This window comes from Pseudomonas sp. PAMC 26793 (genome assembly GCF_000313235.1).
Classification (GTDB): Bacteria; Pseudomonadota; Gammaproteobacteria; order Pseudomonadales; family Pseudomonadaceae; genus Aquipseudomonas; species Aquipseudomonas yamanorum.
On sequence record NZ_AMXG01000041.1, the window covers coordinates 55,378 to 113,048 of the forward strand.

Annotated in this window: 46 protein-coding genes and 8 tRNA genes (2 of these 54 only partly in view); 36 read left to right on the plus strand and 18 right to left on the minus strand. The window is 61.2% G+C overall.

Features of this window, described 5'->3' with window-relative positions; all coding sequences use genetic code 11:
* On the plus strand, positions 1-805 hold the 3' portion of the coding sequence (locus tag D109_RS0122045; protein WP_017478774.1) for an alpha/beta hydrolase fold domain-containing protein. The gene continues 89 nt to the left of window position 1, outside the view; the window shows 805 of its 894 coding nt (coding positions 90-894); its start codon lies off the left edge, out of view; the stop codon is at positions 803-805.
* A gap of 1,179 nt (positions 806-1,984) precedes the next feature.
* Here the strand turns inward: D109_RS0122045 and D109_RS0122055 are convergent.
* From D109_RS0122055 to D109_RS0122070, 4 genes are all read right to left on the minus strand, one after another.
* Complete coding sequence (locus D109_RS0122055) at positions 1,985-2,596, minus strand: hypothetical protein (protein WP_017478775.1); 612 nt, start codon at positions 2,594-2,596, stop codon at positions 1,985-1,987.
* 37 nt (positions 2,597-2,633) lie between these two features.
* Complete coding sequence (locus tag D109_RS0122060; protein ID WP_081585379.1) at positions 2,634-3,203, minus strand: nucleotidyltransferase family protein; 570 nt, start codon at positions 3,201-3,203, stop codon at positions 2,634-2,636.
* Positions 3,204-3,341: 138 nt separating this feature from the next.
* Positions 3,342-4,553, minus strand: a complete 1,212-nt coding sequence (locus D109_RS0122065) for a YeeE/YedE family protein (RefSeq protein WP_017478777.1) — start codon at positions 4,551-4,553, stop codon at positions 3,342-3,344.
* Positions 4,554-4,651: 98 nt separating this feature from the next.
* Positions 4,652-5,308, minus strand: coding sequence for an O-methyltransferase (locus tag D109_RS0122070; RefSeq protein WP_017478778.1), 657 nt, complete (start codon positions 5,306-5,308; stop codon positions 4,652-4,654).
* A 129-nt stretch (positions 5,309-5,437) separates the two neighbouring features.
* Here D109_RS0122070 and D109_RS0122075 point away from each other — a divergent pair, with 129 nt between their 5' ends.
* The gene (locus D109_RS0122075) at positions 5,438-6,076 is read left to right on the plus strand and encodes a TetR family transcriptional regulator (RefSeq protein WP_017478779.1); all 639 of its coding nucleotides are present in this window, start codon (positions 5,438-5,440) and stop codon (positions 6,074-6,076) included.
* Between the two features lie 34 nt (positions 6,077-6,110).
* On the opposite strand, the gene D109_RS0122080 is transcribed toward D109_RS0122075, so the two are convergent.
* Positions 6,111-7,502 (minus strand): aldehyde dehydrogenase family protein, encoded by a 1,392-nt coding sequence (locus D109_RS0122080; RefSeq protein ID WP_017478780.1) that lies wholly within the window; start codon positions 7,500-7,502, stop codon positions 6,111-6,113.
* Between the two features lie 104 nt (positions 7,503-7,606).
* On the opposite strand from D109_RS0122080, the gene D109_RS0122085 reads away from it, so the two are divergent.
* Positions 7,607-8,479: a LysR family transcriptional regulator gene (locus D109_RS0122085; protein WP_017478781.1), complete on the plus strand. Its 873-nt coding sequence runs from the start codon at positions 7,607-7,609 to the stop codon at positions 8,477-8,479.
* A 128-nt stretch (positions 8,480-8,607) separates the two neighbouring features.
* On the opposite strand, the gene D109_RS0122090 is transcribed toward D109_RS0122085, so the two are convergent.
* Together D109_RS0122090 and D109_RS0122095 are read right to left on the minus strand one after the other, a co-directional pair.
* Positions 8,608-8,817, minus strand: coding sequence for a hypothetical protein (locus D109_RS0122090; protein WP_017478782.1), 210 nt, complete (start codon positions 8,815-8,817; stop codon positions 8,608-8,610).
* 309 nt (positions 8,818-9,126) lie between these two features.
* Positions 9,127-10,323, minus strand: coding sequence for an amino acid aminotransferase (locus tag D109_RS0122095; RefSeq protein ID WP_017478783.1), 1,197 nt, complete (start codon positions 10,321-10,323; stop codon positions 9,127-9,129).
* Between the two features lie 343 nt (positions 10,324-10,666).
* Here D109_RS0122095 and uvrB point away from each other — a divergent pair, with 343 nt between their 5' ends.
* Complete coding sequence (gene uvrB, locus D109_RS0122100; protein WP_017478784.1) at positions 10,667-12,682, plus strand: excinuclease ABC subunit UvrB; 2,016 nt, start codon at positions 10,667-10,669, stop codon at positions 12,680-12,682.
* A gap of 126 nt (positions 12,683-12,808) precedes the next feature.
* On the opposite strand, the gene D109_RS0122105 is transcribed toward uvrB, so the two are convergent.
* The gene (locus D109_RS0122105) at positions 12,809-14,359 is read right to left on the minus strand and encodes an MDR family MFS transporter (protein WP_017478785.1); all 1,551 of its coding nucleotides are present in this window, start codon (positions 14,357-14,359) and stop codon (positions 12,809-12,811) included.
* Positions 14,349-15,395: an HlyD family secretion protein gene (locus tag D109_RS0122110; RefSeq protein WP_017478786.1), complete on the minus strand. Its 1,047-nt coding sequence runs from the start codon at positions 15,393-15,395 to the stop codon at positions 14,349-14,351. The genes D109_RS0122105 and D109_RS0122110 overlap by 11 nt, the downstream gene beginning before the upstream one ends.
* A 196-nt stretch (positions 15,396-15,591) precedes the next feature.
* Here D109_RS0122110 and gltX point away from each other — a divergent pair, with 196 nt between their 5' ends.
* The 12 genes from gltX (at position 15,592) to D109_RS0122170 (ending at position 25,206) form a co-directional block, all read left to right on the plus strand.
* Positions 15,592-17,073, plus strand: coding sequence for a glutamate--tRNA ligase (gene gltX, locus D109_RS0122115; RefSeq protein WP_017478787.1), 1,482 nt, complete (start codon positions 15,592-15,594; stop codon positions 17,071-17,073).
* A gap of 147 nt (positions 17,074-17,220) precedes the next feature.
* Positions 17,221-17,296 (plus strand) — tRNA-Ala (locus D109_RS0122120).
* A 79-nt stretch (positions 17,297-17,375) separates the two neighbouring features.
* Positions 17,376-17,451 (plus strand) — tRNA-Glu (locus D109_RS0122125).
* Positions 17,452-17,501: 50 nt separating this feature from the next.
* Positions 17,502-17,577 (plus strand) — tRNA-Ala (locus D109_RS0122130).
* Positions 17,578-17,657: 80 nt separating this feature from the next.
* Positions 17,658-17,733: transfer RNA gene (locus tag D109_RS0122135), tRNA-Glu, on the plus strand.
* A gap of 185 nt (positions 17,734-17,918) precedes the next feature.
* On the plus strand, positions 17,919-18,458 hold the full coding sequence (locus D109_RS0122140; RefSeq protein ID WP_017478788.1) for a TetR/AcrR family transcriptional regulator: 540 nt from the start codon (positions 17,919-17,921) through the stop codon (positions 18,456-18,458).
* A gap of 29 nt (positions 18,459-18,487) precedes the next feature.
* The gene (locus tag D109_RS0122145) at positions 18,488-19,321 is read left to right on the plus strand and encodes an alpha/beta hydrolase (protein WP_017478789.1); all 834 of its coding nucleotides are present in this window, start codon (positions 18,488-18,490) and stop codon (positions 19,319-19,321) included.
* 50 nt (positions 19,322-19,371) lie between these two features.
* Positions 19,372-19,821, plus strand: a complete 450-nt coding sequence (locus tag D109_RS0122150; protein WP_017478790.1) for a thioesterase family protein — start codon at positions 19,372-19,374, stop codon at positions 19,819-19,821.
* 40 nt (positions 19,822-19,861) lie between these two features.
* Entirely contained in the window at positions 19,862-20,827 is a 966-nt protein-coding gene (locus D109_RS0122155; protein ID WP_017478791.1) for a tRNA-dihydrouridine synthase, read from the plus strand.
* Between the two features lie 540 nt (positions 20,828-21,367).
* On the plus strand, positions 21,368-22,228 hold the full coding sequence (locus D109_RS0122160) for a hypothetical protein (RefSeq protein ID WP_017478792.1): 861 nt from the start codon (positions 21,368-21,370) through the stop codon (positions 22,226-22,228).
* Positions 22,229-22,298: 70 nt separating this feature from the next.
* Entirely contained in the window at positions 22,299-23,258 is a 960-nt protein-coding gene (locus D109_RS1000000134985; RefSeq protein ID WP_256219559.1) for a hypothetical protein, read from the plus strand.
* A 58-nt stretch (positions 23,259-23,316) separates the two neighbouring features.
* Positions 23,317-25,206: a hypothetical protein gene (locus D109_RS0122170; RefSeq protein ID WP_026078149.1), complete on the plus strand. Its 1,890-nt coding sequence runs from the start codon at positions 23,317-23,319 to the stop codon at positions 25,204-25,206.
* Here the strand turns inward: D109_RS0122170 and D109_RS0122175 are convergent.
* Positions 25,192-28,500 carry a bifunctional diguanylate cyclase/phosphodiesterase gene (locus tag D109_RS0122175; RefSeq protein ID WP_017478795.1) on the minus strand — a complete coding sequence of 1,103 codons (3,309 nt, stop codon included), beginning with the start codon at positions 28,498-28,500 and terminating at the stop codon, positions 25,192-25,194. The genes D109_RS0122170 and D109_RS0122175 overlap by 15 nt on opposite strands.
* Positions 28,501-28,563: 63 nt before the next feature.
* Positions 28,564-29,454, minus strand: a complete 891-nt coding sequence (locus D109_RS0122180) for a LysR family transcriptional regulator (protein ID WP_017478796.1) — start codon at positions 29,452-29,454, stop codon at positions 28,564-28,566.
* A gap of 145 nt (positions 29,455-29,599) precedes the next feature.
* Between D109_RS0122180 and leuC the strand changes: the two genes are divergently transcribed.
* From leuC to D109_RS0122275, 19 genes are all read left to right on the plus strand, one after another.
* Complete coding sequence (leuC, locus tag D109_RS0122185; RefSeq protein WP_003212658.1) at positions 29,600-31,018, plus strand: 3-isopropylmalate dehydratase large subunit; 1,419 nt, start codon at positions 29,600-29,602, stop codon at positions 31,016-31,018.
* 10 nt (positions 31,019-31,028) lie between these two features.
* Entirely contained in the window at positions 31,029-31,673 is a 645-nt protein-coding gene (leuD, locus tag D109_RS0122190; RefSeq protein WP_017478797.1) for a 3-isopropylmalate dehydratase small subunit, read from the plus strand.
* Between the two features lie 145 nt (positions 31,674-31,818).
* Positions 31,819-32,583 (plus strand): class I SAM-dependent methyltransferase, encoded by a 765-nt coding sequence (locus tag D109_RS0122195; protein WP_017478798.1) that lies wholly within the window; start codon positions 31,819-31,821, stop codon positions 32,581-32,583.
* A 53-nt stretch (positions 32,584-32,636) separates the two neighbouring features.
* Entirely contained in the window at positions 32,637-33,719 is a 1,083-nt protein-coding gene (leuB, locus tag D109_RS0122200; protein ID WP_017478799.1) for a 3-isopropylmalate dehydrogenase, read from the plus strand.
* Between the two features lie 63 nt (positions 33,720-33,782).
* Complete coding sequence (gene asd / locus D109_RS0122205; protein WP_010175747.1) at positions 33,783-34,895, plus strand: aspartate-semialdehyde dehydrogenase; 1,113 nt, start codon at positions 33,783-33,785, stop codon at positions 34,893-34,895.
* 248 nt (positions 34,896-35,143) lie between these two features.
* Positions 35,144-36,154, plus strand: coding sequence for an aspartate-semialdehyde dehydrogenase (locus D109_RS0122210; RefSeq protein ID WP_017478800.1), 1,011 nt, complete (start codon positions 35,144-35,146; stop codon positions 36,152-36,154).
* Between the two features lie 160 nt (positions 36,155-36,314).
* The gene (locus D109_RS0122215) at positions 36,315-38,879 is read left to right on the plus strand and encodes a FimV/HubP family polar landmark protein (RefSeq protein WP_017478801.1); all 2,565 of its coding nucleotides are present in this window, start codon (positions 36,315-36,317) and stop codon (positions 38,877-38,879) included.
* 215 nt (positions 38,880-39,094) lie between these two features.
* Positions 39,095-39,919: a tRNA pseudouridine(38-40) synthase TruA gene (truA, locus tag D109_RS0122220; RefSeq protein ID WP_017478802.1), complete on the plus strand. Its 825-nt coding sequence runs from the start codon at positions 39,095-39,097 to the stop codon at positions 39,917-39,919.
* A 63-nt stretch (positions 39,920-39,982) separates the two neighbouring features.
* Positions 39,983-40,615 carry a phosphoribosylanthranilate isomerase gene (locus D109_RS0122225; protein ID WP_017478803.1) on the plus strand — a complete coding sequence of 211 codons (633 nt, stop codon included), beginning with the start codon at positions 39,983-39,985 and terminating at the stop codon, positions 40,613-40,615.
* A 243-nt stretch (positions 40,616-40,858) separates the two neighbouring features.
* Positions 40,859-41,779: an acetyl-CoA carboxylase, carboxyltransferase subunit beta gene (gene accD, locus D109_RS0122230; protein WP_003212675.1), complete on the plus strand. Its 921-nt coding sequence runs from the start codon at positions 40,859-40,861 to the stop codon at positions 41,777-41,779.
* Positions 41,776-43,083, plus strand: a complete 1,308-nt coding sequence (gene folC, locus D109_RS0122235) for a bifunctional tetrahydrofolate synthase/dihydrofolate synthase (RefSeq protein WP_017478804.1) — start codon at positions 41,776-41,778, stop codon at positions 43,081-43,083. The genes accD and folC overlap by 4 nt, the downstream gene beginning before the upstream one ends.
* Positions 43,067-43,729, plus strand: coding sequence for an SPOR domain-containing protein (locus D109_RS0122240; protein WP_026078150.1), 663 nt, complete (start codon positions 43,067-43,069; stop codon positions 43,727-43,729). Before folC ends, D109_RS0122240 begins: the two co-directional genes overlap by 17 nt.
* A gap of 260 nt (positions 43,730-43,989) precedes the next feature.
* Positions 43,990-44,547, plus strand: coding sequence for a CvpA family protein (locus D109_RS0122245; protein ID WP_003212681.1), 558 nt, complete (start codon positions 43,990-43,992; stop codon positions 44,545-44,547).
* A 41-nt stretch (positions 44,548-44,588) separates the two neighbouring features.
* Positions 44,589-46,094 (plus strand): amidophosphoribosyltransferase, encoded by a 1,506-nt coding sequence (gene purF, locus D109_RS0122250; protein ID WP_017478807.1) that lies wholly within the window; start codon positions 44,589-44,591, stop codon positions 46,092-46,094.
* 66 nt (positions 46,095-46,160) lie between these two features.
* On the plus strand, positions 46,161-47,372 hold the full coding sequence (locus tag D109_RS0122255) for an O-succinylhomoserine sulfhydrylase (protein ID WP_017478808.1): 1,212 nt from the start codon (positions 46,161-46,163) through the stop codon (positions 47,370-47,372).
* An 11-nt stretch (positions 47,373-47,383) separates the two neighbouring features.
* Complete coding sequence (locus D109_RS0122260) at positions 47,384-48,148, plus strand: SDR family oxidoreductase (protein WP_017478809.1); 765 nt, start codon at positions 47,384-47,386, stop codon at positions 48,146-48,148.
* A gap of 107 nt (positions 48,149-48,255) precedes the next feature.
* A tRNA-Val gene (locus D109_RS0122265) sits at positions 48,256-48,331 on the plus strand.
* A 55-nt stretch (positions 48,332-48,386) separates the two neighbouring features.
* Positions 48,387-48,463 (plus strand) — tRNA-Asp (locus tag D109_RS0122270).
* A 105-nt stretch (positions 48,464-48,568) separates the two neighbouring features.
* A tRNA-Asp gene (locus D109_RS0122275) sits at positions 48,569-48,645 on the plus strand.
* Between the two features lie 165 nt (positions 48,646-48,810).
* Here the strand turns inward: D109_RS0122275 and D109_RS0122280 are convergent.
* Positions 48,811-50,094, minus strand: a complete 1,284-nt coding sequence (locus tag D109_RS0122280; protein ID WP_017478810.1) for an FAD-binding oxidoreductase — start codon at positions 50,092-50,094, stop codon at positions 48,811-48,813.
* A gap of 184 nt (positions 50,095-50,278) precedes the next feature.
* Between D109_RS0122280 and D109_RS0122285 the strand changes: the two genes are divergently transcribed.
* Positions 50,279-50,355 (plus strand) — tRNA-Val (locus tag D109_RS0122285).
* 176 nt (positions 50,356-50,531) lie between these two features.
* On the opposite strand, the gene D109_RS0122290 is transcribed toward D109_RS0122285, so the two are convergent.
* From D109_RS0122290 to D109_RS0122315, 6 genes are all read right to left on the minus strand, one after another.
* On the minus strand, positions 50,532-51,635 hold the full coding sequence (locus tag D109_RS0122290) for a carboxylesterase (RefSeq protein WP_026078152.1): 1,104 nt from the start codon (positions 51,633-51,635) through the stop codon (positions 50,532-50,534).
* A gap of 202 nt (positions 51,636-51,837) precedes the next feature.
* Positions 51,838-53,091 carry an FAD-binding oxidoreductase gene (locus tag D109_RS0122295; RefSeq protein WP_017478812.1) on the minus strand — a complete coding sequence of 418 codons (1,254 nt, stop codon included), beginning with the start codon at positions 53,089-53,091 and terminating at the stop codon, positions 51,838-51,840.
* Between the two features lie 3 nt (positions 53,092-53,094).
* Positions 53,095-54,666 carry an aldehyde dehydrogenase (NADP(+)) gene (locus D109_RS0122300; RefSeq protein WP_017478813.1) on the minus strand — a complete coding sequence of 524 codons (1,572 nt, stop codon included), beginning with the start codon at positions 54,664-54,666 and terminating at the stop codon, positions 53,095-53,097.
* A 178-nt stretch (positions 54,667-54,844) separates the two neighbouring features.
* Positions 54,845-55,792: a dihydrodipicolinate synthase family protein gene (locus D109_RS0122305; protein ID WP_017478814.1), complete on the minus strand. Its 948-nt coding sequence runs from the start codon at positions 55,790-55,792 to the stop codon at positions 54,845-54,847.
* A 38-nt stretch (positions 55,793-55,830) separates the two neighbouring features.
* Positions 55,831-56,757, minus strand: a complete 927-nt coding sequence (locus D109_RS0122310; protein ID WP_017478815.1) for a 4-hydroxyproline epimerase — start codon at positions 56,755-56,757, stop codon at positions 55,831-55,833.
* 30 nt (positions 56,758-56,787) lie between these two features.
* Positions 56,788-57,671, minus strand: partial view of an APC family permease gene (locus tag D109_RS0122315; RefSeq protein ID WP_017478816.1) — the 3' portion only. The gene runs 733 nt beyond the window's last position; 884 of the gene's 1,617 nt are visible here — the last part of the coding sequence; the start codon falls outside the window, past its right edge; it ends in the stop codon at positions 56,788-56,790.

Here is a 57,671-nt window from a genome sequence, read left to right on the forward strand (position 1 = left end):
CTCCGGCCAGATGGTGGCCGGCAACAAGTTGCTCAAGCATGGCCTTCAGGCAGAAAGCCGGCGGGTGGGCTCGGTGCCGCTGCGTATCATCCGGCCGAAGGGCAAGGCCAAGGGCGTGGTGCTGGATATCCATGGCGGCGGCTGGGTGATCGGCAATGCGCAGATGAATGACGACCTCAACGTGGCCATGGTGAACGCGTGTGATGTGGCGGTGGTGTCGGTGGATTACCGGCTGGCGGTGAACACGCCGGTGGAAGGGATTCTGGAAGACTGCCTGGCTGCGGCACGCTGGTTGCTCGCGGACTGTGAGGAGTTTGCTGGCCTGCCGGTGATCGTCGTCGGCGAGTCTGCCGGAGGGCATCTCGCGGCGGCGACGTTGCTGGCGTTGAAGCAATGGCCCGAGTTGCTGGCGCGGGTGAGCGGGACGGTGCTGTATTATGGCGTCTACGATTTGACCGGTACACCGAGCGTGCGCACGGCGGGGCGGGAAACGCTGTTGCTGGACGGGCCGGGCATGGTGGAGGCGCTGCGCTTGCTGACGCCGGGCTTGAGTGATGAGCAGCGTCGGCAGCCGTCGTTGTCACCGTTGTATGGCGACCTTGCCGGGCTGCCGCCGGCACTGATGTTTGTGGGGGATCTGGACCCGTTGCTGGACGACACGCTGCAGATGGCGGAGCGGTGGGCGGGGTCCGAGGTGTATCTGTTACCGCAGGCGGCTCATGGGTTTATTCATTTTCCGACGGCGATGTCGGGCAGGGTGCTGGCTTACAGCCGTGAGTGGATAAAGGCCCGAGTCGTAGCGTGATGAGTGACCACTCCGCGAAGTCGCGCAGGCCTCCATTTCCGGGGGCCTGCGCCTAAGGTTACTTACGCGGTGGTGTTGATGCGTGTCCCGACCGACCCGGAGGTTGCTTTGGGCAGTTGCACTTCGCTAGGCCGGCTAGCGTCATGGTCGCCGTCGCTGTCTACCCCCACAGGGGGAGCCTTTGGTGCGGTCATGGCGGTAGCTTGCGGCAAAGTGACCTGGGTTGAACCATTGATGGCTGATGTCATGTTGATCCCCTTCAAGAACAGTAGTGTGAGTTAATACTATCGGCGCCGATCTTTAATAGTTAACGTAATTAAAGAAGGTTTGAAGTAATTGAGAGTGCCTCCTGTTATTAAGGTTTGAGCGTGCTTGAAGTTTTAGTGTGTGTGAAAAAAGTGTGATGCAGTTGTGAATTTAGTCTGTGTTTTTCCGCGCACCTGTTTTAGAGGGGGCTCGCGTTTTGAGTGGTTTTTTTCTTTTTACTGTGCGTTTAGATGGGGCTGTTCAACGGTCGGCCCGCTAATGACTGGAGGCGTCTTGGTCAGCCAGGCGAGGGTTATCTCTTCGACTTGCACCCATTGGCCACCGGGGGGGCGGTCGCATTGCTTAAAACCTATGCAGAGGCCGTTGCTATCCATTCGCGCATAGTTTCTATAGTTGTTGTGTGGTTTGAAGAAGCATAAGATCGATCCCATTGTTATTTGCCTCTTCAGAAGAGTGTTGGTGTGCTTTATAGTCTAGATCGATAAAGGTGTGGTGTATCGATTTTTAATGCCTGGGGAGTGTTTATTTAAGGTTTCTGTTAATAAGATTAAGTCTTGTTTTAGCGTGCGTGAATAATACGAAATTCTGACGTCAAAAAATGGAATAAGTAATGGGGCCAAGATGGCTTTTTTTCACCGTTCTGCTGGCGTTGATCTGGGGACTGTTCATGGTTCGAGTAGTGCTCAAGTTTTCAGCTTGAAAAAGTCCTCGAACCACTACGCCAGTGCCGGTCAGCCAGCTTTAAACCGCTGCTCAGTACAGCGCTCAGACGGCCGCCGCTCCCCAAAGGGTTACCTGCCAAGCGCCTGGCAGGATGTTGCTGCTCGTTCCCACGCGGAGCGTGGGAATGATCAAAGATCCCTTCATGAATCAGTTTCCGCGCACGTTCCAATTCCATTGGGCGGTTTCCTTCTAGTTGGATGGACGCGGGAGCGACGCGATCATCTGGTCAAAGGCGCTCAACGCATAGCGCCCATCAAGATTTTCCAACGCTGGAATGCCTGCCGGAAAATCGAATCGCACTCTGCCTGGCAGTGCCTTATCGAGGGCTGAGTACCAGGTCAAAAGGGCGGTTTGCAGGCGCACGTGCAGTTCGAACTTTCCCCGGCGGCGGGTCGAATCTGCCTGAGCGCGTTGCCGCGCCAGCGCTGGATTGATCCTGCCAACGATGTAGCCGTCGGCAAAGCCGATCCGTCCTTGTGCGATCGTTTCTCTGGTGGCCGCCAAATCCAATAGCCAGTCCTGCTCGCTCGCCTCACCGATCTGCCACAAGCTCCAAATGTAGTGAAGCTTGAGTGGGTCACTGTCGCACAGCGCCCACGAAGACGTTTCTTCCATGGCGAGTGCTGCCTGCCAACGATCTACGTTCCGTTCTGCCCAGAAAACTGCCGCGCCGGCTGGGTCTTGCAGGCGATCCGGCTCGCCCTCGAAGCGTCCGTTTTCAGCGATGACATGCCGCCCACCGTGCTTTGCGCTCCACGTGGTTTTCCCGCAGGCGCTGATGCCTTCGACCACCAATATCATCGTCTTTGCCCCTTGCGCTCGTAGTAATCCGCTGCGTTTATAACGCGTCGGGGTTTATGATTCTGAGCCAAGGCCAGCGAGCCTGATAACTTTTGGATTTCTGGTCGAACAGGTCTGGCTGAGGGTTTTGGGGGTTGATACGAAGCACTCCTTGCTCTATCTCGGTGAGGCCAAAGGGCGCATAGACGTCGCCTGTTCCTGCTTCCAGCCCAACACACGTAGCCGCAATCAGGTAACGATCAATTCCCTCTTTGGCAGACTGAAGTTGAGGATACGACCTGCCGAACCGCTGGTTGTACCAGAGGTGCACACGCGCCTGGTTTTTGATTTCGACATTAACCCTGAGGTCCTCGAAGAGGCGCTGGGTGGCGTTTATAACTTCATTTTCGGCCTCCCACGACAGGTCATTGTCGAAGTAAAAAACGTCGTAGTCCTTAACACCCGAATCCAGCGGCCGCTGTGCCTGATGATTCCAAATGGCCTGGAACAAGCAGCCCGCCGTGAGCATGCATTGATTCAAACCGAGTGAAGGTAAGCGTGAAACGATTGCAGCATTGATGGGATTGGCCATTGCTATCCCGATGAACCTTTCGACCGTCAATGTCATTTTCACCCCTCTGGGACGTGCTCGTTCCCACGCTCTGCGTGGGAATGCATACCGTGACGCTCTGCGTCACCCAGTGCGGGACGCAGAGCGTCCCCGGCGGCATTCCCACGCAGAGCGTGGGAACGATCAGTCACCGAGTCAGCAACCGCTCAATGCCACTTGCGGACGCTCACCTGCAAAGAAGAACGGCCGCAACCTCACACCCACGCTGTTGCCGATAAACGCCGCCACCAACCACACCCAACCATGCAGGCTGCCCGACGCAATCCCGCTGAAGTACGCGCCGATATTGCAGCCGTACGCCAGTCGCGAGCCATAACCCAGCAGCAACCCACCGATCACCGCGGCGAACACCGAACGTGCTGGAATCTTCAGGCTTGGAGCGAAACGCCCTGCCAATCCCGCAGCCAACAGCGCACCAAGGATGATGCCGATGTCCATCACGCTGGTCACGTCTTCCCACACCGGCGCTGCCAGGGCCTTGGCGTTGCCCGGCATTTGCCAGAACACCCAGCTGCCCACGTCCACTCCCAACCCGCTGGCGACCTTGGCGCCCCACAGCGCGAACGCGGAAGTGATGCCCCACGGCCGCCCGGCCAGTGCCAGGGTGGCGTAGTTGAGCAGGGCCAAGCCAATCGCGCCCCATACCAATGGCCACCGCCCGCGCAGGAAACGGCGCAGGCCATGGTGTTCGCTGGTGACACCGGCTTCAAGTTGCCCGTGACGGCCTTTTTCCAGGCGCACGGTGACTGCCGCGATGATGCCGAACACCGCCAGGCTCAGCAGCAATGCCGGTACCACGCCGAAGCTTTTGACGATGGAAACCGCCGGGAAGGAGGGAAGGGCAAACCACCAGTCGACGTGGTGAGTCGCAATCAACGAACCGCAGATAAAGAAGAACAAGGTCACCAGCATGCGCGCGTTACCGCCGCCCACGGTGAACAGGGTGCCGGACGCACAGCCGCCGCCCAGTTGCATGCCGATGCCGAAGATGAATGCCCCGAACACCACCGACACCCCGGCCGGCGCCACCAGCCCGACCACGGGTTGGCCGAACAAGGTGCCGGCTCCCAGCGCGGGGAAGAACAGCACCACGGCAATCGCCAGCATCACCATCTGCGCACGCAAGCCCGCGCCACGCCGGTCGGTGATGAACACCCGCCAGGCCGAGGTAAAGCCGAAAGCGGCGTGGTACAGCGTCAGCCCCAGTGCGGCGCCGACCACCAGTAACAGCACTTGGCGCGAGCCGACGCTGTTTTGCAGGAAGATGGCGCCAAACAGCAGGATGACAAACGCCAGCAGGGGCGCGAGCGGCTTGCGCGCAGGGGTTGTAGAGAGGGAAAGGCTCATCGGGTATCTCGGTTCGTAGGCCGTGGGTTAAAGGCGAGGGTGCCGAGTATAAACCGCGCACCCTTCCACTGGCGTCTCGAATCCTCCAATGAGGGGTATTAGCCGAGGCGAACTGACAGCTCGACGTCGTCACCGATCGGCACCGACAGGTAGCCATTTGCAGGCGAGCGCACCCGTGCCAGGTAGTCGGGGCAGTAGTCGGTGTTGTCGGCGACGATCAACGCGCCGGGCTTGAGGCGGCTTTCCACCAGGTTCAGTACATCGCCATACAAGGCTTTGGCGCCGTCGAGCAGCAGCAGGTCGACGCTGTCGGGCAGGTCGGTGGCGAGGGTGACCAGGGCATCACCTTGGCGGATCTCCACGAGGTCGCTGACGCCACCTTGTTCCAGGTGTTGCCGCGCCAGGGCGATCTTCGAGGGCTCGAACTCGCTGCTGATCAGCGCGCCGCCGCCGTTGTCCCGCAGGGCGGCCGCCAGGTGCAGGGTGGACAGGCCGAACGAGGTGCCGAACTCGACAATGGCCCGCGCTTTTGCGCTGCGGGCCAGCATGTAGAGCAGGGTGCCGGTGTCGCGGGAGACGGGCAGCCACAGGTCTTTCAGCATCCCGTAGAGTTCCAGGTAGTCGGTTTTGCTGCGCATCAGGCGATCACGTTCTTCAGGTGTCACCGTGCCGAGGACAGGGCTCGTGGCGGCATTGGCCTGTGTGTACAGCCGTTCAATCAGGGCCGCCATCGGGGCCGAGGTAAGCGTATTCATGGGGAGGTCCTGTTGCAGGTTGAGCGCCTTGAGGCACTGGGCTAGTATGCGAATGATTCGTCGCATTTAAAGTATGCGAACAATTCGTCACATTCGCTATTCGCATTCAAACCGCCGCAGGCACGCCCCATGACCGATCGCCAGACCTCGCAGATTTCCTCACGCAAAGAGCCCAAACAGGCGCGATCCACCGAGTTGGTGTCGGCCATTCTCGAAGCGGCTATTCAGGTTTTGGCCAAGGAAGGCGCCAGCCGTTTCACCACCGCTCGGGTTGCGGAGAAGGCGGGCGTGAGTGTGGGTTCGGTGTACCAATACTTCCCCAACAAGGCGGCGATCCTGTTCAGGTTGCAGACCGATGAATGGCAGCAAACCTCGCAAATGCTCAGCCGGATTCTGGAAAACGTAAGCCAGCCGCCCCTTGAGCGGCTGCGGGCGTTGGTGCATGCGTTTATTCGTTCGGAGTGTGAGGAGGCGCAGATGCGCGTCGCCTTGAGCGACGCCGCGCCGCTGTACCGGGATGCGCCCGAAGCCCATGAGGTTCGGGCGGGAGGGCAACAGGTCTTTCGGACGTTCATGCTTGAACTGCTGCCGCAGGTACCTGAGGCGACCCGCGACCTGGCGTGCGACTTGATCGTCACCACCTTCAGTTCGGTGGGCAAGGAATTCTCGGGAAGCCCGCGCACCGAAGCGCAAATTACTGCCTACGCGGATGCGATGGCGGATATGTTCGGAGCGTATGTGACGGTGCTTAACCAGACAGCACGATGACCCGCAGGGCGGGCCATCGTTTGCAGTGCTTGCCTTAGCGGCGGTTCAGCCACACGGTTTGCGCATTGCAGAATTCCCGCACACCGAAGTGCGACAACTCCCGCCCGAATCCACTCTTCTTCACACCCCCAAACGAGACCCGAGGGTCGGACACGCTGTAGGCGTTGATGAAGATCCCGCCGGTTTCCAGTTGGTTGGCGATGTGGCGCGCCTTTTCCGGGTCGGTGGTGAACACGCTGGCGGTCAGGCCGAATTCACTGTCGTTGGCCAGGGCCACGGCGTGATCGGCATCGCGGGCAGTGATGATGGAGGCGACCGGCCCGAACAGTTCCTGTTTGAACGAGGTCATCTGGTCGGTGACGTTGGCCAGCACGGTGGGTGCGTAGTAGTTGCCCGCGCCTTCGACTTTATGGCCGCCCAGCAGCAAGGTAGCGCCTTCGGCCAGGGTGGCCTGGACCTGGCCGTCGAGTTCGTCCCGCAGGTCGAAGCGGGCCATCGGGCCGATGTAGGTTTCGCTGGCGGTCGGGTCGCCCATCACCAGGTTGCGGCTGGCTTCGAGGAATTTGGCGGTGAAGGCTTCCACCACGCCTGCCTCGATGATCAGGCGCTTGGCAGCGGCGCACACCTGGCCGGAGTTCTGGAAGCGGCCGATCAGGGCGGCTTGCACGGCTTCGTCGAGGTTGGCGTCGTTGAGCACGATGAACGGGTCGGAGCCGCCCAGCTCCAGTACGCATTTCTTCAGCGCGGCCCCGGCCTGGGAGCCGATGGCCATGCCGGCACGCACGCTGCCGGTGAGGGTCACGGCGGCGATGCGTGGGTCGGCGATGGCTTTGGACACGCCGTCCTGGGTGACGTTGATCACTTCGAACAGGCCATCGGCGAAGCCGGCGCGCTGGAAGGCTTGTTTCATCAGGTACGCGCTGCCCATCACGTTAGGCGCGTGTTTGAGCACGTAGGTGTTGCCGCTGAGCATGGTCGGCACCGCGCCGCGCAGCACTTGCCACACCGGGAAGTTCCACGGCATTACAGCGAGGATCGGGCCGAGCGGGCGGTATTCGATCTGGGCGTTGCCGTTGTCCACCAGGGTGGCTTCCGGGGCGAGCATGGCCGGGCCGTGGGCGGCGTACCACTCGGCCAGTTGGGCGCATTTCTCTATTTCGCCACGAGCCTGGACGATGGGTTTGCCCATTTCCAGGGTGATCATCTGGGCCATTTCTTCGGCCTGATCACGCAGCGTGCTCGCTAGCGCCAGCAGCAGTTCGGCGCGCTGGGCGACGGGTGTATTGCGGCCGCTGCGGAAAGCGTTGATCGAGCGGGTGAGGGCGGCATCCAGCTGCGCCTCGGTTTCGTAGGGGTAGCTGGCGACCGTTTCACCGTTGGCGGGGTTGATCGACAAGGCGTGGGTCTGGGAGGAAATCGAGTTCATGGCACCGTCCTGCGCAGTGAATGGGATGGAGGCCAGCGTACGGGGCTGTATCTTTTTCGGAAACTGAATAATATTAAGCAATACGTTCACGTTTGGAGAATGACTTGGATCTGGTCCAGCTGGAAATTTTCAAAGCCGTTGCCGAGCAAGGCAGCATCAGCGCCGCCGCGCAGTTGATCCATCGGGTGCCGTCGAACCTGACCACGCGGATCAAGCAGTTGGAGCAGGACCTGGGCGTGGATTTGTTTATTCGCGAGAAGAGCCGATTGCGGTTGTCACCGGCCGGGTGGAATTTCCTTGGCTATGCGCGGCGCATTCTCGACCTGGTGCAAGAGGCCCGGGCAACGGTGGCGGGGGAGGAGCCCCAGGGCGCGTTTGCTTTGGGTTCGCTGGAGAGTACGGCGGCGGTGCGCATCCCGGCGTTGCTGGCGGCGTATAACCAGAAGCACGCCAAGGTCGAGCTGGACCTGACCACCGGGCCGTCCGGGGCGATGATCGAGGGCGTGTTGTCGGGGCGGCTGGCGGCGGCGTTTGTCGATGGGCCGGTGCTGCACGCGACCCTGGAAGGTGTGGCGGTGTTTGAAGAGGAAATGGTGGTGATTGCGCCGTTGCACCACGCGCCGATCACCCGGGGGCAGGATGTGAGCGGGGAGAGCATCTACACGTTTCGCTCGAACTGTTCGTACCGGCACCACTTTGAGCGCTGGTTTTCACAGGATGGCGCGGTGCCGGGGAAGATCTTCGAGATGGAGTCTTATCACGGGATGCTGGCGTGCGTGAGCGCCGGTGCGGGGTTGGCGCTGATGCCGAGGAGCATGCTGGAGAGCATGCCGGGGTTCAGGACGGTGAGTGTGTGGCCGTTGACGGATACGTTCCGGATTCTGAATACCTGGCTGATCTGGCGGCGGGGTACGGTGTCGCAGAGTTTGAACAGTTTTGTGCGGTTGCTGGAAGAGCGCGGTCTGAAGGCGGAATAGGGGGGGATGTGGGAGCTGTCGAGCTTCAGCGAGGCTGCGAAGGCGTCGGCACAGTCGACATTAAGGGTGCCTGACCCACCGCTATCGCGGCCTCGCTAAAGCTCGACGGCTCCCACATTTGGTCTTGATTAGCCGCCGAACTGGAAGGTGCCCATGGCCAGTTTGGCCATCAGGGCGCCGGCGCCCAGTTGCACCAGCCACAAGGCCAAACCACCGAGGAATACGCCGAGGGCGACTTGCAGCACCAGGCTTTTCTGGCGCTTGGCGGGCGGTGGGCGCGGGGTGAAATGGTCCAGTTCGTCGCGGTCGGCACGCAGGTCCAGGTCGTCGTTTCTCATAGGGTACTCGAGGGGAAGGGACTGTCTTGCTGTCAGTCTAGGGGTAGCGGGCTGAAAGCAGCGAATTTTTAGGAGCGATGCACTCATCTATTGAAGCCATCCACTCACCCTGTGGCGAGGGAGCTTGCTCCCGCTGGGGCGCGAAGCGGCCCCCATTCAGGCACCGCATTCATTCAGAAAGTTCACGATGGCAGGTTTCAGGTCCGCTGCGCAGCCCAGCGGGAGCAAGCTCCCTCGCCACGTTGGGCGCGCTCGCAGAATGAAAAAGGGGAAGCCACCGGCTTCCCCTTTTTTTGCATCACAACAGGCTTACAGCACCTGAACGATGGCCTTGGTCACGGCATCAATGTTTTTCTGGTTCAACGCCGCCACACAGATGCGGCCAGTGTCCAGCGCATAGATACCAAACTCGCTACGCAGGCGCGTCACTTGCTCAACGCTCAGGCCGGAGTAGGAGAACATCCCGCGCTGGCGACCGACGAAGCTGAAGTCGTGGCCTGGAGCTGCCTTGGCCAGGTCAGCCACCATCTGCTCGCGCATGCCGCGAATGCGCAGGCGCATTTCGGCCAGTTCGGCTTCCCACTGGGCGCGCAGCTCAGGGTTGTTCAGCACCGCTGCAACGATCGCCGCACCGTGGGTCGGCGGGTTGGAGTAGTTGGTGCGGATCACGCGCTTGACCTGGGACAGGATGCGCGCGCTTTCTTCCTTGGAGTCGGTGACGATGGACAGGGCGCCCACGCGCTCGCCGTACAGCGAGAACGACTTGGAGAACGAGCTGGACACAAAGAAGGTCAGGCCCGATTCGGCAAACAGGCGCACCGCAGCGGCGTCTTCGTCGATGCCGTCGCCAAAGCCCTGGTAGGCCATGTCGAGGAACGGTACGAGGTTTTTCGCCTTGACCACGTCCAGCACTTGTTGCCAGTCGGCCGGGCTCAGGTCGACGCCGGTCGGGTTGTGGCAGCAGGCGTGCAGCACGACGATGGACTGGGGCGGCAGGGCGTTGAGGTCTTCCAGCAGGCCGGCGCGGTTGACGTCGTGGGTGGCGGCGTCGTAGTAGCGATAGGTCTGTACCGGGAAGCCGGCTTTTTCGAACAGCGCCTGGTGGTTTTCCCAGCTCGGGTCGCTGATGGCGACGACGGCGTTGGGCAGCAGTTGCTTGAGGAAGTCCGCGCCGATTTTCAGGGCGCCGGTGCCGCCGACCGCTTGGGCGGTGATGACGCGGCCGGAGCTGATCAGTGGCGACTCAGCGCCGAACAGCAGCTTTTGCACGGCCTGGTCGTAGGCGACAATACCGTCGATCGGCAAGTAGCCACGGGCGGCGTGTTGCGCCACGCGAATGGCTTCCGCTTCGGCAACGGCACGCAAGAGTGGAATCTTCCCCTCCTCGTTGCAGTAAACGCCCACGCCAAGGTTCACCTTGGTGGTTCGGGTATCGGCGTTGAATGCTTCGTTGAGGCCCAGGATTGGATCGCGTGGTGCCATTTCGACAGCGGAGAACAGGCTCATTTTTGCGGCAGCTCTATAGAGAGTGGAGGGACGTGTCGCGCTCCAGCCGAATGCACTAGAGCGGTGCACAAACGGGGAGCTAGTATAGAGGCCATCACCGCTCGCGGCGACAGCCGAAACGGCTTTTCGGCCAAGTTTTTCGGTTTATTTGCCGACCGTTAGTCTTATTGCAACGTTGACCGGTCATGGCATGTAGGACGATTGCCTTGAAACCCGTGACATTTGCCTCCACTTCTACAGCTATCATGGTTTTTTCCTGCAACCTGCGCCGAACAGTCGTGGGTCGCGGTCTTTTTCGTCCCCGCTGCTTTTTCCGGCCTCGGGGTGACTCAAGAGGTACGTTATGTCGGATTTCCAGCTAGTCACCCGCTTTGAGCCCGCCGGCGATCAACCGGAAGCCATCCGCCTGATGGTCGAAGGCATCGAAGCCGGCCTGGCGCACCAGACCTTGCTCGGGGTGACCGGCTCCGGCAAGACCTTCAGCATCGCCAACGTGATCGCCCAGGTGAACCGGCCGACCCTGGTGCTGGCGCCGAACAAGACCCTGGCCGCGCAGTTGTATGGCGAGTTCAAGGCGTTCTTCCCGAACAACGCGGTGGAGTACTTCGTTTCCTACTACGACTACTACCAGCCCGAAGCCTATGTGCCGTCGTCCGACACCTTTATCGAGAAAGACGCCTCGATCAACGACCACATCGAGCAGATGCGGCTCTCGGCGACCAAGGCGCTGCTGGAACGCAAAGACGCGATCATCGTCACCACGGTGTCGTGCATCTACGGCCTGGGCAGCCCGGAAACCTATTTGAAGATGGTGCTGCACGTCGACCGCGGCGACAAACTCGACCAGCGCGAACTGTTGCGACGCCTCACGAGCCTGCAATACACCCGCAACGACATGGACTTCGCCCGGGCGAGCTTCCGTGTGCGTGGCGATGTGATCGACATCTACCCGGCGGAATCCGACCTGGAAGCGATCCGTATCGAGCTGTTCGACGATGAAGTCGAGAGCTTGTCGGCCTTCGACCCGTTGACCGGCGAGGTGATCCGCAAGCTGCCGCGCTTCACCTTTTACCCGAAAAGCCACTACGTGACCCCCCGCGAAACCCTGATGGGCGCCATCGAGGGCATCAAGGGCGAACTGGTGGAGCGCCTGGAATACCTGCGTTCCAACAACAAGCTGGTGGAAGCCCAGCGCCTGGAGCAGCGCACCCGCTTCGACCTGGAGATGATCCTCGAGCTGGGCTACTGCAACGGCATCGAAAACTACTCGCGCTACCTCTCGGGCCGCGAATCCGGGCAGGCGCCGCCAACCCTGTTTGACTACCTGCCGGACGACGCCTTGCTGGTGATCGACGAATCCCACGTCAGCGTGCCGCAGGTGGGCGCGATGTACAAAGGTGACCGCTCGCGTAAAGAGACCTTGGTGGAATACGGCTTCCGCCTGCCGTCGGCACTGGATAACCGGCCGATGCGTTTTGACGAGTTCGAAGGCATCAGCCCGCAGACGATTTTTGTCTCGGCCACGCCGGGTAACTACGAGGCCGAACATGCCGGGCGTGTGATTGAGCAACTGGTGCGCCCGACGGGCCTGGTAGACCCGCAAATCGAAATCCGCCCGGCCCTGACTCAGGTGGATGACCTGCTCTCGGAAATCACCAAGCGCGTGGCCCTGGAAGAGCGGGTGCTGGTCACCACGCTGACCAAGCGCATGTCCGAAGACTTGACCGATTACCTGGCCGACCACGGCGTGCGCGTGCGTTATTTGCACTCGGACATCGACACCGTGGAGCGCGTGGAAATCATCCGCGACCTGCGCCTGGGTACCTTCGATGTGCTGGTGGGGATCAACTTGCTGCGCGAAGGTCTGGACATGCCGGAAGTGTCCCTGGTGGCGATTCTCGATGCCGACAAGGAAGGCTTCCTGCGGTCCGAGCGCTCGTTGATCCAGACCATTGGCCGGGCGGCGCGGAACCTGAATGGTCGGGCGATTCTGTATGCGGACCGGATTACCGGTTCCATGGAGCGCGCGATTGGCGAGACCGAGCGGCGTCGCGACAAGCAGATTGCCTACAACCTGGAACATGGCATCACGCCGAAGGGTGTGTTCAAGGACGTGGCCGACATCATGGAAGGCGCCACCGTGCCGGGCTCGCGCAGCAAGAAGCGCAAGGGCATGGCCAAGGCGGCGGAGGAGAACGCCAAGTACGAAGCGGAATTGCGTTCGCCGAGCGAGATCACCAAGCGGATTCGTCAGTTGGAAGAGAAGATGTACCAGCTGGCGCGGGATCTGGAGTTTGAAGCGGCGGCGCAGATGCGCGATGAGATTGGCAAGTTGCGCGAGCGGTTACTGGCGGTCTGATGATCGGTGTGGCGAGGGAGCTTGCTCCCGCTGGAGTGCGAAGCGCTCCCAGGGTTTTGGGGCCGCTTCGCAGCCCAGCGGGAGCAAGCTCCCTCGCCACAGCAAGCTCCCTTGCCACAGGTTATTTCAGTGGGCTTCCCCAGCCTTGAGCCCCGCCGGTAATGCCTTGGTCAACAAAATCGCCACCATGCTGATCCCCAACGCCAACCCCACAAAGTGAAACGCATCGTTGTAGGCCATGATCTGCGCCTGCTGATGGGCAATCTCACTCAGCTTGCCCAACGCCGCCGTCTCACTGCCAAACGTCTCCGTCAGCCTGGCCATGCGCTCCGCCACCTGCGGATTGGTCGGCACAATCGCCTCACGCAGGTAATCAAAGTAGGTCTTGGTGCGCGCATCCAGCAGGGTCGCCAACAGTGCGATCCCGATCGCCCCACCCAGGTTTCGCAAAATATTGAACAGGCTCGACGCCGACCCCGCGTCCTTCTGCATGATGTACGCCGTGGCAATCAACGAAATCGTCACCATGATCAACGGCTGCCCCAGCGCGCGGATGATCTGGATGCGGTTGAACTGGTCGCCGGCAAAGTCCGGGTTCAACACCCCTGACGAAAAACTCGCCACCCCAAATAACCCGAACCCCAGCGTGCACAGCCATTTGGGCGACACGTATTTCATCAGTTTGGGCACCAGCGGAATCAGGAACAGCTGCGGAACCCCCATCCACATGATCACTTCGCCGATTTGCAGGGCGTTGTAGTTCTGGATCTGCGCCAGGTACAGCGGCAACAAATAAATCGAGCCATACAACCCCACGCCCATCCCCAGGCTGGAAATGCTCGACAGCCCGAAATTGCGATTGCCGAGGATCCGCAGGTTGATCAGCGGGTTGGGCTTGGACATCTGCACGATCACAAAGGTGATCAAACTCAACAGGGCGACGGTGCCCAGGCTGACAATCAGGTTCGACTCCAGCCAGTCCTTGCGATGGCCTTCCTCAAGAAATACCTGCAAACACCCAAGGCCCACGGCCATGGTGACGATGCCGAGGTAGTCGGTGCTTTTGAGCAGGTCCCAGTTGGAATCCTTTTTCTCCAGGCCATACAGCAGCCCGGCGATCATGATCAGGCCCGGCGGGATGTTGATGTAGAAGATGTATTCCCAGCCCCAGTTCTCCGTGAGCCAGCCGCCGATGGTCGGGCCGATGGAGGGGGCGAAGGTGGCGGTCATGGCGAACATGGCCATGCCTTTGGCGCGGTGATGTTCGGGCAGCTTGATCAGGGTGAGGGTGAACGCCAGCGGGATCAGCGCGCCGCCGGTAAAGCCCTGCAAGGCGCGGAACACGATCATGCTTTCCAGACTCCAGGCCATGGAACACATCAGCGAGGCGATCAGGAACCCGCCAGACACCCACACCGCCAGGCGGCGCGCCGACAGCAGCTGCACCAGCCAGGCGGTGAGGGGGATCATGATGATTTCGGCCACAAGGTAGGAGGTTGAAATCCACGAGCCTTCTTCCAGGGTGGCCGACAGTGCGCCTTGAATGTCCTTGAGGGACGAGTTGGTGATCTGGATGTCGAGCACGGCCATGAAGGCGCCGAGCATCACGCTCATGACCGCGATCCAGTCGCGCCGGGTCGGTTCGCCGACCGGCGGCAGCAGTTGATCACCGGCCATCGTGCGGGTCTTGGATATTCACTTTGACCGTCACCGACATGCCCGGGCGGATTTTGCCCTGCAGCGGGTTATCGGCGGCGAAGGTCAGTTTGACCGGAATCCGTTGGACGACTTTGGTGAAGTTGCCGGTGGCATTGTCCGGCGGCAGCAGGCTGAACTGTGCGCCGGAGGCGCCGAACAGGTTGGCCACGCGGCCTTCGATTGGCGTGTCGCTGTAGGCATCAAACGTCAGCTCGGCCTTTTGCCCGGGCTGCATGTGGCCGATCTGGGTTTCCTTGAAGTTGGCCTGCACCCAGATGTCCTGGTCCGGGACAATCGACAGCAGGTAGGCGCCGGCCTGCACGTATTGGCCGTTGCGCGCAGCACGCTGGCCGATCAGGCCGCTGATGGGCGCGTGGATTTCACTGCGGGTCAGGTTCAGTTCGGCCTGGGCCAGGTCGGTCTTGGCGTTGGCGATCATCGCGTCGAGGCGCTTGATCTCGGCGTTGAGGGCGTTGACCTGTTGGCGCTGGCCCTGCAGGTCGGCCTGGGCCATGGTCACCTGGGAGCGGGCGATGTGGTTGTCGGCGTCGAGGGTGGTGACCCGTTCTTCCGAGACGTAGCCGGGCTTGCGCAGGGTTTGCGCACGGTTCAGGTCGATCTGCGAGCGGCCGAGGGTGGCCTGGCTGGAGGACACCTTGGCCTCACTGGCGGCGATCAGGCTGGCTTGCTGGGTGAGTTTGCTCTGGGCCTGCACGCGTTCGGCTTCGCGCATGGCGAGGGCGGCGTTGGCGCGGTCGACGGCGAGGTGGAAGTCGTCGCCTTCGAGCTTGACCAGCAGTTGGCCTTTTTCCACGTGTTCGTTGTCGCCTACCAGCACCTCGACGATGCGCGCGCCCAGTTGGCTGGAGACCCGGGTGATCTCGCCCTGGACGTAGGCGTTGTCGGTGCTTTCATAAAAGCGACCCTTGAAGAACCACTGGGCGAAAAAGCCCGCGGCGATCAGGACCACGATCAACAGGAAGATAAACAGGCGGCGTTTGAGCGGGGCAGGCATGGCGATAAGGTCGTCGACAAAAGGTAATGGAATATAGCCAGCGAATGATCTGGCAAATAGCCATGGCGGGTCTTGAGACCGGAGCTTGTCTCATATGCCCTTTGTTCGCCTCCCCACGCTGGAGCCCAAGGGCTTGGGGCTGTTACCATTCGCCCCTTGTTTCATTTTCAGTTTTATCGCCAATTCGAGACCCGCCATGACCACCGTCCGCACGCGCATCGCGCCATCGCCTACTGGGGATCCCCACGTAGGTACTGCTTACATCGCCTTGTTCAACTACTGCTTTGCCAAGCAGCATGGCGGTGAATTCATCCTGCGGATCGAAGACACCGATCAACTGCGCTCCACCCGTGAGTCGGAACAGCAGATTTTCGATGCCCTGCGCTGGTTGGGCATTACCTGGGCTGAAGGCCCGGATGTCGGCGGCCCCCACGGCCCGTATCGCCAGAGCGAGCGCAGCGACATCTACAAAAAATACACCCAGCAGTTGGTCGACATGGGTCACGCCTTCCCGTGCTTCTGCACCGCCGAAGAGCTGGACCAGATGCGCGCCGAGCAACAGGCCCGTGGCGAAACCCCGCGCTATGACGGCCGCGCACTGCTGCTGTCGAAGGAAGAAGTGGCCCAGCGCCTGGCTGCCGGCGAACCGCACGTTATCCGCATGAAGGTGCCGAGCGAAGGCGTGTGCGTGGTGCCGGACATGCTGCGCGGTGACGTCGAGATCCCGTGGGACCGCATGGACATGCAAGTGCTGATGAAGACCGACGGCCTGCCGACGTACTTCCTGGCCAACGTGGTGGATGACCACCTGATGGGCATCACCCACGTACTGCGGGGCGAAGAGTGGCTGCCATCGGCGCCGAAACTGATCCTGCTCTACGAGTACTTCGGCTGGGAACAACCGCAGCTGTGCTACATGCCGCTGCTGCGTAACCCGGACAAGAGCAAGCTGTCCAAGCGCAAGAACCCGACCTCGGTGACCTTCTACGAGCGCATGGGCTTTATGCCTGAGGCGATGCTCAACTACTTGGGCCGCATGGGCTGGTCGATGCCGGACGAGCGCGAGAAGTTCTCGCTGCAGGAAATGGTCGATCACTTTGACTTGTCCCGCGTGTCCCTGGGCGGGCCGATCTTCGACATCGAGAAATTGTCGTGGCTCAACGGCCAGTGGCTGCGTGACCTGCCGGTGGAAGAGTTCGCCAGCCGCGTGCAGCAGTGGGCGTTGAACCCCGAGTACATGATGAAGATCGCGCCGCTGGTGCAGGGCAGGGTGGAGACCTTCAGCCAGGTTGCACCGTTGGCGAGCTTCTTCTTCGCCGGTGGCGTGAACCCGGACGTGAAACTGTTTGAGTCGAAGAAGCTCTCGGCTGACCAGGTTCGCCAGTTGATGCAGTTGATCCTGTGGAAGCTCGAAAGCCTGCGTCAGTGGGAGAAGGATGCAATCACCGCGACTATCCAGGCGGTGGTTGAATCCCTGGAATTGAAACTGCGCGATGCGATGCCGTTGATGTTTGCCGCGATCACCGGGCAGGCGAGTTCGGTGTCGGTACTCGATGCGATGGAAATTCTGGGCCCGGACCTGACCCGTTTCCGTCTGCGCCAAGCCCTTGATTTGCTTGGTGGTGTGTCGAAGAAAGAAAACAAGGAATGGGAAAAGCTGCTGGGCGCTATCGCTTAAGCCCGCGGTTGTAATGGCCAAACCCCGGTTTTCCGGGGTTTGCTCGGTAAGTGATTGTTATCTCGGCAAAAAATTTTGAAAATTGTTGAAAATAAATTTGACACGTTTCAAATACGCCATTAAGATTCGCCCCGTCCTCACCGACGAGGGGCTATAGCTCAGCTGGGAGAGCGCTTGCATGGCATGCAAGAGGTCAACGGTTCGATCCCGTTTAGCTCCACCAATTTACAGGTTCAAGGTCTGGCCACACCGTCCTTGAATTCGATCAGACTCAGCCTGATCACGTTGTATAGAAGGTTTGTGTCCCCTTCGTCTAGTGGCCTAGGACACCGCCCTTTCACGGCGGTAACAGGGGTTCGAGTCCCCTAGGGGACGCCAGTTTCAACAAGCAGTTCGAAAGGTCTGCTGCGCCGCGAGGCGAAAAATCCGGGGCTATAGCTCAGCTGGGAGAGCGCTTGCATGGCATGCAAGAGGTCAACGGTTCGATCCCGTTTAGCTCCACCAATTTACAGGTTCAAGGTCTGGCCACACCGTCCTTGAATTCGATCAGGTCTCAGCGCTGATCAGTTGTATAGAAGGTTTGTGTCCCCTTCGTCTAGTGGCCTAGGACACCGCCCTTTCACGGCGGTAACAGGGGTTCGAGTCCCCTAGGGGACGCCACGATTACCCGCTCTGCGGGATTTTTAAGGGTCATTCAATTATTGAATGGCCCTTTTGTTTGTCTGGCGTTTGGCCAATCTCCCTTCCTCTTCCCTAAAAATGTTCTTCTGACCAATGGTCATGCCGGTGGCTTGCGAAATATTATTATGGTAATAATATTCGAAGCATGAGATTCGGAGGCAACGATGAACGATAAAAAAGCGCAAACCCGCGAACGTATTCTGCAAGCTGCCAGCGCCGCCCTGGTGCAGCGTGGCCCGGCCGAGCCGAGTGTGGGCGAAGTGATGGGCGCGGCGGGGCTCACCGTCGGTGGTTTCTACGCGCACTTTGAAAGCAAGGATGCGCTGATGCTGGAGGCCTTCACCGCGTTGTTGGCCCGGCGTCGTGCGTCCATCGATGACATGGACTCGACCTTGACCGGTGAAGAGCGCCGCGCCCTGGTGGCAGCGTTCTACCTGTCGCGCAAGCACCGTGACTCCACCGCCCAGGCGTGCCCGATCCCGGCCACCGTGGGCGAGATGAGCCGCTTGCCGGATGAATTTCGCCAGGCACTGAACGAACACTGCGAGCTGATGGCCGCACAGCTGGCCGCCAGCCCCGAAGACACCGACAAGGCCCTGGCTGACATGGCGCTGATGATTGGTGGCTTGTCGCTGGCCCGCGCCCTGGGTCCGGGTGAGTTGTCGGACCGTGTGTTGCGTGCGGCCAAGTCCGCAGTGCGTTAAGAACGGCCTTCTGGCCTGAGGGATGAGCGATGGACACGTTGAAATGGATTCGTGGCGTCAATGGCACCTTGGGCCGGCTGGCACCGCACGCTGTTGCCAGCAAGATGCGTCGGGTGTTCATGACGCCCCGGGATCTGCCACCCCGTGACTGGGAGCTGCCGCTGCTGGCGCAGTCCGAGCGCATCACCTTGCGTTTTGGCCTGTCGGCGCTGAAATGGGGCCAAGGCCCTGCGGTGCTGTTGATGCACGGCTGGGAAGGGCGTCCAACGCAGTTTGCCAGCCTGATCACGGCATTGGTGGAGGCGGGGTATTCGGTGATTGCCCTGGACGGCCCGGCCCACGGGCGTTCGCCGGGGCGCGAAGCCCATGTGCTGCTGTTCGCCCGCGCCATGCTGGAAGCGGCGGCCGAGCTGCCACCGCTGCATGCGGTCGTCGGTCACTCCATGGGCGGCGCCAGTGCGATGCTGGCGGTGCAGTTGGGCTTGCGCACCGAGGCGTTGGTCAGCATCGCGGCACCCTCGCGGTTTCTCGACGTATTGCGCGGCTTTGCCGGCATGGTCGGTCTGCCAGCGCGAGCGCGGTCGGCGTTTATCCAGGAGGTGGAACTGACGATGGGCATGCCCCTCAAGCACCTCGACGTCGCCCACTATCAGATGAATATCCCGGGGCTGATCGTGCATGCCGAAGACGATACCTTCGTCTCGGTCAAAGCCTGCCAGGTGATCCACGACGCTTGGTTCGACAGCCGCCTGCTGCGCCTGGAGCAAGGCGGGCACCAGAAGGTGCTGGCAGATCCGCGCGTGATCGAAGGCGTCCTGGCGCTGCTCGCCGGCCGCCACGTGCCGGAGCGCCAAACCGCCTGAACCATGGGTTACACTGCTCGCCGCCGACATTAATCGACTGGGAGCACCGCATGGGCTGGGATTTGGCAACGCCGTTTATCATTGATCTTCAGGTCGGTGCCGAAGACATCGATGGCCTGGGGCACGCCAACAACGCGGTGTACGTGTCCTGGCTGGAACGCTGCGCCTGGCGCCATTCCCAGCGCCTGGGGCTGGATCTTACCGAGTACCGCCGACTGGACCGCGCCATGGCCGTGGTGCGCCATGAGATCGATTACCTCGCCGCCGGCTACGAAGGCGATGAGCTGCAATTGGCGACCTGGATTGTCGACTGGGACCAGCGCCTGAAAATGACCCGACGCTTCCAGCTGGTACGCCCCCGTGACGGCGCCACCTTGCTGCGGGCGCAGACCACCTTTGTCTGCATCGAGCTGTCCAGCGGCAAGCCCAAGCGCATGCCGTCGGAATTTCTTGAAGGTTACGGCCCGGCGCTGCAAGGCGAGTTACCCTCCGGCGCCTGAAACCCGTAAACTGCGCCACGTTTTTCGTTGAGTGTTTTCCATGCAAATTGCTTTGGCGCCCATGGAGGGGTTGGTCGACAACATCCTGCGGGACGTGCTGACCCGGGTCGGCGGTATTGATTGGTGCGTGACCGAGTTCATCCGGGTCAACGACCGCCTGCTGACGCCTGCCTATTTCCACAAACTTGCCCCTGAGTTGCTGCTCGGTGCCAAGACCGCTGCCGGCGTGCCTCTGCGTGTGCAGTTACTCGGTTCAGACCCGGTGTGCCTCGCGGAAAACGCGGCCCTGGCGTGTGAGCTGGGCTCGCAGGTGGTGGACCTGAACTTCGGTTGCCCGGCCAAGACCGTCAACAAGTCCCGTGGCGGTGCGGTATTACTCAAGGAGCCGGAGCTGCTCAACCAGATCGTCGAGCACGTACGACGTGCGGTGCCGGCGCACATTCCGGTCACTGCCAAGATGCGCCTGGGCTTCGACAGCCCGGATGGTGCCCTGGTGTGCGCTACGGCCCTGGCCGAAGGCGGCGCGGCGCATATCGTCGTACACGCACGCACCAAGGTTGACGGCTACAAACCCCCTGCGCATTGGGAGTGGATCCCGCGCGTACAGGAAGTGGTGAAGGTGCCGGTGTTCGCCAACGGTGATATCTGGAGCGTTGAAGACTGGCGACGTTGCCGTGAAATCAGCGGCGTCGAAGACATCATGCTCGGTCGCGGCCTGGTGGCCCGCCCCGACCTTGCCCGGCAGATTGCTGCCGCGCGAGCAGGGGAAGAGGTGATAGAGATGACTTGGGCACAGATGCAGCCAATGCTTCATGAGTTCTGGCGGCAATCCGTCGAGCAATTGACCGAGCGCCAGGCGCCGGGACGCTTGAAGCAATGGCTGGCCATGTTGACCCGTAACTATCCTGAGGCGGTCGAACTGTTTACGCAGATGCGTCGGGTAACCGACCTGGAGCAGGTAGGACGATTGTTGGGATTACCTGATTCGGTGGCGCTGCAAAATTAAGTTCATATATATAAAGGTTTCAATCCAATAGTCGAGGGCGCCATGGGCGCCTTTTTTTTGCCGGTAATAAAGCGTTGTGCCCTGAGAAGAAAGGTCCCTGTTGGGTAGTAGTGTCGATTTTTAGTTGCTTTATATATGTGAGCGGGCTTCTTGTTTGCTACAGCGTCTTGCTGTGTTAGAAGGCGCTATTTTTAATTTTTATTAGTTTGGTTATTAGGGCGCGCGCAATAACACAGGCGTGATGGGTTTGTGTGTGCGAGTGATTTCAGTAATTTGCCTTAATGACTGACTGTTGCCTGATATATCTGTTTTGCCCACTGCGAAGACCGGTAAAGCACGATGTGCTCAGGAAAGTCCATAGGATAACGTCTCGATTTTCATTTGATTTCCTTATGTGAAGGCCGATTTTCGGAACCCGATGCCCGCAACACCCACGAAAGTAGCGAGTGTGCAGCACTTGGTTTTTTTTAGCCCAGAACCCGGACGGTGTGTTTCAGGCTGTTTACGGCGTTTTGGCAATCACTGAATAAGGGTTGGTTTATGTCTAATTTTTCGGTCTATAACTTCTCTCGCTTGAGTAATGGCTTCAATCAGCAGAGTACGGATCTGCCAAGGTCTGTTGATAACAACGCTGGCGAAAAGCCGGTGCATACGACCAGTGCCGTATTGAGAAATAATCCCGCCGTTGCGTCGGAAGGAACAGTTACGCTCAGCAAAGATGCACTTGAGAAGTTGCTGGAGATGTTTGAGCATGCATTCAAGGCGATACGGAACATGCTGTCCGGGCAGGGTGAGATGCCCAAGTTGATACCCGATGCAGGTCTACAGCCTAAACCCGGGAAAGATGGCGGCGCCCAGATGAAAGATAAGGCCGGGACTCAATCGGAAGTGCTGAACACAGCACTCAAGGATTCGGCAGTGCCTAATCCTGAGGTGTCTGCGCGCAAAGACAAGCCGGCAAACAATCCAGCGGTCCCGAATTCCACGCTCAACGTTACGCCCAAGCCCCAGGCGTTGACGGAGTCCCGCTTGCGGGAATCAACATTGCACGAAGACGTGCAACTGAACAACAAGAGCAATTCCGATGTAAACGTCACGGTCCAGGTGAACTGCCATTGCCCTCACCCGGATGCACCGAAGCCACGCGCGCCAGTTCGGCCGAAGCCGGATGCACCGCACGCACCCATCCCACCCAGGCTAGACGCACCCATCCCATCGAAGCTAGATGCACCCGTCTCGCCGAAGCCAGACGCGCCAATCCTGCCGAAGCCAGACACACCGACGCCGGACGTTACCGCACCCGGGCCGGCCAAGGATGACTTTGAGTTGGAAACCACGGGTAGGCGCCGGGCTTATGCCAACGACTGGCGTTCCAATCCTGATCGCCGAATGAGCCGGTAAGTCAGCAATTTCCTCTGGTTTTTTTCAATAAAGCGCTTCCCGGTCAATAAACGCCGGGGAGCCCTTGGAGATGGATGGTTATATGTCGTGTTCAGAAATTAATAATGCGGGAAAGCTCGGCAACTATTATCAACACGTTGAAACCGGCACACCACGGCGATCGGTTCCGGTTGGGCAAGTAAGCTTTGATAGGCAGCCCCCCTCATCACTCAGTCAAAAAGGTCAAGGTGGCGTTGGTAATACAACCACCGACTCCCCGGTATTAGCGAAGCTCCTTGAACTGTTCACCCAGTTTTTTACGCAGTTGCAAAGTCTGCTCACAGGCAGGGAGCAGACGAACATCGTGCCGACTCAGGTAACGCCTGCGCCCCGGCCCGCAGTGGTGCCCAAGCCGCACGTACCACTACCGGATCCAACGCCACAGCGCCTTCCTGATCTTTCGGATAAGCGCAATGGCGCCAAGCCCGACAATATTTGGAATGGCTTTCGCCAAGGCCCCGACGGCAATTGCGTGACCATTTCGGCGATCAAGGCTGCAATGATGAAGTTCGGGCAGAGCCCGACTGATATTTTCAAGTCTGTTCAAGCCACAGGTGACGGTTATCACGTAGTGATGCGGGATGGATTCAAACTGGACTTGAAAAAGCATGAACTGGCCACAGCGATAAGGGACTCAAAGTTTGTCCCGATGCGTGATCCCGGCATGCTCAAGGACGCGCACTTTCTGTTTGCTGTCAGTGCCAAGCGGGCACAAATGGAAAACAACGATGGGCGTGCAGCGAGGAGCTTTGATGCCGCCGTACGCAGCCTCAACGATGGTGAAGATGAGCGCGGGGCGGGGGAAGGCTTCCTGCGACTGGGCTTGCGCAACCATATGAAGAGAGTATCGGTCAGCGCCTTCCGAGATAAGTCGATGATCGGGATGGTCAACAGGGATGCTCACTCGGTGGCCGTGGTTGATGGATGTGAGGAGTTATACGGCAGAAAAGGAGGACCGCCGCGTTCCGGGGATGCCATCGCACTGGTCTGACGTTCTCCCAGGATTAACAGCAGGTGCGGCGTGTGGTGGTTTTTAGAGGGTTATGACCATGAATGGCTTGAACGCTGGTTTTGCGATGAAGATCGGCCTCAACGTTTTCCCTGGTGAGCAGGAAGCTGAAGAAAGGCCGGCCGATAGTGTCAGTGCCTTCAGTTCTACCGAGCGAAGATTTGCTGAACACTTTGATACCAGCAGCCATTCGGCGGTCATCAAGATGATGATGGTCACGTTCGGCCCACGTCCCGTGGATATGTTCAGCGAGGTCAGGCGCGTCGGCGACGGTTACGATGTCACTCTGAAAGACGGCTACACGTTGCACCTTTCCGGGCATGAGTTACGCCTTACAACAGCGGCGTCGAGATTTGTCGGCAGTGATTCAGGCACGAGGGAGAATGCGAATTTTGCGTTGGCGGTCTTCGTCAAACGCAAACAATTGTGCAGCGCTGACAGCACTATCAACAGCCACTTTGATGCGGCTTTGTCGGCGTCTCTACAGGGCGAGACTGCCTTTAATCTGCTCAAAGGCATGGGGGTGAAGCGGTTTATGCGGCGGCTCCCTTCCCACCAGCTGATCGGCAAGGATGCCGTTGGCGTTATGGAGGCTCATGACTTTGGCGCCTCGTTGATCCGTAATGGGGTCGCGCATCGGTTTGACCGTCAATACCGCCCCGACCGCCCTTATGTCTATGTGCTGGACAACGGAGGGCAGGCGAGACGCAACGCCGAGAAACCCGTGGGCATCCTGAATGGCTTTAATGCGGTGTTTGCCGAGTCGTTTGACGTCAGCAGCCATGCCGCCGTGATCAAGATGATCATGCTGAGGTTTGGCCAAAGCCTCACGGACATGCTTGAGAGCGTCACCCCGGCACGCGGTGGCTATGACATCACGATGAAGGATGGTTTTGCGATTCACCTTTCCCAGCAGGAATTGGCGCAGGCGAGCCAAGCGTCGCGGTTCGCCGGGCCTGACCGGGAGGCCGTGAGCCAGGCCAACTTCATGTGGGCGGCCTATGTAAAACGCAGGCAACTGACGCGCTTTGATCCTGCCCCGGACAACTCGTTTGAAAGGTCTTTATCCAGCGCGCTAAAAGGCGATACGCCCTATAGGGTCTTGAAGGATCTTGGGATGATCGGCTTTTTGCGCTTGGTTCCCGCCGACAAGATGCAGGCGCGGGGTGCTGCCGGGGTGATCAATACCTTTGGCTATTCGAGCGCCTTTGTCCTGGAGGGCGTACAGCACGGCGCTGGAAATAAAGCGCCTGTCACCAGGTTGTATGGCTACATGCTCGCCGGGGAGATGCCTGCCGGATTACCGATTGATTCAAGCGCCGTCGTTTCGCCAACCTCCGATGTGCCGGTGGGCATCAAGCCTGCCGATATCTGGGGCGGATTTTATCAAGGGGTCGAGGGGAATTGCGTCACGGTGTCCGCGATCAAGGCGGCGATGATGAAGTACGGTCAAAACCCCCGAGGCATCTATAAAAGCATCACCCCGACACGGGACGGTTTTACCGTGACCCTGCGCGACGGCTGTACGCTGAACCTGACCCATGACGAGCTGAAAAAGGCCCGGGAAGGCTCACATTTCAAGGGCGCTGACACCGGGTTGCTCAAGGACGCGAATTTCCTGTACGCCGTCAGTGCCAAGCGGGCGCAAATGGAGAATCACGAGTTTCGCGCCGCCGCGAGTTTTGAGGCGGCCATGGGCACGCTCAATGATGGCGAGAGCCCGGGTGATGCACTGCGCCGTTTGGGGTTGTACGCCTTTACACGGCAGAGCAGCGTGCAGGAGTTGGCCGGTGGTGTGATTGGGACGCTGGCGAACTTTCGGCACTCCGTGGTCGTGGTTGATGGCGCGTTAGATGATTACGGGTCCCCAACCCGACTGCGGACATCGGGCTGGATGCGTGAAGATGGCACCGCGCTAAAGTTGGTTTAGAGACCGCGGCCCGGCCTGGACCAGCAACTGCCGGAACCCCTCCACCGGCAACGGTCGGCTATGCAAATACCCCTGGTACAAATGACACCCCAGCCCCTGCAGGAACGCCAGTTGCTCCGGGGTCTCCACGCCCTCGGCGATCACCGCCAGATTCAAGCTGCGGGCCATGGCCACAATGGCGCGGATGATTTCCGCATCGTTGGGGTCATGGGTGGCGTCGCGCACGAACGACTGGTCGATCTTCAGCGCATCCACCGGCAGGCGCTTGAGGTAGGTCAAGGATGAATAGCCGGTGCCGAAATCATCCATCGCAAAACTCACGCCGAGCTTTTTCAGGCGGCGCATTTTGCTGATGGTGTCGTCCAGATTCTGGATCACGATGCCTTCGGTGATTTCCAGTTTCAGCAATGTATAAGGCAGATGGTGCTCACGCAGGCTGCGTTCCACCCGCTCGACAAAGTCGTTCTGGCGGAACTGCCGGGGGCTGATGTTCACGCACAGGCTGAAATTCAGCGGGTCCACCAGGCCCTCGCTGATCAATTGCGCGAAGGTCCCGCAGGCTTCGTCGAGGATCCAGGTACCCACTTCCAGGATCAACCCGCTGTCTTCCAGCACCTTGATGAATTCAGTCGGCGATTGCGCGCCCAGTTGCGGGTGCTGCCAGCGCACCAGGGCTTCAGCGCCGACGATCCGGTTGCCCCGGGCATCCACTTGCGGTTGGTAATGCACGCTGAATTCACCGCGGGACAGGGCCAGGCGCAGGTCGGTTTCCATGCGCAGTCGCTCACTGGCGGTTTTCTGCATGCTGTTGTGGAACATCTGGATCGTGTTGCGCCCCGAGTCCTTGGCCCGGTACAGCGCAATATCGGCACGCTTGAGCAAATCCGCCGGGGTTGAGCCGTGATCGGGGATCAGGGCCACGCCAATGCTCGGCGTGACTTGCAGGCGCTGGCCATCCAGGAACATCGGTTCGGATAACAGTTCGCGCAGGGTATCGGCCAACTCCGAGACCTGGGCGCTGACCTGCTGACGCGAACCCTCCAGCCCGCTGAGCAGCACCACAAACTCATCACCCCCCAGGCGCGCCACGGTGTCTTCCATGCGCACGCTGGCTTCGAGGCGTGCGGTGACGATTTTCAGCACGGTGTCGCCCACCGGGTGGCCGAGGGAATCGTTGATGTGCTTGAAGTGGTCCAGGTCGAGGAACAGCAGGGCGCCCCGCAGGTTGTGGCGCTTGAGCAGGGCGATCTGCTGGCTCAGGCGGTCCATCAGCAGGGCGCGGTTGGGCAGGTTGGTCAGCGGGTCGTGATAGGCCAGGTGGCGAATCTGCGCCTGGGCGTTTTTCAGCAGGCTCACGTCCCGGGCGGTCAGCAGCAGGCACGGGGTTTCATTGAGGGTGATGGGTTCCACCGACACTTCAACCGCCAGCACTTCACCGCGCTTGTTGTGCCAGAGCATTTCCAGGTGATGAATGCGGCCCTTGATCTGCAGCTCGGCCAATAAAGCTGCGCGCTGGTTTTCATCGGCCCAGATGCCGATCTGATACAGCGTCAGGCCGATCGCCTCTTCGGCGCGGTAGCCGGTCAAGCGGCAGAAGCCGTCGTTGACCTCAACATAGCGCCCGGTATCGCGCTCGGTGATCGACACCGCGTCGGGGCTGGAGTGAAAGGCCTTGGCGAACTTCTCTTCACTGGCCTTGAGCGCCGCTTCCGAGCGTTGCTGCTGGGTGATGTCCCGCAAGGTGGTGACGATGCAGGGTTGGTCGCTGACCTGGATCAGGCGGCTGGAGATCACGCAGTTAAGGGTTTGGCCGTTCTTGTGATGAACGGTGATGGCCACGTTGCTCAGGGACTGTTCGCGAATCACCTGCTCGATGCGTTGCAGGCGCTTGCTGGGCTCATCCCACAAGCCGATCTGTTCGGCGTTGTTGTTGAGCACTTCGGCGGCGGTCCAGCCGAAGGTCTGGGTGAAGGCCGGGTTGATCTCGATAAACTGGCCGGTTTCCAGGCGTGTCACGCAAATCGGGTCGGGGCTGGCGAGAAACAGGCTGGCGAACTTTTCTTCCGACGCAGTCAGGCGTAGTTCGCGCTCGACCTGGTCGGTGATGTCGAGCAGCGTGCCGGCCATGCGCAGGGGCACGCCCAGGTCATCACGATACAGGCGGGCGCGGCTTTCGAGGTAGCGGGAACTGCCGTCTTCCAGTTGCACGCGATAGGTCAGTTGGTAGTTGCCCGCCGGGCCTTCGCGCAGGGTGCGGTAGGCGTTGCGCATGCTCTCACGCTCTTCCTGAGGCATGCCTTCAAAAAAAGCGTCGAAGGATTCGTGAAACGGTTGGGGTTCCAGCCCGTGCAACTGGGCGGCGCGGGCCGAGCCGTAGAGCATGCCGCTGGGGATGTGCCAGTCCCAGGTGCCCAGTTGTGCCGAGTCGAGGGCCAGGTCCAGGCGTTCCTGGCTGTCCTTGAGGGCTTGTTCGGCATTTTTGCGTTCAGTGGTGTCGAGGAAGGTGCTGATCAGGTAGTCCTCGCCGTCCAGCTCGACTTTCTGGGCGCTGAGGGTGCCATCGTGGATCTGCCCGTTGCTGGCGCGAAACTGCACTTCCATGGTGATGGGGGCGCCTTTGCGCTGGGTGGCCTTGACCAGATGCGCGCGTTGTTCGGGGTGTACCCAGAGGCCCAGCTCCAATGTGCTGCGGCCAATGGCATCGGCCAGCGGCCAGCCGAACAGGCTCTCGAAGTACTGGTTGGCTTCGCTGATCAGGCCGTCCGTCTGGCGGGTCAGCAGAACCATCAGCGGGCACAGGTGAAACAGCGTGGCGAAGCGTTTTTCCGAGTGGCTGAGGGCGTGTTCGCGTTCGCGCTGGTGGGTGATCTCGCGGATTACCCCGATCATTCGCCGGCGCCCGGCCTTGTCCGGTAGCAGGCTGCCATTGATTTCCAGCCAGTGCAGGCTGCCATCGGGCCATTGGATACGGTGGTGCATGGCTTGGACAGCGGGCTCGCCGGCCAGCACCGCATGAAAGGCCCGGACTACCTTAGCGCGGTCCTCGGGTGCCAGCAGGTCCAGGTACTCCAGGTCTTCAGGCAGCGGCTGGCGCGGGTCGAAGCCGAACAGGGCCTGGGTGCCTCGGGACCAGCTGATCCGGCCGGTATCGATTTCCCAGCTCCAGGCGCCCAGCCGGGCAGCATTGAGGGCCGCCAGCAGTTGCGGCGCGCTGTCCCAGCTCTGTTCCGCCTCCTGTGGGTCCAGGGCGTAGATGCGGGGCAGGGGTGGCACGGTATCCACGGGGTTGCGCATTATCAAAGGGCCTTGGCTCAATGGGCGTTCGGCGCGGGTTCACGGTCTAGGGGCCACGGCGATTCAAGCCTGATTCCCTGGCAGATCGACCTGTGCATCCAATAGGCTCATGAAAGCCCGCGCAGCGTTCGACAGCGTCCTTTCGGTGTGCACGATATAGCCTAGCTGGCGACTGAGCTGTATGCCCGGCAAAGCGATGCGTGCCACCTGATCATCGAGCATGGTGCGGGGCAGCACGCTCCAGGCCAGGCCGATGGAGACCATCATCTTGATGGTTTCCAGGTAGTTGGTGCTCATGGCGATGTTCGGCGTCAGGCCCTGGGCCTCGAACAGCCGCTGCACGATGTGGTGGGTAAAGGTGTTGCCCCCGGGAAACACCGCCGGGTGCCGGGCGATGTCCGCCAGGTTGACGCTGCCGTTGCTGATCAGGCTGTGTTCCGGCGCCACCACGAAATCCAGCGGGTCGTCCCACACCGGGGTGGCCCGCACCAGCGTGTGGGGCTCCGGGGCGAGGGTGATCACGGCCACCTCGGCGCGGCCGTGGAGGATTTCTTCGTAGGCCACTTCCGAATCGAGAAACTGAATATCCAGGGCGACGTTCGGGTACTCCCGGGTAAACGTACGCAGTACCGGCGGCAGGCGATGCAGGCCGATATGGTGGCTGGTGGCCAGAGTGAGGCGCCCGCTGACCTCGCCGGTGAGGTTGGTCAGGGCGCGGCGGGTGTCGTCCAGCACGTTGAGAATCTGATAAGCCCGCGGTAGTAATGCGCGCCCGGCTTCGGTGAGGCCGACTTCACGCCCCAGCCGGTCGAACAGGCGCACCTTTAATTGCTGCTCCAGGCCGGCGATGCGCTTGCTGATGGCGGGTTGGGTGAGGTGCAGTCGTTCGCCTGCACCGGAGAAGCTGCCGGTCTCGGCGATGGCGATAAAGGCATTGAGGTTGGCCAGGTCCATTGTGCTATTCCAGTTGGTAATCCAAAGCATAAAAAATATGAATTTGAGTTATTTAATGTAGCGCCATACCATCAGCCTCACAAGCCAAAGGGTTATTGAATCGTTCAAGGCCCGGGGCATAGAAACACCTGATGAGGACCGCGTGATGGCCGGCAAAACGCTTTACGACAAGCTTTGGGATTCCCATGAAGTGAAACGGCGCGATGATGGGTCGTCGCTGATCTACATCGACCGTCACATCATCCATGAAGTGACCTCGCCTCAAGCGTTCGAAGGCCTGCGACTGGCCGGGCGCAAGCCTTGGCGCGTCGACTCGATCATCGCCACCCCGGACCACAACGTGCCGACTACCCCGGAGCGTAAAGGCGGGATCGACGCCATCGTCGACACCGTGTCGCGCCTCCAGGTGCAGACCCTCGATGATTACTGCGACGAATATGGCATCACCGAATTCAAGATGAATGACGTGCGTCAAGGCATCGTTCACGTAATCGGCCCGGAGCAGGGCGCCACGTTGCCCGGCATGACCGTGGTCTGCGGTGACTCCCACACCTCCACCCACGGTGCGTTTGGCGCCTTGGCGCACGGCATCGGCACGTCCGAGGTGGAGCACGTTTTCGCCACCCAGTGCCTCGTTGCCAAGAAAATGAAGAACATGCTGGTGTCGGTGGAAGGTGAATTGCCTTTCGGCGTCACTGCCAAGGACATCGTCCTCGCGGTGATCGGCAAGATCGGCACCGCCGGCGGTAACGGCCATGCCATCGAATTCGCCGGCAGCGCGATTCGCGACCTGTCCATCGAAGGCCGCATGACCATCTGCAACATGTCCATCGAAGCCGGTGCCCGTGTGGGCATGGTGGCGGCGGATGAAAAGACCATTGCCTACGTCAAGGGTCGTCCATTCGCACCAAGCGGCGCCGATTGGGACGCGGCTGTCGAAGCCTGGAAAGACCTGGTGTCCGACGCCGATGCCGTATTCGACACCGTGGTCACCCTCGACGCTGCCCAGATCAAGCCGCAAGTCAGCTGGGGCACCTCGCCGGAAATGGTGTTGGCCGTTGATCAAAACGTGCCGGACCCGGCCAAGGAAACCGACCTGGTCAAGCGCGGTTCCATCGAACGCGCCTTGAAGTACATGGGCTTGAAAGCCAACCAGGCGATCACCGACATCCAGCTGGATCGCGTATTCATCGGCTCCTGCACCAACTCGCGGATCGAAGACTTGCGCGCTGCGGCCGTCATCGCCAAGGGCCGCAAAGTCGCCTCGACCATCAAGCAGGCGATCGTGGTGCCAGGTTCGGGTCTGGTTAAAGCCCAGGCTGAAGCCGAAGGCCTCGACAAGATCTTCCTCGAAGCCGGTTTTGAATGGCGCGAGCCGGGCTGCTCGATGTGCCTGGCAATGAACCCGGACCGCTTGGAGTCGGGCGAGCATTGCGCGTCCACCTCCAACCGTAACTTCGAAGGGCGTCAGGGCGCCGGTGGCCGTACCCACCTGGTGAGCCCGGCCATGGCCGCTGCGGCTGCCGTCAACGGTCGTTTCATCGACGTTCGCGAATTGATCTGAGGAATACCCGATGAAAGCTTTTACCCAACACACCGGTTTAGTCGCGCCGTTGGACCGTGCCAACGTGGACACCGACCAGATCATTCCCAAGCAGTTCTTGAAGTCGATCAAGCGCACCGGCTTCGGCCCGAACCTGTTCGACGAGTGGCGCTACCTGGACGTGGGCTACGCCTATCAGGACAACTCCAAGCGCCCGTTGAACAAGGAGTTCGTGCTCAACGCCGAACGTTACCAAGGCGCCAGCGTGTTGCTGGCCCGGGAAAACTTCGGTTGCGGCTCCAGCCGTGAGCACGCGCCGTGGGCCCTGGAAGAATATGGCTTTCGCAGCATCATCGCGCCGAGCTACGCCGACATCTTCTTCAACAACAGCTTCAAGAACGGCTTGCTGCCGATCATCTTGAGCGATGCCGAAGTGGACGAGTTGTTCCAGCAAGTGGAAGCCGATGTGGGCTACCAGCTGACCATCGACCTGGCGGCGCAGACCGTGACCCGTCCGGACGGCAAGGTGTATCACTTTGAAGTGGACGCCTTCCGCAAACACTGCCTGATCAATGGCCTGGACGACATCGGCCTGACCTTGCAGGACGGCGATGCGATTGCAGCGTTTGAGGCCAAGCACCGGGCGAGCCAGCCTTGGTTGTTTCGCGACGCTTGATTCTATGTAGACCGGGCTGGCCCCTTCGCGAGCAAGCCCGCTCCCACATTTGATTGCATTTCAACTGAAGAAACTCGGTCGAATGTGAGAGCGGGCTTGCTCGCGAAAGGGCCAGCAGCAGCAACACAAAAACCAGGACATCATCATGACCAGCACCGCCCACACCCAAGTCGTGCAAAAACAATTCGGCGAGCAGGCCTCGGCCTACCTGAGCAGCGCAGTTCACGCTCAAGGCACCGAATTCGCGCTGCTCCAGGCCGAACTGGCCGGGCAGGGCGCTGCACGACTGCTGGACCTGGGTTGTGGCGCCGGTCATGTGAGTTTCAACGTTGCGCCGTTGGTTAAAGAAGTGGTGGCCTACGACCTGTCCCAGCAAATGCTCGACGTAGTCGCCGCCGCTGCCGTGGACCGTGGCCTGGGCAACATCCGCACCGTGCATGGCGCCGCCGAGCGCCTGCCGTTTGCCGATGGCGAGTTCGACTTCGTGTTCAGCCGCTATTCGGCCCACCACTGGAGCGACCTCGGCCTGGCCCTGCGTGAAGTGCGCCGGGTGCTCAAGCCGGGCGGCGTGGCCGCGTTTGTGGACGTCTTGTCACCGGGCAGCCCGCTGTTGGACACTTACCTGCAAACCGTCGAAGTGCTGCGCGACACCAGCCACGTGCGCGACTATTCCGCCGGCGAGTGGATGCGCCACCTCAGCGAAGCCGGTTTGCATGTACGCAACAGCCGCCGCCAGCGCCTGTGCCTGGAATACACCTCGTGGGTGGAGCGCATGCGCACCCCGGAGGTATTGCGCGCCGCGATCCTGGAGTTGCAAAAGGCGATGGGCCAGGAAGTGCGCGATTATTTCGAGATTCAAGCCGACGGCACCTTCAGCACCGACGTGCTGGTGGTGTGGGCCGAACGCTGATTAATTTTTCCCGACCTGCCCATGGGCAGGTCGCTTGATGAAATGAGGAACTCATGAGCAAGCAGATTTTGATTCTCCCTGGCGACGGCATTGGTCCGGAAATCATGGCCGAAGCGGTCAAGGTCCTGGAAGTGGCCAACGCCAAGTACAGCCTGGGCTTCGAACTGAGCCACGACGTGATCGGCGGCGCGGCCATCGACAAGCACGGCGTGCCCCTGGCCGACGAGACCCTGGACTGTGCCCGCGCAGCCGACGCCGTGCTGCTAGGCGCCGTGGGTGGCCCGAAATGGGACAAGATCGAACGTGACATCCGCCCTGAGCGCGGCCTGTTGAAAATCCGTGCGCAACTGGGCCTGTTCGGCAACCTGCGCCCGGCGATCCTTTACCCGCAGCTGGCGGACGCTTCCAGCCTGAAGCCGGAAATCGTCGCGGGCCTGGACATCCTGATCGTCCGCGAGCTGACCGGCGGTATCTACTTCGGCTCGCCACGGGGCGTGCGGGAGTTGGAGAATGGTGAGCGTCAGGCCTACGACACCCTGCCGTACAGCGAGAGTGAAATCCGCCGTATCGCCCGTGTCGGTTTCGACATGGCCCGTGTGCGTGGCAAGAAGGTCTGCTCGGTGGACAAGGCCAACGTATTGGCCTCCAGCCAGCTGTGGCGTGAAATCGTCGAGGAAGTCGCCAAGGACTACCCGGACGTCGAGCTGAGCCACATGTACGTCGACAATGCCGCCATGCAGCTGGTGCGTGCACCGAAGCAGTTCGACGTGATCGTCACCGACAACCTGTTCGGCGACATCCTGTCCGACCAAGCCTCGATGCTCACCGGCTCCATCGGCATGCTGCCGTCGGCGTCCCTGGATGCCAACAACAAGGGCATGTACGAGCCGTGCCACGGTTCGGCGCCGGACATCGCCGGGCAGGGCATTGCCAACCCGTTGGCGACCATTTTGTCGGTGTCGATGATGCTGCGTTACAGCTTCAACCTGACCGACGCGGCGGCTGCCATCGAAAAGGCTGTGAGCCTGGTGCTGGACCAAGGCCTGCGCACCGGCGACATCTGGTCCCAGGGTTGCACCAAGGTCGGTACGCAAGAAATGGGCGACGCAGTAGTCGCCGCGTTGCGGAATCTGTAATCTCTCGGGCCCGCTTGCAGATGTTGCTGCAAGCGGCCCACTTTTGAACAAGGTGTAGTTGCGATGAAACGTGTAGGTCTGATCGGTTGGCGCGGTATGGTCGGTTCCGTGCTCATGCAGCGGATGCTGGAAGAGCAGGATTTTGATCTTATTGAGCCGGTGTTTTTCACCACCTCCAATGTAGGTGGTCAAGGGCCGTCCGTGGGCAAGGACATTGCTCCGCTCAAGGACGCCTACAACATTGAAGAACTGAAGACCCTTGACGTCATCCTGACCTGCCAGGGCGGCGACTACACCAGCGAAGTCTTCCCCAAGCTGCGCGAAGCCGGCTGGCAGGGTTACTGGATCGACGCCGCTTCCAGCCTGCGCATGCAGGATGACGCGGTCATCGTCCTGGACCCGGTCAACCGCAAGGTGATCGACCAGCAACTGGACGCGGGCACCAAGAACTACATCGGTGGCAACTGCACCGTCAGCCTGATGCTGATGGGCCTGGGCGGCTTGTTCGAAGCCGGCCTGGTGGAGTGGATGAGCGCCATGACCTATCAGGCGGCCTCCGGTGCCGGCGCGCAGAACATGCGTGAACTGATCAAGCAGATGGGCGCGACCCACGCGGCAGTCGCCGATCAACTGGCTGACCCGGCCAGCGCGATCCTCGACATCGACCGCCGTGTGGCCGAAGCCATGCGCAGTGAAGCCTACCCGACCGAGAACTTCGGCGTGCCACTGGCCGGTAGCCTGATCCCGTGGATCGACAAGGAACTGCCTAACGGCCAGAGCCGTGAAGAGTGGAAGGCCCAGGCCGAGACCAACAAGATCCTTGGTCGCTTCAAGAGCCCGATCCCGGTGGACGGCATCTGCGTGCGCATCGGCGCCATGCGTTGCCACAGCCAGGCGCTGACCATCAAGCTGAACAAAGACGTGCCGATTGCCGATATCGAAGGGCTGATCAGCCAGCACAATCCTTGGGTCAAGCTGGTGCCGAACAACCGCGATATCAGCATCCAGGAACTGAGCCCGAACAAGGTGACCGGTACCCTGAATGTGCCGGTTGGCCGTCTGCGCAAGCTGAACATGGGGACTCAGTACCTGGGCGCGTTCACCGTCGGCGACCAACTGCTGTGGGGCGCGGCTGAGCCGTTGCGTCGCATGCTGCGGATTTTGCTCGAGCGGTAATCGCTGCAGGTAATAAGAAACCCGCGTTCTGGTGACAGGCGCGGGTTTTTTATTGCTCTCTCGGGCCCTTTCGCGAGCAAGCCCGCTCCCACATTTGATCGCATTTCAACTGAAGTAACTCGGTCGAATGTGGGAGCGGGCTTGCTCGCGAAGAGGCCATCAGCCACACCACAAGCCCCAGGTTCATTGCCTCACCCCCGGCCACCCGGTAAAGTGCCGCTCCCCCCGCAATGCCCGAGGCAGCCCCCATGACCCAGACCTTTGATATTGCCGTGATCGGCGCCACCGGCACCGTTGGCGAAACCCTGGTGCAGATCCTCGAAGAGCAGGACTTCCCGGTAGGCAACCTGCACCTGCTGGCCAGCAGCGAGTCGGCCGGGCATTCGGTGCCGTTTCGGGGCAAGAACGTGCGGGTACGGGAAGTCGACGAATTTGATTTCAGCAAGGTCCAGTTGGTGTTCTTCGCCGCTGGCCCTGCGGTCACCTTGAGTTTTGCTCCGCGCGCCACCGCCGCCGGCTGCACGCTGATCGACCTGTCTGGCGCCTTGCCGGCCGATCAGGCGCCGCAAGTGGTGCCGGAAGCCAATGCCCACATCCTGGATGGCCTGAAAAAGCCGTACCAGGTCAGCAGCCCAAGCCCATCGGCCACCGCCCTGGCCGTGGTGCTGGCGCCACTGCGCGGCTTGCTGGATATCCAGCGCGTCAGCGTCACGGCCAATCTCGCCGTTTCCGCCCAGGGCCGTGAAGCGGTCAGCGAACTCGCCCGGCAGACCGCCGAGTTGCTGAACGTGCGCCCGTTGGAGCCAAAATTCTTTGATCGGCAGATGGCGTTCAACCTGCTGGCCCAGGTCGGCAAGCCTGACGGCCAGGGCCACACCGCCCTGGAAAAGCGCCTGGTGCACGAATTGCGTGCCGTGCTGGAAATGCCTTTGCTAAAGATTTCCGCAACCTGCGTTCAAGCCCCGGTGTTTTTTGGCGATAGCCTGACTGTGTCACTGCAATTGGGGGCAGCGGTCGATCTTGCCGCCGTCAACCTTGCCCTGGACTCGGCGCCGGGCGTCGAGCGGGTAGAAGAGGGCGATTACCCCACGGCGGTTGGCGATGCGGTCGGTCAGGATGTGGTCTACGTTGGTCGGGTGCGTGCGGGTGTCGATGATCCGGCGGAACTAAATATGTGGCTGACGTCAGATAACGTACGCAAAGGTGCCGCACTGAACGCCGTACAGCTGGCGCAGTTGTTGATAAAAGGCCTTGTGTAAAAGATACTTGGCGGCAATTTGTAGATTGATTCTAGCCAAGCGCTATGCTTGGCCCCAAGCTGGAAAGATTGCGCGTCGGTAACCTATCGGCTCGCCATGCCTTATGGCAGCGGTTACCACCCTTCTCGCAGGCCGGGGAGTGTTCAAAAAGGATGAGGCTATGGTTCAAGTTCGCAAACTGGTGTTAGCAATAGCGGCCGCCTCGGCGCTGTCCTCCGGTATGGCGCAAGCACTGCAGCTTGGGGAGATGACCCTCAAGTCGAAGCTGAACCAGCCGCTGTCGGTGGAGATCGAATTGCTCGACGTCGGTGGCCTGACCGCCTCCGAGATCACCCCCAGCCTCGCTTCGTCCCAAGCCTTTGTGGATGCGGGCGTTGATCGCCAGGCTTTCCTGAATGACTTGACGTTTACCCCGGTGGTCAACCCGAACGGCCGCAGTGTGGTGCGTGTCACCTCCAGCCAGCCGTTGCCTGATTCCTATGTGCGCTTCCTGCTGCAGGTGCAATGGCCGAACGGGCGCCTGATGCGCGACTACAGCGTATTGCTGGACCCGGCCAAGTTCGACCAGTCGACCCCGGCTGCCAGTGCACCCGCGCCCGCGCCACGTTTGAGCGCGCCTGCGACGGCTCCGGCTATCAGCAAGCCCAAGGAGCACACCACAACGTCCCACGACACCTTGTGGGAAATCGCCGCGAAGAACCGCAATGGTGCCTCGGTGCAGCAAACCATGCTGGCCATTCAGGCACTGAACCCTGATGCCTTTGTCGATGGCAACATCAACCGCATGAAAACCGGCCACGTCCTGCGCCTGCCGGATGCGGGGCAGAGCACCAGCCTGCCGCAACCGCAGGCGATTGCTGAAGTGACTGCGCAAAACGCGGCGTGGCGCGAGGGGCGTCGCGGCGCCAATCAGCCCGCCGGCAAGGCGCAGCTGGACGCGACCAAGCGTACCCAGGCGGGTAATGCACCGTCGCAGACCAATACCAAGGACAATTTGAGCCTGGTCTCGGCCGAAGCGGCCAGGAAGGGCGGGAAGGGCGCGGCGGGCGACAGCCGGGCCTTGAACAACAAGCTGGCGGTGACCCAGGAAAGCCTGGATTCGACTCGTCGCGAGAATGAAGAACTGAAAAGCCGCATGGCGGACCTGCAAAGTCAGCTGGACAAGCTGCAGCGGCTGATCGAGCTCAAGAACAATCAATTGGCCAAGTTGCAGACCCCGGGTGGTGCTGCGGCGCAGCCTGCTGCCACGGCCGCGATGCCGGCTGAAGTGGCTGCACAACCGGCGGCGCCGGCTGCGGCAACCCCGGTAGCAACCCCAGCGGCTGCGCCGGTCGAGACGCCGGTCAAGGCGGATGCGGCACCGGCCAGCACCGAAGGCAAATTCAATGACCTGCTGACCAACCCGATCGTGCTCGGCGTGATCGGCGGCGCGGCGGGCCTGCTGGTGCTGTTGCTTCTGCTGCTGTGGGCACGTCATCGCAACGCACGCCTTGAAGAAGAGAAACACCTGCGTATGGCGCGGGCCCTGGCTGAAGAGCCGGAATTTGCGCCGAACATTGATCACGATCTGCCATCCGACAGTTTCGAAGGCCTTGATGTACCGCCGCCGAACGTCAAGCTGGCTCCAGCTCCAGCTCCAGCTCCAGCCCCGGCGGCAATGGTTGCTCCGGTGATCGCGCCGGTCGTCGCCCCTGTTGCTGCAGAGCGCCCGGCCGACGCCCTGGCGCAAGCCCAGTCGCACATCGACCGTGGTCACCTGAACCAGGCCGCTGAAGTGCTGGAAGATGCAATCAAGCAAGAGCCTGCCCGTAGTGACCTGCGCCTCAAGCTGATGGAAGTCCACGGTTTGCAGGGCAACAAGGACGGTTTTGTCACTCAGGAGCGTCAACTGGTCGCCAATGGCGAGAATCATGCCCAGGTAGAACAGCTGAAAAGCCGCTTCCCGGGCATGGCCGTGCTAGCGGCCGGCGTCAGCGCTGCCGTTGCCGCCGCCGCCCTCGACGCCCAATACGTCAAGGACCTGCTCAAGGACGAACCTGCGCCGTCAGCACCAGAGCCTGCGCCTGAGCCGGACGCGTTTGACACCGACTTCGACCTGAGCCTGGACGATCTGGAGGCGGCTTCCCCGGCCGTGGTCAATCCGCAGTCGGACGACCTGAGCTTTGAGTCGGTGCTGCAACAGCAGACCGAGGCCAAGGCCAGCGCGGAAGACCTCTCGGACTTCGACCTGGACCTGCAGCTTGATCCGCCATCCTCGACCCAGTCCGACGACGACTTTCTCTCCGGTCTCGAAGACCAGATGAAGGACCTGCCACCGGTAGAGCCACCGACCCTGACGCCGGCTGATCTGGACGACCTCGACCTGCCGGAAGATTTCGACCTGTCTCTGGCTGACGAGCCTGATGCGCCTGCCGCGGCCAAGCCAGATGCATTCGCCTCCAAGCTTGATGACGTCAACGCCGAGCTGGATCGTCTGTCGCAAAGCCTGGAGCATCCGCCGATCGAGCCGTCCTTCACCGAAGAAGACGCGGCATTGGGGGGCGACGAGCCGGAATTCGACTTCCTGTCCGGTACCGATGAAGTGGCGACCAAGCTCGACCTGGCTCAGGCCTACATCGACATGGGCGATGCCGACGGTGCGCGGGACATTCTTGGCGAAGTGCTCAAGGAAGGCGACGACGGTCAGAAAGGCGAAGCCAAGGAAATGCTCAGCCGGCTGGCTTGATCCCTTCCCCCCCCACCTGTAGGAGCGAGCTTGCTCGCGAAGAACTCCCAGGCACCGCGTTCATCCAGGATGGGCGCGTTATCGTTAACGACCTTCGCGAGCAAGCTCGCTCCTACAAAAAGCCCCAAGCTCGGCGCGCGGCCTTATAATGGCCGCCTTTGCGCAACTCATCAGGCTCTCAGTTCTTGGCAAATATAGATAACGCGGCCGCCGAAATGGCGGCCGCAGGTTTTTTCAGAATCGCCCTGGGCGTGGAATACAAAGGCTCACGCTATCGCGGCTGGCAGCGCCAGGCCTCCGGCGTGCCGACGGTGCAGGAAACCCTGGAGAAGGCCCTGTCGAAAGTCGCCGACTCACCGGTGTCGCTGATGTGCGCCGGGCGGACCGACGCCGGCGTGCATGCCTGCGGGCAAGTGGTGCACTTCGATACCCAGGCCGAGCGCTCGATGAAGGCGTGGGTGATGGGCGCCAATATCAACTTGCCCCACGACGTCAGCGTCAGTTGGGCCAAGGTGATGCCGGCGGACTTTCACGCACGCTTCAAGGCCATCGCCCGGCGTTATCGCTATGTGATCTACAACGATCAGATCCGCCCGGCCCATCTCAACGAAGAAATCACCTGGAACCACCGCCCGCTGGACGCCGAGCGCATGGCTGAGGCCGCCCAGCATCTGGTGGGTATCCATGATTTCAGCGCGTTTCGTGCCGGCCAGTGCCAGGCCAAGTCGCCGATCAAGGAAGTCCATCACCTGCGGGTCACCCGCCACGGCAAGATGATCGTGCTGGATATTCGCGCCGGCGCCTTCCTGCACCATATGGTGCGTAACATCGCCGGGGTGCTGATGACCATCGGTACCGGCGAGCGTCCGGTGGAGTGGGCCAAGGAAGTGCTGGAAAGCCGGATTCGTCGCACCGGCGGCGTCACGGCGCATCCGTTCGGCCTGTACCTGGTGGATGTGGAGTACCGCGACGAGTTCGAATTGCCCCAGCGGTTCATCGGGCCACACTTCCTCACAGGTTTCAGCGAACTTGGCGGCTGACGCCCTCAAAAGCATTTGTTACCATCCGGGACTTTCTCGGACACGCCCTGAGGTTTCATCGACATGTCTGCCGTTCGCAGCAAGATTTGCGGGATTACCCGCATAGAAGACGCGTTGGCGGCGGTCGAGGCGGGGGCCGATGCCATCGGTTTCGTGTTTTATGCCAAAAGCCCGCGGGCGGTGAATGTGTTACAGGCGCGGGCGATCATTGCCGCGCTACCGCCGTTCGTGACCACCGTGGGGTTGTTTGTCAACGCCAGCCGTTGTGAACTCAATGAAACCCTCGATGCCGTGCAACTGGACATGTTGCAGTTTCACGGCGATGAAAGCCCTGACGAGTGCGAAAGCTACCAGCGTCATTATATCAAGGCGTTGCGGGTCAAGGCTGGCGACGATATCGCGGCGGCGTGCGCGGCTTATGCCGGAGCGCGCGGGGTACTTCTCGACACCTACGTCGAAGGCGTTCCCGGTGGTACCGGCGAAGCGTTTGACTGGTCATTGATTCCTGACGGCCTGAGCAAGCCGATCATCCTGGCGGGCGGCCTGAATCCGGGCAACGTGGCCAGCGCCATCCAGCAGGTGCGGCCGTACGCCGTGGACGTCAGCGGCGGGGTAGAGCAGGCCAGGGGCATCAAGGATCACGCAAAGATTCGCGCATTCATGCAGGCCGTGCGCGACAGCAGTGGCACGATGTGACGGCTGGCAGTCTGCCGCCGTCCATAACTACCACTGTGTAAAACAGCCCGGTGCCGCCTGTGGGAGGCCCGGAAATGAAGTGGCAACCCTGCACGGCAGGTTGTCTGGAAGGCTGAGGACACAGGCAGGAAATGGCAGGTCGAACGTCTGACCCCGTCCAGTTTGTGTCATCGCCACATATGAATTTAGCTCAAGGGCATACGCGGGGCTGTGTTCAAGCCACCGGTACTGGAGAAAGAAAGCATGAGCAACTGGTTAGTAGACAAACTGATCCCCTCGATCATGCGTTCCGAGGTGAAGAAAAGCTCGGTTCCTGAAGGTCTTTGGCACAAGTGCCCATCCTGCGACGCGGTGTTGTACCGCCCGGAGCTGGAAAAGACCCTGGACGTTTGCCCCAAGTGCAACCACCACATGCGTATCGGCGCCCGCGCCCGCATTGATATCTTCCTCGACGCCGATGGTCGCTCTGAACTGGGCGCCGACCTGGAGCCGGTTGACCGTCTGAAGTTCCGCGACGGCAAGAAGTACAAGGACCGCCTGACCGCGGCCCAAAAGCAGACCGGTGAGAAGGACGCGCTGATTTCTGTCAGTGGCAAGCTGCTGGGCATGCCAGTAGTGGTTTCCGCCTTCGAATTCTCCTTCATGGGCGGTTCCATGGGCGCCATCGTTGGCGAGCGTTTTGTGCGTGCCGCCAACTACGCCCTGGAAAACCGCTGCCCGATGATCTGCTTCGCGGCGTCCGGCGGCGCGCGGATGCAGGAAGCGCTGATTTCCCTGATGCAAATGGCCAAGACCTCTGCGGTACTGGCGCGTCTGCGCGAAGAGGGTATTCCGTTCATCTCCGTGCTGACCGACCCGGTCTACGGCGGCGTTTCCGCCAGCCTGGCGATGCTGGGTGATGTGATCGTCGGCGAGCCTAAGGCCCTGATCGGTTTCGCCGGCCCGCGTGTTATCGAGCAAACCGTTCGCGAAAAACTGCCGGAAGGTTTCCAGCGCAGCGAGTTCCTGCTGGAACACGGCGCGATCGACCTGATCATTCCCCGTGGCGAACTGCGCCCGCGCCTGGGTAGCCTGCTGGCCCAGATGATGGGCCTGCCGACGCCTGTGTACGTCGCGCCTAAAATCGAGCCAATCGTCGTGCCACCGGTGCCTGCAAACATATGACCCAACGTACCCTGGGCGAATGGCTCGCCTACCTTGAGCAGTTGCATCCGTCAGCCATCGACATGGGCCTGGAGCGCTCGCAACAGGTAGCGGCCCGCCTCGGGTTGGGCAGGCCGGCGCCGCGGGTAATCACGGTGACCGGTACCAACGGCAAGGGGTCTACCTGCGCCTTTGTCGCGGCCTTGCTGCAAGCCCAGGGACTGAAGGTCGGCGTTTACAACTCGCCGCACCTGCTGCGCTACAACGAGCGAGTGCAGCTCAATGGCGTCGAAGCCACTGATGAGCAGCTCTGCGAAGCCTTCGCCGCGCTCGATACCGGGCGTGGCGAGATTTCCCTGACTTATTTCGAGATGGGCACCCTGGCGGCGTTCTGGCTGTTCGAGCGTGCGCAACTCGATGTGGTGGTGCTGGAAGTCGGCCTGGGCGGGCGTCTGGACACGGTCAACGTGGTGGATGCCGACCTGGCGCTGATCACCAGCATTGGTGTCGACCATGCGGACTATCTGGGTAATACCCGTGAGTCCGTGGCCTATGAAAAGGCCGGGATTTTCCGCCAGGGCAAGCCTGCACTGTGCGGCGACCTGGATCCGCCGCATACCTTGCTGGACAAGGTGCGCGAGTTGGATTGCCCATTCTTCCTGCGTGGGCGTGATTTCAATCTCGAGATTGGCGACCTGCATTGGCAATGGCGCGGGGTGAATGCGCGCGGCCAGACCGTTGAATTGCGCGACCTGCCGCTGCTGAACCTGCCGATGGAAAACGCCGCGCTCGCGCTGCAAGCCTATTTGTTGCTGGATCTGCCCTGGCATGCCGAGCAGATTGCCGCTACGTTGCAGGCGACTCGCGTGGTGGGGCGCCTTGATCGGCGCAGCTTCGAATGGAAGGGCAAGCGCCTGAACCTGCTGCTGGATGTGGGGCATAACCCTCACGCTGCTGAATACCTGGCCAAGCGCCTGTCACGTACGCCGCCCGTCGGTCGCCGCCTCTCGGTGTTCGGGTTGCTGTCCGACAAGGACCTGGACGGTGTGGTTGCACCCTTGTTGGGCGACGTCCAGGCCTGGGCGGTTGCGCCGCTGGACACGTCCCGCAGTCGTCCTGCCGTCGAGTTGCAGGCCGCGTTGCAGAACCTTGGCGCGTCGGTGACGTCCCATGCAAGCGTGACGGCCGCCCTGGAAGCCCAGTGCGCGGTTGCGACGCCTGAGGATGAGATTCTGTTGTTCGGATCATTTTATTGTGTTGCCGAGGCACTCGAGTGGTTGGCCCGGCGCTCCACGGAGGAAGCTGCACATGGCATTACTGGATAGCGCATACAAGCAGCGAATGGTTGGAGCCCTGGTTCTGGTGGCGTTGGCGGTGATTTTTCTGCCGATGCTGTTTTCCCGTCAGGACGAGCAACGCCAGGTGACCGTCGAGGCCCCGGCTGCGCCCCAGGCGCCCGCAGTGCCTCAGGTTCAGGTTGAACCGGTGGTGGTTCCCGAGCCGCAAGCGCTGCCGGAAGAAGAGCCGGTGCCGACCGATGACGAAGTGGCTGCACAGCAAGCGCCGTCGATGCCGATTCAGCCGAGCGTACCGGTGGTGAAGCCTGCGCCTGCTGCTCCGGCAGTCGCGGCCAAGCCTGCGGCCCCGGCGCCAGCACCAAAACCTGTGGCGCCACAACCGGCTGCACCGGGCAAGCCGGACGTCGGTCAAAGCCGCATTGATCCGAATGGCTTGCCGATCAGTTGGTCGATCCAGTTGGCCAGCCTGGCCAATCGCGAAAGCGCCGAAGCCTTGCAGAAAACCCTGCGCAGCCAGGGTTACAACGCCTATATCCGCAGTGCCGACGGCAAGAACCGGGTATTTGTCGGGCCGCTGATCGAGCGCGCCGAGGCGGATCGCCTGCGTGACTCGCTGGATCGCCAGCAAAAACTCAAGGGTTTTGTGGTTCGCTTTCAGCCCGAAAAAGGCTAAGGCTGCAAGGATTCAAGCTGGAATGCGGTCAATGTGGGAGCGGGCTTGCTCGCGAAGGCGGTGTATCAGTCAGCAGATTTATTGGCTGGCCCACCGCCTTCGCGAGCAGGCCCGCTCCCACAGGTGTTTTGGGTGTGCCGCGACAGGCCGGTTTCCATTCCCCTATAACTCATTGAATTCAAATGCACAGCCAATCACAGCTTACCGATAGCCCGACGCTCTGCTAAAATGCGCCGCCTTATCCGTCTGTAGGCTGAACTGTGCCATTTACCTGGGTTGATTGGGCGATCGTTGCAATCGTCGCCATCTCCGCTTTGATCAGTCTGAGCCGCGGCTTCGTTAAAGAAGCATTGTCGCTGCTGACATGGATCATCGCAGGAGTTGTAGCCTGGATGTTCGGCGGTTCATTGTCCGTCTACCTGGCCGGATACATCGAAACACCTTCGGCTCGCGTCATCGCGGGCTGCGCCATCATGTTCATCGCCACGTTGTTGGTGGGGGCAATGGTCAATTATCTTATCGGCGAATTGATACGCGTCACCGGCCTCTCCGGGACCGATCGATTTCTCGGCATGGCGTTCGGCGCCGCGCGTGGCGGGTTGCTGGTGGTCGTGGCGGTCGGGCTGTTGAGCCTGGGGCCGGTACAGCAGGATTCGTGGTGGCAGGAGTCTGTACTCGTGCCAAAATTTCTATTGGTTGCAGATTGGTCCAAAAACCTCATTTTGGGGTGGAGCAGTCAGTGGCTGGCCAGCGGGATCAGCGTACCCGCTGATCTTCCGTTCAAGGAACACCTCTTGCCGGCCAAAACGCCTCAGTAAGTTGTGTTCAGTCAAGATTCATTAAGTAGGGGTTGCGTCGCATGTGTGGCATCGTCGGTATCGTCGGTAAGTCGAACGTGAATCAGGCGCTGTATGACGCGCTAACCGTCCTCCAGCACCGCGGCCAGGATGCTGCCGGTATTGTGACCAGCCACGACGGCCGGTTATTTCTGCGCAAGGACAATGGTCTGGTGCGCGACGTGTTCCATCAGCGCCACATGCAGCGCCTGGTCGGGCACATGGGCATTGGCCACGTGCGCTACCCGACAGCGGGCAGCTCGACCTCGGCCGAAGCCCAGCCGTTCTACGTCAACTCGCCGTATGGCATCACCCTGGCGCACAACGGCAACCTGACCAACGTTGAACAGCTGGCCAAGGAGATTTACGAATCTGACCTGCGCCACGTCAACACCAACTCGGACTCCGAAGTCCTGCTGAACGTGTTCGCCCACGAGCTGGCCCAGCGCGGCAAGCTGCAGCCGACCGAAGAAGACGTGTTCGCTGCCGTGACTGACGTGCACAACCGTTGCGTCGGCGGTTATGCCGTGGTGGCGATGGTGACCGGCTACGGCATCGTCGGTTTCCGCGACCCCCACGGCATCCGCCCGATCGTGTTCGGCCAGCGTCACACCGACGAAGGCGTCGAGTACATGATCGCTTCCGAAAGCGTGTCCCTGGACGTGCTGGGCTTTACCCTGATCCGCGACCTGGCGCCAGGCGAAGCGGTCTACATCACTGAAGATGGCAAGCTGCATACCCGTCAGTGTGCACTGAACCCGAAACTCACCCCGTGCATCTTCGAACACGTCTACCTGGCGCGTCCGGATTCGATCATCGACGGTGTTTCGGTGTACAAGGCGCGTCTGCGCATGGGCGAGAAGCTGGCGGACAAGATCCTGCGCGAGCGTCCTGACCACGACATCGACGTGGTTATCCCGATTCCGGACACCAGCCGCACCGCAGCGCTGGAGCTGGCGAACCACCTGGGCGTGAAATTCCGCGAAGGCTTCGTCAAGAACCGCTACATCGGCCGTACCTTCATCATGCCCGGCCAGGCCGCACGCAAGAAGTCGGTGCGTCAGAAGCTCAACGCGATCGAGCTGGAGTTCCGTGGCAAGAACGTGATGCTGGTGGATGACTCCATCGTGCGCGGCACAACCTGCAAGCAGATCATCCAGATGGCCCGCGAAGCCGGGGCGAAGAACGTTTACTTCTGTTCCGCCGCGCCTGCCGTGCGTTACCCGAACGTGTACGGCATCGACATGCCGAGCGCCCACGAACTGATCGCCCACAACCGTTCGACCCAGGACGTTGCGGACCTGATCGGCGCCGACTGGCTGATCTATCAGGACCTGCCGGACCTGATCGAAGCCGTCGGTGGTGGCAAGATCAAGATCGATGAGTTCGACTGCGCAGTGTTCGACGGCAAGTACGTCACCGGCGATGTCGACGAGGCCTACCTGAACAAGATCGAGCAGGCGCGTAACGATTCCTCGAAGATCAAGACCCAGGCGGTCAGCGCGATCATCGACCTGTACAACAACTGAGTAGACACCGGCCCTGAGGGGCCGGTTTTGTATCTTTGATAAAGCATTCGAGTTGAGGAGTAGAGCATGAGTCAGGAATGGGATGCCGGTCGTTTGGACAGCGACCTCGATGGCGTAGCTTTCGATACCCTGGCTGTGCGCGCCGGCCAGCACCGCACCCCGGAAGGTGAGCACGGTGACCCGATGTTCTTTACCTCCAGCTACGTGTTCCGCACAGCCGCCGACGCCGCTGCGCGTTTTGCCGGTGAAGTGCCGGGCAACGTGTATTCGCGCTACACCAACCCGACCGTGCGGGCGTTCGAAGAGCGTATCGCCGCGCTGGAAGGCGCCGAGCAAGCGGTCGCCACTGCCACGGGCATGGCCGCGATTCTTGCGGTGGTCATGAGCCTGTGCAGCGCCGGCGACCACGTCCTGGTCTCGCGCAGCGTGTTTGGTTCTACCATCAGCCTGTTCGAAAAGTACTTCAAGCGCTTTGGCATTGAAGTCGACTACGTGCCGCTGGCAGACCTGTCCGGCTGGGACGCGGCCATCAAGGCCAACACCAAATTGCTGTTCGTCGAGTCGCCGTCCAATCCGTTGGCCGAACTGGTGGACATTGCGGCACTGTCCGAAGTGGCTCACGCCAAGGGCGCGATGCTGATCGTCGACAACTGCTTCTGCACTCCGGCGCTGCAACAGCCGCTGAAGCTGGGCGCGGACATCGTCGTGCATTCGGCCACCAAGTTCATCGACGGCCAGGGTCGTTGCATGGGCGGTGTGGTTGCCGGTCGCAGCGAGCAGATGAAGGAAGTGGTGGGCTTCTTGCGCACTGCCGGCCCGACCCTGAGCCCGTTCAATGCCTGGATCTTCCTCAAAGGCCTGGAAACCCTGAGCCTGCGGATGAAGGCCCATTGCGCCAACGCCCAGGCCCTGGCCGAGTGGCTGGAGCAGCAGGATGGCATCGAGAAAGTCCACTACGCCGGCCTCAAGAGCCACCCGCAACACGCGTTGGCCCAGCGTCAGCAGCGTGGTTTTGGCGCGGTAGTGAGTTTCGAGGTCAAGGGCGGCAAAGAGGGCGCCTGGCGCTTTATCGATGCAACCCGCCTGATTTCCATCACCGCCAACCTGGGTGACAGCAAGACCACCATCACGCATCCAAGCACTACCTCCCACGGCCGCCTGGCGCCGCAGGAGCGTGAAGCGGCCGGTATCCGTGACAGCCTGATCCGCATTGCCGTGGGCCTGGAAGACGTTGCTGACTTGCAGGCCGATCTGGCCCGTGGGTTGGCTGCCCTGTGATCGAGTGGTCCATGGAAGCTGCGGGCGCCAGTAACGGGCGCGTCGCATTGGTGACCGGCGCGGCGCGGGGCATCGGCCTGGGCATTGCCGCCTGGCTGATCAGCGAAGGCTGGCAGGTGGTGCTCACGGATCTTGATCGTGAGCGCGGTTCCAAGGTGTCCAAGGTGCTCGGCGACAATGCCTGGTTTATCACCATGGACGTCGCGGATGAGCGGCAGGTTGCCCAGGGCGTGGCCGAGGTGCTGGGCCAGTTCGGTCGCCTGGATGCATTGGTGTGCAATGCGGCGGTGGCCGATCCGCGCAATATCACCCTGGAAAGTCTCGACCTGGCTTACTGGAACCGCGTAATGGCGGTGAACCTCAGTGGGCCGATGCTGCTGGCCAAGCACTGTGCGCCTTACCTGCGAGCCCACGGAGGTGCCATCGTTAACCTGGCGTCGACCCGGGCCCGCCAGTCGGAGCCGGATACGGAGGCTTACGCAGCGAGCAAGGGCGGTTTGCTGGCCCTGACCCACGCACTGGCCATGAGTCTTGGGCCGGAAGTGCGGGTCAATGCCGTCAGCCCGGGCTGGATCGATGCCCGTGACCCGGCTGCACGCCGTGCCGAGCCGCTGACCGATGCGGATCACGCCCAGCACCCGGCGGGCAGGGTAGGCACGGTGGAAGACGTGGCGGCGATGGTGGCGTGGTTGCTGTCGCGCAATGCCGGGTTTGTGACTGGCCAGGAGTTCGTCGTCGACGGTGGCATGAGCAAGAAGATGATTTACAACGAGTAGGGTGGGTCGCAGTGCTGAAGTCATTTTGTCTTTTTCGGAAAAACTTCAAGCAGGCTATTGACTTAGGTCCGCTACCTGCGTAAATTTCGCGGCCTCAACGAAGCAAAGGGTGATTAGCTCAGCTGGGAGAGCATCTGCCTTACAAGCAGAGGGTCGGCGGTTCGATCCCGTCATCACCCACCACTTCTTGAGAGTTTTGCCTTCGGGCAAGACGCAACGTTAAAGGTTGCACCGACGCGCAGCGGTAGTTCAGTCGGTTAGAATACCGGCCTGTCACGCCGGGGGTCGCGGGTTCGAGTCCCGTCCGCTGCGCCATATTTTCCAGGTCTGATGATTCAGATTTGAGATTGAACAGCCAAGGCTGATCAGTCAGATGTTTGAAGGCGGTTGAAGGTGACACTTCAGCAGTCTGAGCGATACGCAGCGGTAGTTCAGTCGGTTAGAATACCGGCCTGTCACGCCGGGGGTCGCGGGTTCGAGTCCCGTCCGCTGCGCCATATCTGTTCCAGGGCCCACTGAACGCCCTGAGACGCCAAAGCAAGCCGCTGGCTTGGTTGGATCGATAGCAAAGACCCTGGTCGAAAGACCGGGGTTTTTTGTGTCTGCGATTTGGCTCGGTGCTTGATGTGCAGGGGCCGGCAAGCCAGCCCCGCGATCCGGGATCAGAACCCCAGCTTGTCCCGCAGCCCGTAATACCAGGCCCCCAGTGCCGCAAACGGCGTGCGCAACAGTTGCCCGCCCGGGAACGGGTAGTGCGGCAGGTCGGCAAATGCATCAAAACGCTCAGCCTGGCCTCTCAGTGCTTCGGCCAGCACCTTGCCCGCCAAGTGGGTGTACGTCACGCCATGGCCGCTGCAGCCCTGGGAATAGTAGATGTTGTCCCCCAGGCGGCCGACCTGCGGCAGACGCGACAGGGTCAGCAGGAAATTGCCGGTCCAGGCGTAGTCGATCTTCACATCCTTGAGCTGCGGGAACGCCTTGAGCATCTTCGGCCGGATGATCGCTTCGATATTCGCCGGGTCTCGCGCGCCATACACCACGCCACCGCCGAAGATCAGGCGCTTGTCGCTAGTGAGTCGGTAGTAATCCAGCAAATAGTTGCAGTCCTCGACGCAGTAATCCTGCGGCAACAGCGTCTTCGCCAGCTCGTCACCCAGTGGCGCAGTCGTGATGACCTGCGTACCGCACGGCATCGACTTGGCTGCCAGCTCCGGCACCAGGTTCCCGAGATACGCATTTCCCGCGACAATAATGAACTTCGCCCTGACCTTGCCGTGGGCCGTATGCACCACCGGATTGGCGCCGCGTTCAATGCGAATCGCCGCCGACTGCTCGTAGATCGTGCCGCCGAGGGACTCAACCGCCGCCGCTTCGCCCAGCGCCAGGTTAAGCGGGTGAATGTGCCCGCCGCTCATGTCCAGGAGGCCGCCTACATAGTTGTCACAGGCGACCACTTCGCGAATGCGGCGCTCGTCCAGCAACTCCAGCTGTGTGTGACCGTAGCGCTCCCACAGGCGCTTCTGCGACTCCAGGTGGCCCATGTGCTTGCTGTTCAGGGCGGCAAACACGCCGCCGTCCTTCAAGTCGCACTGGATCTGATACTTGGCCACACGCTCCCGAATGATCTTGCCGCCTTCAAACGCCATCGCGCCCAGCAACTGCGCCTGCTTGGGGCCGACACTGCGCTCGATCACATCGATATCACGGCTGTAACTGTTGACGATCTGCCCGCCGTTGCGGCCCGACGCGCCAAACCCCACCTTGGCGGCTTCCAGCACTGTTACGCGAAAACCGTTCTCCAGCAGGAACAGCGCGCTGGAAAGCCCGGTATAGCCGGCACCAATCACGCACACATCGGTTTCGACTTCACCTTGCAGCTCAGGGCGAGGAGGTACCGCATTCGCAGACGCGGCGTAATACGACTGGGGGTAGGGGGTGTTCGCCATCCTGGAACCTCTGTTTTATATTTTTTACGAGTGCGCCGATCCTACCTGAGTTGAAAATCCGCTGCCAGCCACCGGAAAAATACTGTCGTGCCGCCCACAAATAAAAAATTCGCATATTCATAGGCTTAGCTGCAAAAAAGGTGTTGACACCCCTCGGGAATTCCGTAGAATGCCGCCTCACAGCAGGCACGTAGCTCAGTTGGTTAGAGCACCACCTTGACATGGTGGGGGTCGTTGGTTCGAGTCCAATCGCGCCTACCAAACAAAATCCGCTCTGCTGGGCGGTCTAGAAGGGCTCACCGAAAGGTGGGCCCTTTTTTGTTGCCTGACTAAAATCACAGGCAAAGAAAAGCCCGCGATGGGGGCGCGGGCTTGAGGGTTTCACCAGGAGCAGGCAAACCATAGGGGTTCATCTGTGAAAGGAATGTGAAAGGGTTTCAGCGCCCAGCGTTCTCACCCGCCAGAGCCAGGTTACCCAGCACCTCATCAATCAGCCCAAGCTGCCAGTTGAAGTACGGATTGAACGTCAACCGCGCGTGCATCTTGCCCGGCTCACGATAACCCCAGTCCGAATACCATACCTCTGACCCTTGTTCACAGGCGCGGGTAGCGTCTTCCGTCTGGCCGTTCCAGCAAAACCGCAGGCTGCCGTGTTCGCCGTAGAGCGCGTTGTCGGGTGAGAACAACAGCCCCATGTGCGAGAACTGGCTGATCCGCAACTCCGGCAGGTAGTCAGTGCGTGCTTTGACTCGCCGGGTATCCCAGGCGCTTTCCGGCAGTGTGCCGTACCAGGCGAGGCGGCTGTGGGGATTACTGAAGCGCTGCTGGAAGGTCTCCAGCACATAGTTCGTATCTAGCACTGAGTCGTGGGCTGCGACGGCAATGAACACCGGTTTGTCATAGGGGCGCCGCTCCAGGTCCTGGCGGGCCACTCGGCTGCTTCTGTAGAACTGGGCGAAGCCATTGGTGGGGACGGTCATGTAGCGCACCAGGCTCTGTTGTGGCCGGCTTGCGTCTGGTGCCAGCAGCCACGGGCGCGCCCAACTGATCAGGGGCGTCAGCCAGTCGTAGGTCATGCTGGACTGGAACGCGGGGGAGAACAGCAGCAGCCCGGCGACGTCGTCGTGTTTGTAGGCGTAGTCGAGGACCAGGTTGGCACCGGTGGAGAAGCCGCCGAGGTAAATCTCGCCCACTTCTGCGCGAAGGATCGCGGCCTGTTCGTCCACCACCCGGCGCCAGTCTTCCATACGTACTTGCAGCATGTCCGCCGGTTGTGTGCCGTGGCCGGGCAGCAGCACGGTCCTCACCAGAAAGCCTCGGGCGGCCAGTGCGCTGCCGATATCGTGGAACGACCACGGAGAGTCGCCCAGGCCGTGCACCAGAATGATCCCGCGCTTGGGGGCGCCTACGGGGCGCCATTCTTGTGGTGCGTTCCAGTTGAGTTCGGCTTCCCTGTCGGTGCCCTGGAAGTCGCGATGGTCCCGCAGCCATTGCAAGGTATCGAGGCGGTAGGCTTCGAATGATTTCTGGCCCAGCGGCATGCCCGGTTCTGCGATGGCGCTCGTGCAGAGCAAAAAGGCGAGGATGCCGCCAGCAACGCTCCAGAGCGTTATTCGGGGCTGCCTGTAAGGTTTGTTGTTCAAGACAGGTTCTCAGCGGAGCGTAACCGTAAGGTCATGCACGATAATGACCTGCTTTGTATCGCCGATAGTGCGAAACAGTAGCAAGACGTTTCTTATGACCTCAGAAACGGTCTAACCGATAGGGCTCAAGTGCCAGCAACCCGTTGGGCGCAGACGTTGCCAGCTGTGCAATCAACTCCGCCGTCACCGCCGCCTGCGTCAGCCCCAGATGCTGGTGCCCAAACGCAAGCAAGACCTTGCCATCGCACACCTTGTCGATGATGGGCAGCGAGTCCGGCAGGGAGGGGCGAAACCCCATCCACGGCGTCGCATCTTCGGCACTCAAATCACGACGAAACAGCCCCTGACTCAGCCGGTGCAACTGCCACGCGCGCTCCATGTTCGGCGGGCGATCGAGGCCGGCAAACTCGACGGTGCCTGCCAGCCGCAATCCTGCGTCCATGGGCGTCATGATGAACTTGCGCTCCAGCGACGTGACGGCGAACGGTAGCCGCCCATGCTCATTGGGTAGCATCAAGTGATAACCGCGCTCTGTATCCAGCGGGACCTTTTTGCCGGTCAGTTCGGCGGTCAATTTGGCCGAATGCGCACCGCAGGCGATCAACACCTGACGCGCCGCGACCGCGCCTTGGTCGGTCCTCAGCGAAACACCGTGCTCATCCAGCTTCCCACCCAAAACCGGGTGCTTGAGAAATTGCACCCCGCAGGCCTTGGCCGCCTCCACGAGTTCACACACCACCCGGTAAGGATCGAGAAAATGCCCGGTGCGGGAAAAGAACAACCCACCCTGAATCCCTTCGCTGAGTTGCGGCGCTACTTTCTGTATCGCACTGGCCTGCCAGTAATCCACCGGCACTGCTTGCTGGCGCATGCGTGCCTGCAAGGCGTCGATGGCCTGACGGGAGTCGGGGCGCTCGAAGATCAGCAATGAGCCGTCTTCGCGCATCAGTTCGGTACGGTCGATACTGCCCAGCAGACGGTGCCAGGCCCCCAGGCTGTTTTCATTCAGCGCGCGGATGCCGGCGACGGTGCGCTGGAATGGCGCCGGTCGCAGATTCAACAGCAGCCGGGTAAACCAGGGCAGGGCGCGCGGCAGGTATTTCCAGTCCAGGCGCAGCGGGCCCATCGGGTCCATGAGCATGGCTGGCAAGCGTGTAAGGATCGACGCATCCGCGATGGGAAACACTTGCTCGGTTGCCAGGTGCCCGGCGTTGCCGAACGAGGCGCCGTGGCCGGGTGGCTGTTGGTCGATGACCACCACGCTCAGCCCCTGGCGTGCCAGTTGCAGCGCGCAGGCGACACCGATGATGCCGGCCCCGACCACGGCGATGTCTGGAATGACGTTATCGCTCATGGCCTAGGCTTCTCTCTGACCTTCGAGCAAGCGCCGCAACAACAATGGATTGCCATGTTGCAGTGCCGTCGGCAGCAAGCCGTCCGGGAAATCCTGGTAGCACACTGGCCGCAGGAATCGCAGGATGGCGGCGGTGCCCACCGAGGTGGTGCGCGAGTCCGAGGTGGCCGGGAAGGGCCCGCCATGCACCATTGCATCACAGACTTCCACGCCGGTCGGCCAGCCGTTGACGAGCAGGCGACCGGCCTTGCGTTCCAGGGTCGGCAGCAATGCGCGGGCGGCGTCCAGATCGTCGTCATCCAGATGCAGGGTGGCGGTCAACTGGCCTTCCAGGTGTTCGCTGACCTGGCGGACTTCATCGGCGTTGGCACATTGCACGATCAAGGAGGCGGCGCCGAATATCTCGGCCTGCAAGCTGTGGTTGGCGAGAAAATGTTTTGCGTGGGTCACAAACAGGTTGGCCTGGCCTTGGTTCGGGCCTTGCGCCGCCAACCCTTTGCCCGCGACATGAGCCTGCTTCGCCAGCACGCTGATGCCGTCTTCATAAGCCTTGAAGATTCCCGGTGTAAGCATGACCTGGGCAGCGCTGCGCTGAAGCAGATTGGCAGCGTTGTCGATGAAGTGGTCCAGCGCCTGCCCTGCAACGGCAATCACCAACCCGGGATTGGTGCAGAACTGGCCGGCACCCTGGGTCAGGGACGTGACAAACCCCTGGGCCAAAGCTTCACCGCGCGCGCTCAACGCGGCGGGAAACAGGTAGACCGGATTGATCGAACTCATCTCCGCATACACCGGAATCGGCTCGGGGCGTGCCTGGGCCGCTTGGCACAAGGCGATGCCGCCGCTGCGCGAACCGGTGAAACCCACGGCCTTAATACGTGGGTCACAGACCAGCGCAATACCCACTTCGCGTCCCGAGCCGTATAACAGCGAAAACACACCGTCAGGCAAGCCACATTGCTGAACGGCCTTGGCCACCGCGCGACCCACCAGTTCGCTGGTGCCAGGATGCGCTCCGTGAGCCTTCACGATCACCGGGCAACCGGCCGCCAGTGCCGAGGCGGTATCACCGCCGGCCACCGAGAATGCCAGCGGAAAATTACTCGCACCGAACACCGCCACCGGCCCCAGCGGCACCTGGCGTTGGCGCAGGTCCGAGCGGGGCAGGGGCTGGCGATCAGGCTGCGCGGTATCAACCCGCACATCCAGCCATTCACCCGCGCGCACGGTGCGGGCGAAGGTGCGCAGTTGGTGACAGGTGCGCCCGCGCTCGCCCTGGATGCGTGGGCGGGGCAGGCCGGTTTCGGCCATCGCCCGTTCAATCAGCTCATCGCCCAGGGCTTCGATTTCATTGGCGATGGTTTCAAGGAATTCGGCGCGAGCCGCCAATGGCGTTTCGCGGTAGGTATCGAAGGCACTCCATGCCAACGCGCAGGCTTGGTCTACCTGCTCGGCAGTGCCGCCGGCGTAGGCGGGTTCCAGTGCAAGGTTGGTGGCAGGATTGATCGCCCGAATTGCCTCGCGGCTGCCTGGAATGGAGTGCTGACCAATCAGCATGGTGCCCGTCAGAGTCATGGCGTAGTCCTGAAAGTAAAGATGGGCTTGGCAAAGAGAATCCACTGTGGGAACTGTCGAGCCCGAGTGAGGCTGCGATGCAGGCGCTGCGGTCTGGCAGGTACAGCGCGGTGATCCCATCGCAGCCTCGCTGGGGCTCGACAGCTCCCACATTTGATCTTTGCTGCCTTGAGTATTGTTAAACGACGTTTTGCTCAGCCGACCAGTTGGCATACCACTGGCGGAACAGCCCGTACTGGTTCTCGGCATAACGACGCTGGGCATCGCTCAGGGCATCGGTCTCGTTGAAGTGCAGGGTGTATGCCTTGTCGCCGTTGAGCACCATCAGATGCTTGTAGAACAGCACCAGGTCGCAGCCTTCGTCAAAGGACGACAACACCGCCAGTGCCGACTCCAATTCACGCGCCTGGCGGCGTGCGGTGGCGTCGCCCTTGGCGGCTTTCTTGCTCAGGGCCACCAGTTGCAGGACTTCCCGTGGCAGCGCGTTGCCGATGCCGGTGATCGCGCCGGTGGCGTTGCAGTTGACGAAACCGTGGACCACCTGGGTATCCACGCCGACCATCAAGGTCACGTCATCGTCCTTGGAGGTGATGTGTTCGGCCGCGTAACGCAGGTCTGCAGCGCCGCCGAATTCCTTGAAGCCGATCAGGTTCGGGTACTCGCGACGCAGCTCAAAGAACAGGTCGGCGCGGGTGGCGAAGCCGTAGTAAGGGCTGTTGTAGATCACCGCCGGCAGGTTCGGCGCGGCCTTGAGGATGGCCGCAAAGTGATCCTTCTGCGCCGTCGCCGAGGCGCCACGGGACAAAACGCGCGGGATGACCATCAAACCATGGGCGCCGACCTTCGCCGCATGCGCCGCGTGGGCCACCGCTTCACGGCTGTTGACCGCGCCGGTGCCGACGATGGTCGGTACCCCGGCGGCCACCAGGCGCGCCACGCCTTCCTGGCGCTCGGCTTCCGTCAGCAACGGCCAGTCGCCCATGGAGCCGCAATACACCACCGCGCTCATGCCGATATCGATCAATTCGCGGCCCTTGGCGACCAGTGCGTCGAAGTCCGGTTTACGCTCGGCGGTGCACGGGGTCATCAGGGCAGGGATGCAGCCGGTGAAGATGTTGGTGTTCATGGTTTCAGCTCCAGTTTGATTGAAGGGGCGGGGGCGGCTTAGATGCCCCACGCGAAGGGATCCTGTTCGTCGATCAGCAAGGTGCTGTCGGCGGTCATGTAGGCGCGGCCGGTGATGGAAGGGCGTACACGCTCGCCTTCCCATTCATAGCTGCCTTCGAATTGGCTGCCGGTGATGCTGGCTTGTATCCACGGTTCACCGGCGGCGAGTTTGCCGTCGGCCGCCAGGCACGCGAGCTTGGCGCTGGTGCCGGTGCCGCAGGGGGAGCGGTCGTAGGCTTTGCCCGGGCACATGACGAAGTTGCGGCTGTCGGCCTGGGCGTCGTCGGCGAACAGTTCGATGTGGTCGATCAGCGCGCCGTCTTCACCGTGGATGCCCTGGGCTTCGAGGGCCTTGAGCATCGCCCAGGTGTAATCGGTCAGGGCCTCGACGTTGTCCATTTGCAGCGCCTGCCCGTGCTCGGAAACCAGGAAGAACCAGTTGCCGCCCCAGGCGATATCGCCGTAGACCCGACCATGCCCGGGTACGTCCACTGGCACCTGCTGGCGATAGCGGTAGGCGGGCACATTGCGCAACGTCACCGCGCCGTCGGCGTGCAACGTGGCGCTGACCGGGCCGACCGGTGTGTCGATCTTGTGCACCCCCGGCGCGATCTGCCCCAAGTGATGCAGCGAGGCAACCAGGCCAATGGTGCCGTGGCCACACATGCCAAGGTAGCCGGCGTTGTTGAAGAAAATCACGCCGCAGGTGGCATCGGCCGAGACCGGCGCGCAATACAGCGCGCCCACCAGTACATCGTTGCCACGGGGCTCCAGCAGGCACGCCCTGCGCCATTGGTCATGCTGAGTGCGCAGGTTGTCGAGCTTGTCGGCAATGGTCTCGCCGGCCAACTCGGGAAAACCTGTCATCACCAGGCGCGTGGGTTCGCCGCCGGTGTGGGAATCAATGATGTGAACTCGTTTCATAGAACAATCCATTCAGTGGTTGGCTGAGGCTCAGGAAGCCAGCTGCACGCGGCCGATGTCGGGCTCAGGGGCTTCACTTTCGTCATCTTCGGTTTCCAGGCGAACCAGATGCGCCGGCACGCCAGTGGCCGCGCCCCAGTAATAAATACCCAGCGCGCAAGCGGCGACGACCAGGGTGTCGAACGGATGGCTGAGGATGCCCAGGCCACCAAAGCTGCCGAGTTTCGACAGGATGATGGTCACGGCGTAGAAGCCGATCAGCCAGGCGGAGGAGCGAACCTGGCGGCCGAGGCTCAGGTGCAGGGTCGGCACAAAACGGCCGCACAGCAGGTACACCACGAACATCAGGATTTGCAGGCCGAGCAGCCACGACACGGTGCTCCAGCCCGACCAGTAGACGATCAACGCGGCGATGATGAACGACAGTGGGCCGAGCACACCCATCCACTTGACCCGGAACGGGCGCGGCAGGTCAGGCGCATTGCGCCGCAGTGCGGCAACCGACACCGGCGCCACGGCGTAGCTCAACACCAGTGCGGCGGACACCACGTTGATCAGCGCTTCCCATGACGGGAAGGGCAGGGTCCAGAACACCGACAAGCCAAAGGTCAGCCACAGCGCCGGGCGCGGGATACCGGACTTTTCATCAATGCGCGTGAAGATTTTGAAGAAGGTCCCGGTTTGCGCCCAGCCGTAGATCACCCGTGGCGTGGCGTTCATGTAGATGTTGCCGCAACCGCTGGGGGAGATCACCGCGTCGGCCACGACGAGGTAAGCCAGCCAGCCCACACCCAGGGCGAGGGCGATGTCGCGGTACGGCAGGGCCAGTTCCTTGGCGACGCCGGCCCAGCCGTTGGCGAGCATTTCGGTGGGAATGCCGCCGAGGAATGCCGTCTGCAACAACACGTAGATCG

What these genes read in the sequence shown, in the direction of transcription:
- D109_RS0122300 (WP_017478813.1), bottom strand. Translation starts at nt 54,666, where the DNA reads ATGACTCTGACGGGCACCATGCTGATTGGTCAGCACTCCATTCCAGGC.
- folC (WP_017478804.1), top strand. Translation starts at nt 41,776, where the DNA reads ATGACCCAACGTACCCTGGGCGAATGGCTCGCCTACCTTGAGCAGTTG.
- D109_RS0122105 (WP_017478785.1), bottom strand. Translation starts at nt 14,359, where the DNA reads ATGGCCGGTGATCAACTGCTGCCGCCGGTCGGCGAACCGACCCGGCGC.
- leuB (WP_017478799.1), top strand. Translation starts at nt 32,637, where the DNA reads ATGAGCAAGCAGATTTTGATTCTCCCTGGCGACGGCATTGGTCCGGAA.
- D109_RS0122070 (WP_017478778.1), bottom strand. Translation starts at nt 5,308, where the DNA reads ATGAATACGCTTACCTCGGCCCCGATGGCGGCCCTGATTGAACGGCTG.
- D109_RS0122255 (WP_017478808.1), top strand. Translation starts at nt 46,161, where the DNA reads ATGAGTCAGGAATGGGATGCCGGTCGTTTGGACAGCGACCTCGATGGC.
- D109_RS0122140 (WP_017478788.1), top strand. Translation starts at nt 17,919, where the DNA reads ATGAACGATAAAAAAGCGCAAACCCGCGAACGTATTCTGCAAGCTGCC.
- D109_RS0122065 (WP_017478777.1), bottom strand. Translation starts at nt 4,553, where the DNA reads ATGAGCCTTTCCCTCTCTACAACCCCTGCGCGCAAGCCGCTCGCGCCC.
- D109_RS0122195 (WP_017478798.1), top strand. Translation starts at nt 31,819, where the DNA reads ATGACCAGCACCGCCCACACCCAAGTCGTGCAAAAACAATTCGGCGAG.
- D109_RS0122260 (WP_017478809.1), top strand. Translation starts at nt 47,384, where the DNA reads ATGGAAGCTGCGGGCGCCAGTAACGGGCGCGTCGCATTGGTGACCGGC.
- D109_RS0122075 (WP_017478779.1), top strand. Translation starts at nt 5,438, where the DNA reads ATGACCGATCGCCAGACCTCGCAGATTTCCTCACGCAAAGAGCCCAAA.
- D109_RS0122305 (WP_017478814.1), bottom strand. Translation starts at nt 55,792, where the DNA reads ATGAACACCAACATCTTCACCGGCTGCATCCCTGCCCTGATGACCCCG.
- D109_RS0122175 (WP_017478795.1), bottom strand. Translation starts at nt 28,500, where the DNA reads ATGCGCAACCCCGTGGATACCGTGCCACCCCTGCCCCGCATCTACGCC.
- uvrB (WP_017478784.1), top strand. Translation starts at nt 10,667, where the DNA reads ATGTCGGATTTCCAGCTAGTCACCCGCTTTGAGCCCGCCGGCGATCAA.
- D109_RS0122155 (WP_017478791.1), top strand. Translation starts at nt 19,862, where the DNA reads ATGCAAATTGCTTTGGCGCCCATGGAGGGGTTGGTCGACAACATCCTG.
- D109_RS0122090 (WP_017478782.1), bottom strand. Translation starts at nt 8,817, where the DNA reads ATGAGAAACGACGACCTGGACCTGCGTGCCGACCGCGACGAACTGGAC.
- D109_RS0122180 (WP_017478796.1), bottom strand. Translation starts at nt 29,454, where the DNA reads ATGGACCTGGCCAACCTCAATGCCTTTATCGCCATCGCCGAGACCGGC.
- D109_RS0122055 (WP_017478775.1), bottom strand. Translation starts at nt 2,596, where the DNA reads ATGATATTGGTGGTCGAAGGCATCAGCGCCTGCGGGAAAACCACGTGG.
- D109_RS0122170 (WP_026078149.1), top strand. Translation starts at nt 23,317, where the DNA reads ATGAATGGCTTGAACGCTGGTTTTGCGATGAAGATCGGCCTCAACGTT.
- D109_RS0122310 (WP_017478815.1), bottom strand. Translation starts at nt 56,757, where the DNA reads ATGAAACGAGTTCACATCATTGATTCCCACACCGGCGGCGAACCCACG.
- D109_RS0122150 (WP_017478790.1), top strand. Translation starts at nt 19,372, where the DNA reads ATGGGCTGGGATTTGGCAACGCCGTTTATCATTGATCTTCAGGTCGGT.
- truA (WP_017478802.1), top strand. Translation starts at nt 39,095, where the DNA reads ATGGCGGCCGCAGGTTTTTTCAGAATCGCCCTGGGCGTGGAATACAAA.
- D109_RS0122215 (WP_017478801.1), top strand. Translation starts at nt 36,315, where the DNA reads ATGGTTCAAGTTCGCAAACTGGTGTTAGCAATAGCGGCCGCCTCGGCG.
- D109_RS0122210 (WP_017478800.1), top strand. Translation starts at nt 35,144, where the DNA reads ATGACCCAGACCTTTGATATTGCCGTGATCGGCGCCACCGGCACCGTT.
- purF (WP_017478807.1), top strand. Translation starts at nt 44,589, where the DNA reads ATGTGTGGCATCGTCGGTATCGTCGGTAAGTCGAACGTGAATCAGGCG.
- gltX (WP_017478787.1), top strand. Translation starts at nt 15,592, where the DNA reads ATGACCACCGTCCGCACGCGCATCGCGCCATCGCCTACTGGGGATCCC.
- accD (WP_003212675.1), top strand. Translation starts at nt 40,859, where the DNA reads ATGAGCAACTGGTTAGTAGACAAACTGATCCCCTCGATCATGCGTTCC.
- D109_RS0122060 (WP_081585379.1), bottom strand. Translation starts at nt 3,203, where the DNA reads ATGACATTGACGGTCGAAAGGTTCATCGGGATAGCAATGGCCAATCCC.
- leuC (WP_003212658.1), top strand. Translation starts at nt 29,600, where the DNA reads ATGGCCGGCAAAACGCTTTACGACAAGCTTTGGGATTCCCATGAAGTG.
- D109_RS0122295 (WP_017478812.1), bottom strand. Translation starts at nt 53,091, where the DNA reads ATGAGCGATAACGTCATTCCAGACATCGCCGTGGTCGGGGCCGGCATC.
- D109_RS0122290 (WP_026078152.1), bottom strand. Translation starts at nt 51,635, where the DNA reads ATGCCGCTGGGCCAGAAATCATTCGAAGCCTACCGCCTCGATACCTTG.
- leuD (WP_017478797.1), top strand. Translation starts at nt 31,029, where the DNA reads ATGAAAGCTTTTACCCAACACACCGGTTTAGTCGCGCCGTTGGACCGT.
- asd (WP_010175747.1), top strand. Translation starts at nt 33,783, where the DNA reads ATGAAACGTGTAGGTCTGATCGGTTGGCGCGGTATGGTCGGTTCCGTG.
- D109_RS0122280 (WP_017478810.1), bottom strand. Translation starts at nt 50,094, where the DNA reads ATGGCGAACACCCCCTACCCCCAGTCGTATTACGCCGCGTCTGCGAAT.
- D109_RS0122240 (WP_026078150.1), top strand. Translation starts at nt 43,067, where the DNA reads ATGGCATTACTGGATAGCGCATACAAGCAGCGAATGGTTGGAGCCCTG.
- D109_RS0122095 (WP_017478783.1), bottom strand. Translation starts at nt 10,323, where the DNA reads ATGAGCCTGTTCTCCGCTGTCGAAATGGCACCACGCGATCCAATCCTG.
- D109_RS0122110 (WP_017478786.1), bottom strand. Translation starts at nt 15,395, where the DNA reads ATGCCTGCCCCGCTCAAACGCCGCCTGTTTATCTTCCTGTTGATCGTG.
- D109_RS0122080 (WP_017478780.1), bottom strand. Translation starts at nt 7,502, where the DNA reads ATGAACTCGATTTCCTCCCAGACCCACGCCTTGTCGATCAACCCCGCC.
- D109_RS1000000134985 (WP_256219559.1), top strand. Translation starts at nt 22,299, where the DNA reads ATGGATGGTTATATGTCGTGTTCAGAAATTAATAATGCGGGAAAGCTC.
- D109_RS0122225 (WP_017478803.1), top strand. Translation starts at nt 39,983, where the DNA reads ATGTCTGCCGTTCGCAGCAAGATTTGCGGGATTACCCGCATAGAAGAC.
- D109_RS0122160 (WP_017478792.1), top strand. Translation starts at nt 21,368, where the DNA reads ATGTCTAATTTTTCGGTCTATAACTTCTCTCGCTTGAGTAATGGCTTC.
- D109_RS0122145 (WP_017478789.1), top strand. Translation starts at nt 18,488, where the DNA reads ATGGACACGTTGAAATGGATTCGTGGCGTCAATGGCACCTTGGGCCGG.